At 65.8% G+C, this 57,671-nt stretch carries 44 protein-coding genes and 14 pseudogenes (1 of these 58 running past the window's edge); 21 read left to right on the top strand and 37 right to left on the bottom strand.

Annotated features, from left to right (window positions below):
- Positions 1-82: 82 nt before the first annotated feature.
- Positions 83-415, bottom strand: a pseudogene (locus EET10_RS11665) (hypothetical protein); the annotation flags it as partial.
- Entirely contained in the window at positions 412-1,752 is a 1,341-nt protein-coding gene (locus tag EET10_RS11660) for a replication-associated recombination protein A (RefSeq protein ID WP_036401243.1), read from the bottom strand. The pseudogene EET10_RS11665 and the gene EET10_RS11660, both read right to left, overlap by 4 nt.
- A 177-nt stretch (positions 1,753-1,929) precedes the next feature.
- On the opposite strand from EET10_RS11660, the gene EET10_RS11655 reads away from it, so the two are divergent.
- Positions 1,930-3,030 carry a hypothetical protein gene (locus EET10_RS11655; RefSeq protein WP_063468272.1) on the top strand — a complete coding sequence of 367 codons (1,101 nt, stop codon included), beginning with the start codon at positions 1,930-1,932 and terminating at the stop codon, positions 3,028-3,030.
- A 74-nt stretch (positions 3,031-3,104) separates the two neighbouring features.
- Positions 3,105-5,747 carry a circularly permuted type 2 ATP-grasp protein gene (locus EET10_RS11650; protein WP_036401247.1) on the top strand — a complete coding sequence of 881 codons (2,643 nt, stop codon included), beginning with the start codon at positions 3,105-3,107 and terminating at the stop codon, positions 5,745-5,747.
- 21 nt (positions 5,748-5,768) lie between these two features.
- On the opposite strand, the gene EET10_RS11645 is transcribed toward EET10_RS11650, so the two are convergent.
- The 4 genes from EET10_RS11645 to aspS form a co-directional block, all read right to left on the bottom strand.
- Positions 5,769-6,791, bottom strand: a complete 1,023-nt coding sequence (locus tag EET10_RS11645; protein WP_036401479.1) for a zinc-binding metallopeptidase family protein — start codon at positions 6,789-6,791, stop codon at positions 5,769-5,771.
- The gene (locus tag EET10_RS11640) at positions 6,784-7,743 is read right to left on the bottom strand and encodes a transglutaminase family protein (protein WP_167480258.1); all 960 of its coding nucleotides are present in this window, start codon (positions 7,741-7,743) and stop codon (positions 6,784-6,786) included. The genes EET10_RS11645 and EET10_RS11640 overlap by 8 nt, the downstream gene beginning before the upstream one ends.
- Before the next feature lie 119 nt (positions 7,744-7,862).
- Positions 7,863-8,918 (bottom strand): FUSC family protein, encoded by a 1,056-nt coding sequence (locus EET10_RS11635; protein ID WP_036401251.1) that lies wholly within the window; start codon positions 8,916-8,918, stop codon positions 7,863-7,865.
- A 55-nt stretch (positions 8,919-8,973) separates the two neighbouring features.
- Entirely contained in the window at positions 8,974-10,764 is a 1,791-nt protein-coding gene (gene aspS, locus EET10_RS11630; RefSeq protein WP_099188279.1) for an aspartate--tRNA ligase, read from the bottom strand.
- Positions 10,765-10,831: 67 nt separating this feature from the next.
- Here aspS and EET10_RS11625 point away from each other — a divergent pair, with 67 nt between their 5' ends.
- Positions 10,832-11,719 carry an oxidoreductase gene (locus EET10_RS11625; RefSeq protein WP_218028505.1) on the top strand — a complete coding sequence of 296 codons (888 nt, stop codon included), beginning with the start codon at positions 10,832-10,834 and terminating at the stop codon, positions 11,717-11,719.
- Between the two features lie 216 nt (positions 11,720-11,935).
- Positions 11,936-12,139, top strand: a complete 204-nt coding sequence (locus tag EET10_RS11620; RefSeq protein WP_036401253.1) for a hypothetical protein — start codon at positions 11,936-11,938, stop codon at positions 12,137-12,139.
- A 30-nt stretch (positions 12,140-12,169) separates the two neighbouring features.
- On the opposite strand, the pseudogene EET10_RS29600 reads toward EET10_RS11620, so the two are convergent.
- Positions 12,170-13,507: pseudogene (locus EET10_RS29600) on the bottom strand (PE family protein).
- 452 nt (positions 13,508-13,959) lie between these two features.
- On the opposite strand from EET10_RS29600, the gene EET10_RS11600 reads away from it, so the two are divergent.
- From EET10_RS11600 to EET10_RS32275, 4 genes and pseudogenes are all read left to right on the top strand, one after another.
- Complete coding sequence (locus EET10_RS11600; protein ID WP_036401257.1) at positions 13,960-14,475, top strand: SRPBCC family protein; 516 nt, start codon at positions 13,960-13,962, stop codon at positions 14,473-14,475.
- Positions 14,476-14,517: 42 nt separating this feature from the next.
- The gene (gene ypfJ, locus EET10_RS11595) at positions 14,518-15,402 is read left to right on the top strand and encodes a KPN_02809 family neutral zinc metallopeptidase (RefSeq protein WP_036401260.1); all 885 of its coding nucleotides are present in this window, start codon (positions 14,518-14,520) and stop codon (positions 15,400-15,402) included.
- 7 nt (positions 15,403-15,409) lie between these two features.
- Positions 15,410-16,615: a cytochrome P450 family protein gene (locus EET10_RS11590; protein ID WP_036401262.1), complete on the top strand. Its 1,206-nt coding sequence runs from the start codon at positions 15,410-15,412 to the stop codon at positions 16,613-16,615.
- Between the two features lie 339 nt (positions 16,616-16,954).
- Positions 16,955-17,308, top strand: a pseudogene (locus EET10_RS32275) (class I SAM-dependent methyltransferase); the annotation flags it as partial.
- 377 nt (positions 17,309-17,685) lie between these two features.
- On the opposite strand, the gene EET10_RS32270 reads toward EET10_RS32275, so the two are convergent.
- A complete protein-coding gene (locus tag EET10_RS32270) occupies positions 17,686-17,796 on the bottom strand; it encodes an integrase core domain-containing protein (protein WP_122447207.1) in 111 nt (36 codons plus the stop codon).
- Positions 17,797-17,820: 24 nt separating this feature from the next.
- The gene (locus tag EET10_RS11575) at positions 17,821-18,216 is read right to left on the bottom strand and encodes an integrase catalytic domain-containing protein (RefSeq protein WP_122502158.1); all 396 of its coding nucleotides are present in this window, start codon (positions 18,214-18,216) and stop codon (positions 17,821-17,823) included.
- Positions 18,217-18,717: 501 nt separating this feature from the next.
- Here EET10_RS11575 and EET10_RS11570 point away from each other — a divergent pair.
- Complete coding sequence (locus tag EET10_RS11570; RefSeq protein WP_063466529.1) at positions 18,718-19,170, top strand: YncE family protein; 453 nt, start codon at positions 18,718-18,720, stop codon at positions 19,168-19,170.
- A gap of 94 nt (positions 19,171-19,264) precedes the next feature.
- On the top strand, positions 19,265-19,471 hold the full coding sequence (locus EET10_RS11560) for a YncE family protein (RefSeq protein WP_063466530.1): 207 nt from the start codon (positions 19,265-19,267) through the stop codon (positions 19,469-19,471).
- Between the two features lie 178 nt (positions 19,472-19,649).
- Here the strand turns inward: EET10_RS11560 and EET10_RS30780 are convergent.
- The 4 genes and pseudogenes from EET10_RS30780 to EET10_RS11545 form a co-directional block, all read right to left on the bottom strand.
- Positions 19,650-19,748: pseudogene (locus tag EET10_RS30780) on the bottom strand (hypothetical protein); the annotation flags it as partial.
- A gap of 62 nt (positions 19,749-19,810) precedes the next feature.
- A pseudogene (locus EET10_RS32260) lies at positions 19,811-19,904 on the bottom strand (hypothetical protein); the annotation flags it as partial.
- Between the two features lie 225 nt (positions 19,905-20,129).
- On the bottom strand, positions 20,130-21,011 hold the full coding sequence (locus EET10_RS11550) for a dihydrodipicolinate synthase family protein (protein ID WP_122502157.1): 882 nt from the start codon (positions 21,009-21,011) through the stop codon (positions 20,130-20,132).
- Positions 21,012-21,062: 51 nt separating this feature from the next.
- Positions 21,063-21,644 (bottom strand): annotated as a pseudogene (locus EET10_RS11545) (aldolase); the annotation flags it as partial.
- Positions 21,645-21,662: 18 nt separating this feature from the next.
- On the opposite strand from EET10_RS11545, the pseudogene EET10_RS30185 reads away from it, so the two are divergent.
- Positions 21,663-22,025 (top strand): annotated as a pseudogene (locus EET10_RS30185) (cupin domain-containing protein); the annotation flags it as partial.
- Between the two features lie 169 nt (positions 22,026-22,194).
- Here the strand turns inward: EET10_RS30185 and EET10_RS11530 are convergent.
- The 4 genes and pseudogenes from EET10_RS11530 to EET10_RS11520 form a co-directional block, all read right to left on the bottom strand.
- Entirely contained in the window at positions 22,195-23,415 is a 1,221-nt protein-coding gene (locus EET10_RS11530; RefSeq protein WP_246013631.1) for a PPE family protein, read from the bottom strand.
- Positions 23,416-23,445: 30 nt separating this feature from the next.
- On the bottom strand, positions 23,446-23,862 hold the full coding sequence (locus tag EET10_RS30775; RefSeq protein ID WP_244601917.1) for a PPE family protein, SVP subgroup: 417 nt from the start codon (positions 23,860-23,862) through the stop codon (positions 23,446-23,448).
- A gap of 63 nt (positions 23,863-23,925) precedes the next feature.
- Positions 23,926-24,221 (bottom strand): annotated as a pseudogene (locus EET10_RS30770) (PE family protein); the annotation flags it as partial.
- 307 nt (positions 24,222-24,528) lie between these two features.
- Positions 24,529-24,969 carry a hypothetical protein gene (locus tag EET10_RS11520; RefSeq protein WP_036401271.1) on the bottom strand — a complete coding sequence of 147 codons (441 nt, stop codon included), beginning with the start codon at positions 24,967-24,969 and terminating at the stop codon, positions 24,529-24,531.
- A gap of 94 nt (positions 24,970-25,063) precedes the next feature.
- Here EET10_RS11520 and EET10_RS11515 point away from each other — a divergent pair, with 94 nt between their 5' ends.
- Positions 25,064-25,909, top strand: a complete 846-nt coding sequence (locus EET10_RS11515) for a patatin-like phospholipase family protein (RefSeq protein ID WP_036401274.1) — start codon at positions 25,064-25,066, stop codon at positions 25,907-25,909.
- A gap of 23 nt (positions 25,910-25,932) precedes the next feature.
- Here the strand turns inward: EET10_RS11515 and EET10_RS11510 are convergent.
- The 3 genes and pseudogenes from EET10_RS11510 to EET10_RS11500 all read right to left on the bottom strand — a co-directional run bounded on the left by EET10_RS11510 (position 25,933) and on the right by EET10_RS11500 (position 28,952).
- Positions 25,933-26,953 (bottom strand): annotated as a pseudogene (locus EET10_RS11510) (Rv2578c family radical SAM protein).
- A gap of 65 nt (positions 26,954-27,018) precedes the next feature.
- Positions 27,019-28,281, bottom strand: a complete 1,263-nt coding sequence (hisS, locus tag EET10_RS11505; RefSeq protein ID WP_036401278.1) for a histidine--tRNA ligase — start codon at positions 28,279-28,281, stop codon at positions 27,019-27,021.
- Positions 28,278-28,952, bottom strand: a complete 675-nt coding sequence (locus EET10_RS11500; RefSeq protein WP_036401280.1) for an MBL fold metallo-hydrolase — start codon at positions 28,950-28,952, stop codon at positions 28,278-28,280. The genes hisS and EET10_RS11500 overlap by 4 nt, the downstream gene beginning before the upstream one ends.
- A gap of 109 nt (positions 28,953-29,061) precedes the next feature.
- Here EET10_RS11500 and EET10_RS11495 point away from each other — a divergent pair, with 109 nt between their 5' ends.
- Positions 29,062-29,961 (top strand): peptidylprolyl isomerase, encoded by a 900-nt coding sequence (locus EET10_RS11495; protein WP_063466261.1) that lies wholly within the window; start codon positions 29,062-29,064, stop codon positions 29,959-29,961.
- A gap of 233 nt (positions 29,962-30,194) precedes the next feature.
- On the opposite strand, the gene EET10_RS11490 is transcribed toward EET10_RS11495, so the two are convergent.
- The 15 genes and pseudogenes from EET10_RS11490 to csoR all read right to left on the bottom strand — a co-directional run bounded on the left by EET10_RS11490 (position 30,195) and on the right by csoR (position 45,205).
- Entirely contained in the window at positions 30,195-32,558 is a 2,364-nt protein-coding gene (locus EET10_RS11490) for a RelA/SpoT family protein (RefSeq protein ID WP_036401283.1), read from the bottom strand.
- Positions 32,559-32,679: 121 nt separating this feature from the next.
- Positions 32,680-33,051 (bottom strand): integrase core domain-containing protein, encoded by a 372-nt coding sequence (locus tag EET10_RS32255; protein ID WP_338093082.1) that lies wholly within the window; start codon positions 33,049-33,051, stop codon positions 32,680-32,682.
- Between the two features lie 116 nt (positions 33,052-33,167).
- On the bottom strand, positions 33,168-33,314 hold the full coding sequence (locus EET10_RS32250) for a hypothetical protein (protein ID WP_167480164.1): 147 nt from the start codon (positions 33,312-33,314) through the stop codon (positions 33,168-33,170).
- 6 nt (positions 33,315-33,320) lie between these two features.
- Positions 33,321-33,434: pseudogene (locus EET10_RS32245) on the bottom strand (hypothetical protein); the annotation flags it as partial.
- Positions 33,397-34,086, bottom strand: a pseudogene (istB, locus tag EET10_RS11480) (IS21-like element helper ATPase IstB); the annotation flags it as partial. The pseudogenes istB and EET10_RS32245, both read right to left, overlap by 38 nt.
- Positions 34,083-35,562, bottom strand: a pseudogene (locus EET10_RS11475) (Mu transposase domain-containing protein). The pseudogenes EET10_RS11475 and istB, both read right to left, overlap by 4 nt.
- 193 nt (positions 35,563-35,755) lie before the next feature.
- Positions 35,756-36,007 (bottom strand): annotated as a pseudogene (locus EET10_RS11470) (transposase); the annotation flags it as partial.
- 244 nt (positions 36,008-36,251) lie between these two features.
- Positions 36,252-37,853, bottom strand: a complete 1,602-nt coding sequence (locus tag EET10_RS11465) for a PPE family protein (protein ID WP_122502154.1) — start codon at positions 37,851-37,853, stop codon at positions 36,252-36,254.
- A 495-nt stretch (positions 37,854-38,348) separates the two neighbouring features.
- Positions 38,349-39,452, bottom strand: a complete 1,104-nt coding sequence (locus EET10_RS11460; protein ID WP_211187929.1) for an ISL3 family transposase — start codon at positions 39,450-39,452, stop codon at positions 38,349-38,351.
- A 555-nt stretch (positions 39,453-40,007) separates the two neighbouring features.
- The gene (locus EET10_RS11455; protein ID WP_099188754.1) at positions 40,008-40,436 is read right to left on the bottom strand and encodes a DUF4189 domain-containing protein; all 429 of its coding nucleotides are present in this window, start codon (positions 40,434-40,436) and stop codon (positions 40,008-40,010) included.
- 131 nt (positions 40,437-40,567) lie between these two features.
- Positions 40,568-40,927 carry a hypothetical protein gene (locus EET10_RS11450; protein WP_036401294.1) on the bottom strand — a complete coding sequence of 120 codons (360 nt, stop codon included), beginning with the start codon at positions 40,925-40,927 and terminating at the stop codon, positions 40,568-40,570.
- A 537-nt stretch (positions 40,928-41,464) separates the two neighbouring features.
- Complete coding sequence (locus EET10_RS11445) at positions 41,465-42,070, bottom strand: DUF5134 domain-containing protein (protein WP_036401296.1); 606 nt, start codon at positions 42,068-42,070, stop codon at positions 41,465-41,467.
- Between the two features lie 71 nt (positions 42,071-42,141).
- The gene (locus EET10_RS11440; RefSeq protein ID WP_099188752.1) at positions 42,142-44,445 is read right to left on the bottom strand and encodes a copper-translocating P-type ATPase; all 2,304 of its coding nucleotides are present in this window, start codon (positions 44,443-44,445) and stop codon (positions 42,142-42,144) included.
- A gap of 55 nt (positions 44,446-44,500) precedes the next feature.
- A complete protein-coding gene (locus EET10_RS11435) occupies positions 44,501-44,794 on the bottom strand; it encodes a DUF1490 family protein (protein WP_063466266.1) in 294 nt (97 codons plus the stop codon).
- 51 nt (positions 44,795-44,845) lie between these two features.
- Positions 44,846-45,205 carry a copper-sensing transcriptional repressor CsoR gene (gene csoR / locus EET10_RS11430; protein WP_036401298.1) on the bottom strand — a complete coding sequence of 120 codons (360 nt, stop codon included), beginning with the start codon at positions 45,203-45,205 and terminating at the stop codon, positions 44,846-44,848.
- A 255-nt stretch (positions 45,206-45,460) separates the two neighbouring features.
- Here csoR and EET10_RS11425 point away from each other — a divergent pair, with 255 nt between their 5' ends.
- The 5 genes and pseudogenes from EET10_RS11425 to EET10_RS11405 form a co-directional block, all read left to right on the top strand.
- On the top strand, positions 45,461-47,146 hold the full coding sequence (locus tag EET10_RS11425; protein ID WP_122501864.1) for an IS1634 family transposase: 1,686 nt from the start codon (positions 45,461-45,463) through the stop codon (positions 47,144-47,146).
- Between the two features lie 399 nt (positions 47,147-47,545).
- On the top strand, positions 47,546-47,953 hold the full coding sequence (locus EET10_RS11420; protein WP_082273221.1) for a four-helix bundle copper-binding protein: 408 nt from the start codon (positions 47,546-47,548) through the stop codon (positions 47,951-47,953).
- A 285-nt stretch (positions 47,954-48,238) separates the two neighbouring features.
- Positions 48,239-48,886 carry a DUF305 domain-containing protein gene (locus EET10_RS11415; protein WP_036401300.1) on the top strand — a complete coding sequence of 216 codons (648 nt, stop codon included), beginning with the start codon at positions 48,239-48,241 and terminating at the stop codon, positions 48,884-48,886.
- A gap of 296 nt (positions 48,887-49,182) precedes the next feature.
- Positions 49,183-50,703, top strand: a complete 1,521-nt coding sequence (locus EET10_RS11410) for an IS1634 family transposase (RefSeq protein ID WP_425461688.1) — start codon at positions 49,183-49,185, stop codon at positions 50,701-50,703.
- A 578-nt stretch (positions 50,704-51,281) separates the two neighbouring features.
- Positions 51,282-51,664 (top strand): annotated as a pseudogene (locus EET10_RS11405) (transposase domain-containing protein); the annotation flags it as partial.
- Between the two features lie 48 nt (positions 51,665-51,712).
- On the opposite strand, the gene EET10_RS11400 reads toward EET10_RS11405, so the two are convergent.
- Both EET10_RS11400 and EET10_RS11395 read right to left on the bottom strand, forming a co-directional pair.
- Positions 51,713-53,962: a heavy metal translocating P-type ATPase gene (locus EET10_RS11400; protein ID WP_276862105.1), complete on the bottom strand. Its 2,250-nt coding sequence runs from the start codon at positions 53,960-53,962 to the stop codon at positions 51,713-51,715.
- A 133-nt stretch (positions 53,963-54,095) separates the two neighbouring features.
- The gene (locus tag EET10_RS11395) at positions 54,096-54,302 is read right to left on the bottom strand and encodes a heavy-metal-associated domain-containing protein (protein WP_036401301.1); all 207 of its coding nucleotides are present in this window, start codon (positions 54,300-54,302) and stop codon (positions 54,096-54,098) included.
- A gap of 336 nt (positions 54,303-54,638) precedes the next feature.
- Here EET10_RS11395 and EET10_RS11390 point away from each other — a divergent pair, with 336 nt between their 5' ends.
- From EET10_RS11390 to EET10_RS11380, 3 genes are all read left to right on the top strand, one after another.
- Complete coding sequence (locus tag EET10_RS11390; protein ID WP_036401495.1) at positions 54,639-55,370, top strand: LOG family protein; 732 nt, start codon at positions 54,639-54,641, stop codon at positions 55,368-55,370.
- Positions 55,371-56,389: 1,019 nt separating this feature from the next.
- Complete coding sequence (locus EET10_RS11385) at positions 56,390-56,674, top strand: YgaP family membrane protein (RefSeq protein WP_082273226.1); 285 nt, start codon at positions 56,390-56,392, stop codon at positions 56,672-56,674.
- Between the two features lie 467 nt (positions 56,675-57,141).
- Positions 57,142-57,671, top strand: the start of a protein-coding gene (locus EET10_RS11380) for an NAD(P)/FAD-dependent oxidoreductase (RefSeq protein WP_321191544.1). Its footprint extends 607 nt past the window's final position; only the first 530 of its 1,137 coding nucleotides appear in the window; it begins with the start codon at positions 57,142-57,144; its stop codon lies off the right edge, out of view.

Raw genomic sequence — 57,671 nt, 5'->3', positions numbered from 1 at the left:
GTAAACCGTGACGCCGGTAAACCGTTGGGTACGACCGCGACTGATCAGCACCGCGCTCGCGGAGGCCACAGCCGCGCCGACAGGGCAGGGCGTCGCCCGGAAACCCTCGGCAAGGGTGCACCTCGTAAGTGAACATTCCCGCGGCAACACCCGGGTCTTCATTCATGATCACCGTGGTGTCGTCAACCGTCGCCGCGAACACCCCGATGCCGCAGACGTCGGACCCGTCGGCGATCGGCAGGACCACCGCGAGCACGCCGTCGTCGCGCAGTCCGAAGTTGCGGCGCCCATGCTCCCAGACAATGGCCGGTGCGGCCTCGTCACCGAACTTCGGTCCCTGCTTGAGGATGACGACGCTGTAGGGCCTGGCGTTGGGCAGCAGCTCCCGCATCTCGTCGTCGGTGAAGGTTCTCACGCCCGTCCCCGCTTCTTGCGGATGATCGCCCGTAGCCGGTCCAGCCGGCCGGCCATGTCCCGTTCTCCGCCGCGACCGGTGGGCCGATAGTAGTTCACGCCCACCAGGTCGTCCGGCGGATACTGTTGAGCCACAACACCATCCGGGTCGTCGTGGGAGTACTTGTAACCCTGCGCGTTGCCCAGCGCGGCGGCACCGGAGTAGTGCCCGTCGCGCAGATGAGCCGGGACCAGGCCGGCTTTGCCCGCCTTGATGTCGGCCATCGCCGCGGCCAGGGCCGTGGTGACCGCGTTGGACTTCGGCGCAGTGGCCAGATGAATCGTGGCGTGGGCCAACGTCAGCTGGGCCTCCGGCATGCCGATCAGCGCCACGGTCTGGGCGGCGGCGACCGCGGTGTGCAGCGCGGTCGGGTCGGCCATGCCGATGTCCTCGCTGGCCAGAATCATCAGCCGCCGCGCGATGAACCGGGGGTCCTCACCGGCGACGAGCATGCGGGCCAGATAGTGCAGTGCGGCGTCGACGTCGGAGCCACGCACCGACTTGATGAAGGCACTGACGACGTCGTAGTGCTGGTCACCGTCGCGGTCGTAGCGGACCGCGGCCCGGTCCAAGGATTGCTCGATCGCCTCGACGGTGACCTGCTCGGCGACTTCAGCAGCCACCTCCAGCGCAGTCAGCGCCCGGCGGGCATCCCCGGCGGCCAATTGCACCAGCAGCTCGACGGCCTCGGGCGTCACCGCGACGCGCCCGCCGAACCCGCGCGGATCCTCGATCGCGCGCCGCACGACGATCCGAATGTCCTCGGGGGTCAGTGTCCTCAGCTGCAGGATCAACGACCGCGACAGCAGCGGGGCCACCACCGCGAAGGATGGATTCTCGGTAGTCGCGGCGACCAACAACACCACCCGGTTCTCGACCGCCGACAGCAGCGCGTCCTGCTGGGTCTTGGAAAACCGGTGCACCTCGTCGATGAACAGCACCGTCTGCTGGCCGGCAAGAAGCCCCCGCCGTGCCTCGTCGATGACGGCCCGGACGTCTTTGACACCGGCCGACAACGCCGACAGGGCTTCAAACCGGCGTCCGGTGGCCTGTGAGACCAGCGCTGCCAGCGTCGTCTTGCCGCTTCCGGGCGGACCGTAGAGGATCACCGACGCCGCGCCCGACCCCTCGACCAGCCGGCGCAGCGGCGACCCCACCGCCAGCAGGTGGTCCTGCCCGACCACTTCATCGAGCGACGCCGGGCGCATCCGCACCGCCAGCGGCGCTCCGGCTGACACGTCGAGGCCGGGACCGGGCGGCTTCGATGAGCCGGGCAGGTCGAACAGACCGTCGGACACGCTTCAGACATACCACGCGAGCCCTGAGGGGGCCGAGGCGTCGCACGCGCCGGGGTCGCCACCCGAAAAAGGAGCACCACCAATCCGCGCGCCTCCGGCCCACATTTGCTAAGTTCCGGTTTGCTAATTCCACGCGCATACCAGGCGAGAGCGAACGACCAGCCACTTAGGACAGCGATGAGCCAGCCGCCAGAACACCCAGGCACTCCGGCCGACCCCCAGGGCGCCGATCACAGCACCGCGGGCTACCCGCCGCCTCCCCCGCCGCCGGGTTACGGGACCACGCCTCCGCCGCCGGGTTACGGTGCGCCGCCGCCTCCCCCGCCCGGTTACGGCGCACCTCCACCCGGTTATGGCGCACCGCCTCCCCCGCCACCCGGTTACGGGCCGCCGCCGGGCGGCTACTCGGCTCCCGGCTACAGCGCCCCGCCCCCGCCTCCCGGCTATGGCCCGCCGGGAGCTCCTGCGCCGGGCTACCCGCCTCAGCCGGGTTTCGGCGGACAGCCGAAGTCGGGCTTCAACGTGGGCGAAGCGATCAGTTGGGCGTGGAACAAGTTCACCAAGAACGTCGCGGCGCTGGTCGTGCCGCTGGTCATCTACGGGCTGACGATGGCCGCGGTGATCGGTATCCCGCTGGCGATTGCTTTTGCGACGTCACAGACCACGACCACCACCGTCGTGGAGTACGACTACAGCTACCACACCACGTCCGCAGAATTTTCCGCGCTCGGCTGGATCGTGACGATCATCGGCTACATCGCCGTGTTCTTCGTGGTGGCCTACATGCATGCCGGCCTGCTCACCGGCTGCCTCGACATTGCCGACGGCAAGCCGGTCACTATCGGAACGTTCTTCAAGCCGCGCAATGTGGGCGCCGTCGTGCTCACCTCGCTGCTGCTGGTCATTGCGGCGATGGTGCTGTCGTGCACCATCATCGGGCCGCTGGTCTTGGGCTTCTTCGCCCAATTCGCAATTGCGTTCGTCGTCGACAGATCACTGTCGCCGATCGAGTCGATCAAGGCCAGCATCGCCACCGTTCGCGGCGAACTCGGCAACAGCGCGCTGTCGTGGCTGGTGCAGTACGCGGCCGTGCTGGTCGGTGAGCTCGCATGCTTCGTCGGCATGCTCGTCGGCGTTCCGGTCGCCGCGCTGGTCCAGGTCTACACCTACCGCAAGCTGACCGGTGGCCAGGTGGTCGCAATCGAACAGGCTGCGCCCCCCGGCGCTTTTCCGCCGGGACCGCCACCGGGACCGCCACCGGGGCAGCAGTACGCATAAGCCCAGCCGGAACCAGCGGGTTCGGCGCAGCGAACGCTGTGTAGGCGAGGGCAGTCCCTGATGTTGCGGCAGCAATGGCCTCCGCCGACGTGACGTGGGGAACGGGTCGAGCAGTGGCCGATGCCGACCACCTCCTGGACGGTTACCGCACCGCGCGAGCCCAGCAAGCTCTCTTCGACCTGCGTGACGGTCCGGGAACCGGTTACGACGAGTTCGTCGATGCCGACGGCAAGGTGCGACCGGCCTGGACGGAGCTGGCCGACGCCGTCGCCGAGCGCGGTAGAGCGGGACTCGACCGGCTGCGCGCGGTCGTGCACAGCCTGATCGACCACGACGGCATCAGCTACACCGGGACCGATTCCACGCGCGACGAGCACAGCGCCCACGGCCTGGAACCCGGACCCTGGCGACTGGACGCGCTGCCGCTGGTGGTGTCAGCCGAAGACTGGGCCGTCCTGGAGGCCGGCCTGGTGCAGCGGTCACGCCTGCTCGATGCCGTGCTGTCGGACCTTTACGGCGCCCGCAGCCTGCTCACCGAGGGGGTATTGCCCGCCGAGTTGGTATTCGCCCACCCCGGTTATGTGCGCCCGGCCAACGGGATCACGGTGCCGGGGCACCAACTTTTCCTGCACGCCTGCGACCTCAGCCGGATGCCTGACGGCAGCTATCAGGTCAACGCCGACTGGACGCAGGCGCCCTCGGGGGCAGGTTATGCGCTGGCCGATCGGCGGGTGATCGCCCATGCGATCCCGGACCTGTACGAAAGGATCGCGCCGCGACCCACCACACCGTTTGCCCAAGCGCTGCGGCTGGCGTTGATCGACGCGGCTCCCGACGTCGCCCAGGACCCGGTGGTGGTGGTGCTCAGCCCCGGCATCTATTCGGAGACGGCCTTCGATCAGGCGTATCTGGCGACGCTGCTGGGTTTCCCGCTGGTGGAAAGTGCGGACCTGGTGGTGCGCGACGGCAAACTGTGGATGCGCTCGCTGGGCACGCTCAAACGCGTCGACGTGGTGTTGCGCCGCGTCGACGCAGACTACGCCGACCCGCTGGATCTGCGCGCCGATTCCCGGCTCGGCGTGGTCGGTTTGGTGGAGGCCCAGCACCGCGGAACGGTGACCGTGGTCAACACACTGGGCAGCGGCATCCTGGAAAGCCCTGGGCTGCTGCGGTTTCTGCCCGAGCTGGCCCGGCGCCTACTGGGCGAAGAACCACTGCTGCCGACCGCTGCTGTCTACTGGGGCGGCATCGTCAGTGAACGCTCGCATCTGCTGGCCAATCTGTCGTCACTGCTAATCAGATCCACTATCGGCAGGAAAACTGTTGCGGGGCCGACACTTTCGTCTCGGCAGGTGTCGGATTTGGCGGCGCGGATCGAGGCGATGCCGTGGCAGTGGGTCGGCCAGGAGTTGCCGGCGTTCCCCTCGGCGCCCACCGACCACGCCGGGGTGTTGACCTCGGCCGGCGTCGGGATGCGGTTGTTCACGGTCGCCCAACGCGGCGGCTATGCGCCGATGATCGGCGGGCTGGGCTACGTTCTGGCGCCAGGCCCGGCCGCCTATATACTGAAATCCGTTGCGGCAAAGGATGTCTGGGTGCGCCCCACGGAGCGGGCGATTGCCGAGGCGGTGACGGTGACGACCTTGCCGCCGGCGCTCAAGACCGGTGCGGGCACCCGCGCGGTCAGTTCTCCGCGGGTGCTGTCGGACCTGTTCTGGATGGGACGCTACGGCGAACGCGCCGAGAACATGGCCCGGTTGCTGATCGTGGCCCGCGAGCGCTACCACGTCTTCCGTCACCAGCAGCACACCGAGGAAAGCGAATGCGTGCCGGTGCTGATGGCCGCACTCGGTAAGGTCACCGGAACCGACACCGGAGCCGCTCACGACCACGCCGAGATGATCGCCGTCGCCCCCTCGATGCTGTGGTCGATGACCGTGGACCTGGAGCGGTCCGGCTCCCTGGTCCAGTCGGTGGAAGGGCTGGCCCTGTGCGCCCGGGCGGTGCGCGACCAGCTGTCCAACGACACCTGGATGGTGCTGGCCGGCGTCGAGCGCGCCGTCGCGTTGCGGTCGGACCCGCCGCAGTCACTCGCCGAGGCCGACGCCCTGCTCGCCGAGGCTCAGGCGCATACCCTGGCCGGGATGTTGACGCTGGCCGGGGTGGCCGCCGAGTCGATGGTGCGCGACGCGGGCTGGACGATGATGGACATCGGCAAGCGGATCGAGCGTGGCCTGTGGCTGACCGCACTGTTGGCGGACACGCTGACCGCGGTTCGTGGTGTGGCCGCCGAACAAACCATCATCGAGTCGACGCTGGAGGCTTGTGAGTCCTCGGTCAGCTACCGGCGCCGTACCGTGGGCAAGGTCAGCGTCGCCGCGGTGACCGACCTGATGCTGTTCGACCCGCAGAACCCGCGCTCGCTGGTGTATCAGCTGGAGCGGCTGCGGGCCGACCTCAAGGACCTTCCCGGCTCGTCGGGGTCGTCGCGTCCCGAGCGGATGGTGGACGAGATCAACACTCGATTGCGCCGCTCGGATCCTGCCGAGCTGGAGGACGTCGTCGACGGACGCCGGATGGAGCTGGCCGACCTGCTGACCGCAATACATGCCGCGCTGCGCGACGTCGCCGACGTGATCACCGCGACACAGTTGACGCTGCCCGGGGGCATGCAGCCGCTGTGGGGGCCCGAGGAACGGCGCACGATGCCGGCCTAACCCGGCCCGGCCACGCAGATCTCAGGCCACCCGGTCGATGACCGTGTGGATGAACTGCATCTTCGCCAAAACCGCCGCCGGCAGCACAAAGGGGTACAGGTCGTCGCGGCCCATCGACCGGTTCACCATGTTCAGCGACCACGACAACGGCAGCCACATGTCGATGATCGCGGGAAAAGCGCTGGGCCCCAACGCCGGCCGGTCGAAGGTTGCCGACGCCGGCGCGAAACCACACCACGCCGCGGTGTCCAGGGTGTCGCGGATATGCAGGTAGTGTGCGAACGTCTCGGCCCAATCCTCGGCCGGATGCATGGTCGCATACGACGACACGTAGCTGTCCTGCCAACCCGGTGGCGCGCCGTCGCGGTAATGCCGGTCCAGCGCCTGCTGGTAGTCGGCATCCGGGTTGCCGAACAACTCGGTGAAGCGCGCCCGGTGGTCGCCGGAGTGGTCGATCAGCCGGTAGAAGTAGTAGTGCCCGATCTCGTGACGGAAGTGGCCGAGCAGGGTCCGGTACGGCTCATCCATCTCCACCCGCAGCTGTTCGCGGTGGACGTCGTCGCCCTCGGCGAGGTCCAGGGTGATGACGCCGTCGGCGTGCCCGGTGATCACCTGCTCGTGCGCACTGGACAACAGCCGGAATGCCAGCCCGTAGTCCGGATCCTCGTCGCGTCCGACGATCGGCAGTTTCAGCTCGTGCAGCTCGGCGATCAGTCGCCGTTTGGCCGCCTCGGCTCGGGCGAACCCGGCCAGACCCACGGTGTCGGCGTCGTTGGGGCGCTCCACCGTCAGCGCGCACGACGCGCACAGCCCATTGGGGTGGTTCACCGAAACCAGCCAATTGCACTGGGCCAGATGAAGATTGGCGCACAGTTGATATTCGTCGGCGGGCACCGCTCCGGCGTGCCCGGTTGCGCCGCGCTCGGCGATCACCAGCAGCGCCATCTGGTCGAGAGAAAAGCCCAGCGCGCTGCCGCAGGACAGGCATACCGAGTTCTCGAAGCTCAGGCGCTGGCCGCAGCTGGGACAGTGGAAGTCACGCATCGAACGCGTCACCGCCGAAGGGCACGACGTCCACCCCGACGTCGATCACGCTGTGCTCGGAGTTTGTGTAGATGATGCCGCGCAGCGGCGGGACGTCCGCGTAATCACGGCCACGGCCGACCACGATGTAACGCTCGTCGATGAGTTGGTCGTTGGTGGGATCCAGGCCCAGCCATTCGAACTGGCCGGGCGGTCGGGGGGTCCACACCGATGCCCAGGCGTGGGTGGCGTCGGTGCCGATCATCCGGTCCTTTCCCGGCGGCGGGTCGGTGGCCAGATACCCGGACACATAACAGGCCGCCAACCCGTTGGCTCGCAGACAGGCGATCGCCAGCCTGGCAAAGTCTTGGCATACCCCTTCCCGGGCGGCCAGCACCTCGTCGACCTTGGTGGATACGGTGGTCGACCCGGAGCGGTAGGTGAAGTCGGTATAGATCCGCGTCGTCAGGTCGCGCAGTACCTCGACCAACGGGCGGCCCGGCACGAAGCTGGTAGCCGCGTACTTTCGCACCTCGTCGGTGATCTCCGGCGGGTCCAAGTCCAGCGCGAAGTCGACTGCTAGCGCACCACGCGGCGCACCCGGCCGGGCGGCCTCCCACGGCTGCAGCGCCGGACCGCTGGTATAGAGCCCGGAAGCCGGCGGCGCCACGTCGACGATGGAATCGCCGGTGATCGTCAGGGTCCGGTGCGGTTTGGTGACATGGAAATAGGAGCTGATATTGCCGTAGGTGTCCCGGCTGGTGGAGCTGTCGGCGGGGGCGGGATCGATGGTCAGCCGGTGTGCGACACAGCGCTGGCGCGGCGAGCTGCGCGGGGTGAGAAATCCGCGGCCGTAGGAGCTGGTCACCACATCGGAGTAGCGGTATTCGGTGCGGTGCGTGACTCGATAACGCTTGACGGCCGGCGAGTCGAACCGCGCGTCAGAAGGCCCATCAAACGGCAGGGACAACAGCTCACTCCTGACTTCTCGACGCCCAACCCACGGCCGCCACCCCGGCCGCGGGACGAATCCCGCACCACGGGCACCCTATCGCCGAACACATCACGTCGTCCCGAAGGAGCTGGCAGACCTTACGTTCGCGGGCTGGGGAGGTCGATCAGCTCCTGTAAGTCGTCGGCGCAGGCGCAGACGATGTCGGCCAGCACCACCTGATTCTTGTCGCGGGCCCCCGCTTCCAGTTCCCATGCGCGGTCTCTGGCCGCGGTCGCGTGTGCGCTGGCCGCCGCGGGTTGGTCGTCGGCAACGGCCATGCCGGCGGCGAGCTCGGTCAGGGCGATGTGCAGTGGACGCGGGACGTGCCCCTGGTGAAGCCGGGTGACCGCACGAGATAGCTGCAGCACGCCGCTGACCAGCATCGCCAATCGCGCCGACTGTTGTTCGATGCCGAGCAAGGTGTTGCGCGCAGTCCAGCGGCGCGGAGCCCTGCTGGCCACGACCGCGGTGGTGCGAGCTTCGGCCAGCCTGCTGAGCTGGTCATGTAGCCGGTCGAAGGCTGACATCGGCCAGTCCGAAGCGGCCCTGGAAGGATCTTCCAGCACGTCGGCCACCTCGACCAGCGTCTCGCGCAATGCCGCCAACACATCGGCGCGGGCATCGCACAGGATCTGCACCGGTTCGGGCGGAAACAACAGCACGGCGAACACCAGTGCCAACCCGCCGCCGATGACGGCGTCGAACAGACGCTCGGCCACTACACCGGCGGTATCGGCGAATATCAGCACCAGCACCGACGACACCGCGGTCTGGTTGACGAACATCAGGCCCTGGGCAATGAAGCCGCGTCCGCTCAGCACCGCGACACAAAGCGCGACGAAGACCGCCACCGCCATGGTGGTCGGTCCGGTGCCCAGAAGCGCGTGTACCCCGGCTCCCAGCACGATCCCCAGAGCCACCCCGATGATCATCTGCGCAGCGCGTCGGGCCCGCAGAACGTTGGTCGCCGACATGCACACCACGGCCGAGATCGGTGCGAAGAACGGCTGCCGGTGGTGCAGCACGTCATGGGTCAGATACCAGGCCAGGCCGGCGGCCACCGAGGTCTGGGTGATCGGCCACACAACGGCACGCAGCCGCTGCACTGCCGCTGGGCCGCCGTCAGCCACCAGGGCAAGCCGCGAAGTCCTCATCAGGCTTACTTACCGCAGAACGGGATGCGCCGTGCACCCTCCCAGGGCGTGTCTCCTAGGCCCGGTCAACCGGTTTGGGCTTGGCGTCGATTCCGGACTCCTTGCGCTGCTGGGCGGTGATCGGCGCGGGCGCGTTGGTCAGCGGGTCGACGCCGCCGCCGGTCTTGGGGAACGCGATCACCTCACGGATCGAGTCCGCCCCGGCCAGCAGCGCCGTGATCCGGTCCCAGCCGAACGCGATCCCGCCGTGCGGCGGGGCGCCAAACATAAAGGCCTCCAACAGGAAACCGAACTTCTCTGCCGCCTCCGCCTTGTCCAGACCCATCACCGCGAACACTCGCTCCTGAATGTCGCGACGGTGGATACGGACCGAGCCGCCGCCGATCTCGTGGCCGTTGCAGACGATGTCGTAGGCGTCGGCCAGCACGCTTCCCGGATCGGATTCGATGCGGTCCTCGAACTCCGGCTTGGGCCCGGTGAACGCGTGGTGCACCGCCGTCCACGCCCCCGAGCCGACCGCGACGTCACCGGCGGCCGTGGCCTCGTCGGCGGGCTCGAACAGTGGCGGGTCGACCACCCAGACAAACGCCCAGGCATCGGGATCGATGAGGCCGAGGCGATGCGCGATCTCGCTGCGCGCCGCCCCCAGCAACGCCCGCGACGGCTTCGCCGGACCCGCCGAGAAGAAGATGCAGTCACCCGGTGCGGCCCCGACGTGTGCGGCCAGACCATCGCGTTCGGCATCGGTGAGGTTCTTGGCCACCGGACCGCCCAGGGCGCCGTCCTCGCCGACCAGGACGTAGGCCAGCCCGCGGTGTCCGCGCTGCTTGGCCCACTCCTGCCAGCCGTCCAGCGTGCGCCGTGGCTGCGTCGCTCCGCCGGGCATCACCACGGCGCCGACATAGGGCGCCTGGAAGACGCGAAATGTGGTGTCTGTGAAGAACTCCGTGCATTCGACGAGCTCGCAGCCGAACCGCATGTCGGGTTTGTCGGAGCCGAAGCGCCGCATGGCCTCGGCGTAGCCGATCCGCGGGATAGGCGTCGGAATCCGGTAGCCGATCAACTCCCACAGCGCGGTAAGGATCTCTTCGGAGATCGCGATGATGTCTTCGGCATCAACGAAACTCAGCTCCATGTCGAGCTGGGTGAATTCGGGCTGGCGGTCGGCGCGGAAGTCCTCGTCCCGGTAGCAGCGGGCGATCTGGTAGTAGCGCTCCATCCCGGCCACCATCAGCAACTGTTTGAACAGCTGCGGGCTCTGCGGCAATGCGTAGAACGAGCCGGGGTGCAACCGGGCCGGCACCAGGAAGTCGCGCGCCCCTTCCGGGGTGGAGCGGGTGATCGTCGGGGTCTCGATCTCGACGAAGTCATGGCGCGCCAGCACGTCACGGGCTGCGGCGTTGACCTTGGAGCGCAACCGGATTGCCGCTGCCGGGCCGTCGCGGCGCAGGTCGAGGTAGCGGTACTTCAACCGCAGCTCCTCCCCCGCGGGCTCGTCGAGCTGGAACGGCAGCGGCGCGCATTCGCCGAGTACCGTCAGGGCGGTGGCGTTGACCTCGACGTCGCCGGTGGCGATCTCGGGGTTGGCGTTGCCTTCCGGGCGGATCTCGACGACGCCGGAGACCGTCACGCAGAATTCCGCGCGCAGCCGGTGCGCCTGGGCCAGCACGTGGGGGTCGCGGAAGACGACCTGCGCCACGCCGGAGGCATCGCGCAGATCGATGAAGATGACACCGCCGTGGTCGCGGCGCCGAGCCACCCAGCCGGCCAACGTCACCCGCTGCCCGGCGTCGCGATCCCGTAGTGAACCAGCGCCGTGGCTGCGCAGCACAAGACTCCCTTTCATGCGGTCGGAATGACTGCCCAGTCTAAGGTCCGGCCCGCAGTCCCGATGAACCCGGTACTTTTGGCTCATCGCACCCAACATCGCTGTGATCGGCCCCGGCGCCGTCGGCACGACGGTGGCCGCGCTGCTGCACGCGGCCGGCCACCGGGTGCTGCTGTGCGGCCACACCCCCCGGGGAGGTATCGAACTGCGGCCCGACGGCGCGGACCCCATCGTGGTACCCGGTCCGGTCCACACCGACCCGGCCGAGATCGGCGGCCCGGTCGAGGTGGTGATCCTGACGGTCAAAGCCACGCAGAACTCCGACGCACGCGGCTGGCTGTCCCGGCTGTGCGACCAGCGCACCGTGGTGGCCGTCCTGCAGAACGGGGTGGAACAGGTCGAGCAGGTGCAGCCGCACTGCCCGTCGTCGACCGTCGTCGCGGGCAGCGTATGGTTTTCCGCCGAAACTCAGCCGGAGGGCTGGGTGCGGTTGCGCGGCGAGGCCGCACTGGTTCTGCCGACCGGGCCGGCGGCGGAAGCCTTGGCCGAGCTGCTGCGCGGCGCGGGCGCCCGGGTGGACTGCGATCCCGATTTCACCACCGTGCTGTGGCGCAAGCTGGTGCTCAACGCGCTGGCCGGATTGATGGCACTGTCGGGGCGACGGTCCGGAATGTTCCGCCGCGACGACGTCGCTGCGTTGTCGCGCCGCTACGTCGCCGAATGCCTGACGGTGGCGCGCGCCGAGGGTGCCCGGCTCGGCGAAGACGCAGTCGAGGAGATGGTGAATCTGTTCCGGTCGGCCCCCGAGGACATGGGCACCTCGATCCTTGCCGACCGGGAAGCTCGTCGGCGCCTGGAATGGGACCTGCGCAACGGCGTGATCGTCCGCAAGGCCCGCGCCCACGGCCTGGCGACCCCGATCAGCGACGTCGTGGTGCCGCTGTTGGCAGCGGCCAGCGACGGCCCGGGCTGACCGCTCGGCAGTGGGCCACCGTGAAGGCGCATCGCCGTAGCCTGACGACCTGGGGCAATAAGCTTCGTTTATCGTCCGAGTCAAACAAGCGATCGTCGCATCGCAGTGCACGCTGGTACAGACGGGTGGGTTTCGGGCACCATCGAAGCTCAATGACATCGTGCCGACGGTGGCGAAGGCAAGCACTGACATCAGCAACTCGAACAGGAGTTCCACATGACGGATCGCAAGATCGGACTCAAGCCGGTCGGCGCCGGGATCGCCATTGCCGCCATGGGCGTCGCGGCCGGTGCTGTCCTCGGGCACGACGAGGGCGGCCGCACACCCGCGATAACGCACGAGGTCTTGTTTCAAGAGACACACGCCTCGATCCACTCGGCGTGCTTCTTCGCGTTTGTCGCCGACAACATCCCCGACTAGGGCAGGTGGCAGTATTCGCCGCTAGGCAAGCTACGGCGATCCGTTCCGTCCCGGTGTGCCGAGCGAGCCGGCGCTGCCGCCTTTGCCGCCGCTTCCACCGTTGACGCCGTTGCCGCCGTTGCCGCCATTGCCGTAGACGGACGGGGCGAACATGCCGTTGGCCGCTATTCCGGCGTTGCCGCCGTTGCCGCCGTTAGCAGCACCGACGCCGCTACCCGCGTCACCGCCGTTGCCACCCGAGCCGATGATGCCGCCGCCGTCGGCACCGGCGCCGCCATCGCCGCCGGTACCGGTGGGAGCCGCGCCGCCATGTCCGCCGGCCCCGCCCCACCCGATCCCAGCCCCCGTCGCAAAGCCCCCGTTGCCGCCATTTCCGCCGGTGCCGCCGGTTCCGGTGGCGGCCCCACCATCCCCGCCGGCGCCGCCGCTGTACAAGCCCCAGAGCGCGGTGATGCTACTGCCATTGCCACCCGCCCCGCCGATGCCACCGGTCCCGGTGGCGATTCCACCATCCCCGCCGGCGCCACCGTGAAACAGGCCAAACCCAAGGAAGTCCGCGGCCAAGGTGAGACCGCCGCCACCGCCGGTTCCCGTGGTTGCGGCGCCGCCGGCGCCGCCGGCCCCGCCGATGGCGATGAGTGCACCGCCGCCGCCGGCCCCCCCGGCCCCGCCGTTACCGGATCCGCTCGCGACCCCGCCAGGGCCGCCGTTGCCACCAAAGCCTAAGAACAGCGCGTTACCACCTGAGCCACCGGCGCCGCCGCCGGTCCCGCCGGCCCCACCAGCACCGCCGTTACCCCACAGCCACCCTCCGGTACCGCCTCTGCCGCCCGACGCGCCGGTACCTCCGACGCCGCCAGCCCCGCCGTTGCCGAGCAATCCGGCGGCCCCGCCGGCACCCCCGGCCTGCCCGGGGGCACCGGAGCCGCCGTTGCCGCCGTTGCCCAACAGATAACCACCAGGCCCACCGGGTTCCCCTGTTCCCGGGGCCCCGTTGGTGCCATTACCGATCAAGGGGCGGCCCGCGATGGTAGGGCCATTGATCGCGCCAAGCAGGAATTACTCCAGGGTCTGCAACGGCGAAACATTTGCTGCCTCAGCGGCCGCGTACGCGTTCCCGGCATCTGTCAGCGCCCGCACGAACTAGCCCTGCACTGCGGCTACCTGAGCGCTCAGCGCCTGGTACTGCTGGGCGTAGCTGGAAAATACCGCCGCAATTGCCTGCGACACCTCGTCAGCAGCGGCGGCCACCAACCCGCTTGTCGGGACCGCGGCCGCGGCATTGGCCGCGGTCAGCCCCGAGCCGATATCCGCGAGGTCCGCTGCCGCCAGCGCTACCATGTCCGGCGTCGCAATGACAAACGACATCTGGCACCTTCGTCAATCCGCGTGATCTGACTGTCATCGGCATGCATAACCAGCCAGCAGAAGGTATGCTCCGGCGACGCTGTCTGGGGCCATCTCCCGGATATGCGCGGGATTGTTCTCAAAGCTGGTGCGGCCCGGGCCTTCGCAAGGCTGGGCGATTGCCGGCGTTACAGCCGCCGAAGGCGCCGAAATTTGGTCGTTGAACACAACCCCAGCCATCCGGCGCCGACGACGTGTCACAACGCGTTTCCACAATCTGAATGCGGGGAAGGCTCCGCAGATTTCGCAGATCTCATCGAGCTGGAGATGCGCTGGCGCTCCGACCCGGACGTCACGCCTTGTAAGAGTGTTCGCGGCCCGCCTGGTCGCCGGGTAGCGAAGTCCGCCACTTCACGGCACGCGAAGTCGGCGGGTTAACCGGACGGCTTTATGTCGGCTTAATGTCTGTAGTCATGTTTCCCTGCGAGCGTGTCGAGTTGACCTTTCTCGACCCGGATTCCGGTGAGGCGCCATACCTGTTCCGCAGCAGCGTCGACCTGGCCATCACCCCCGAGCAATTGTTCGAGGTGCTCGCCGACGCGGACGCCTGGCCGCGCTGGGCATCGGCGATCAAGAAGGTGACCTGGACCAGTCCGCAGCCCTATCACGTCGGCACCACCCGCACCGTCGACATGCACGGGGGCATGGAGGCCAATGAGGAATTTCTGGTCTGGGAACCGGTACACCGCATGGCATTTCGGTTCAATGAATGCTCGACCCAAGCGGTCGCCGCATTTGCCGAGGATTACCGGGTCGAGGTTATCCCCGATGGCTGCCGGCTCACCTGGACCATGGCGCAAAAGCCCGCCGGCCCGGCGGTCCTGGGCATGTTCGTGTTCCGGCCGCTGCTAAACCTGGCGCTGCGCCGGTTCCTGGCCAACCTGCGCAGATACACCGACGCGCGGTTCGCCACCGGGAACCAGGGTTAGGCTGGTTCGACCCGGTAGGCGGTCCGGATTGGGGAGCGCGCGATGACCTTCAACGAGGGTATGCAGATCGACACCAGCACCGCGTCGTCGTCGGGCGGTTTTCCCGGCGGGCGGATGGCCATCGGCGGCGGCATCGGCGGGCTGCTGATCGTGGTGGTCGCCCTGTTCCTTGGCGTCGACCCCGGCGGCATCATGAGCCAGCAGCCCGTTGACAATCGCGAGGCCGTGGCACCCGGCTTCGACCTGAGCCGGTGCAAGACCGGCGCCGACGCCAACAAGTACGTGCAGTGCCGGGTGGTGGCGACCGGCAACTCCCTGGACGCGGTATGGAAGCAGCTGATGCCCAACCGCTACACCCGCCCGCATCTGCGGCTGTTCAGCGGTCAGGTCAGCACCGGTTGCGGCCCGGCCAGCAGCGACGTCGGCCCGTTCTACTGCCCGGTGGACAAGACCGCGTACTTCGACACCGACTTCTTCCAGGTACTGGTCACCCAATTCGGTTCCAGCGGTGGGCCTTTCGCCGAAGAATATGTGGTGGCTCACGAATACGGCCATCACGTGCAAAACCTGCTGAGCGTGCTGGGCCGCGCCCAGCAAGGCGCGCAGGGCGCCGGCGGCAACGGGGTGCGCACCGAGTTGCAGGCCGACTGCTATGCCGGCGTCTGGGCGTACTACGCGTCGACCGTCAAACAGCAGAGCACCGGAGTTCCGTACCTGCAGCCGTTGAGCGACAAGGACATTCAAGACGCACTCTCGGCCGCGGCGTCGGTCGGCGATGACCGCATCCAGCAGCAGGTAAACGGACGCACCAACCCCGAGACATGGACACACGGCTCGTCGGCGCAGCGGCAGAAGTGGTTCACCATCGGCTATCAGACCGGCGACCCCAACAAGTGCGACACCTTCACCACCACCGACCTGGGATAGAGCCGGGTTGATCAGCCACCCCATCACGGTAGGCACGGCGGAGTTCAACGCCGACCAACACCGCTACTACGACTGGATGCGCCGCAATGCCCCGGTCTACCGGGGGCGGCTGGCCCTGCGGCCACCTGACCGGGACGTCTACTTCATCTCCCGTTACCAAGACTGCGTGGACGTGGTCACCGACCCGCGAATCCGGCGCGTCGTGGAGGGCGCCGAACACCTGCCGTTGCCCGAAGCCATCCGCATGCTCACCACCGGCACCATGGTGTATCAGGACGATCCCGCGCACCTGCGGCTGCGCAAACTGGTCAGCCGGCCGTTTACCCCACGCGCAATCGCACGCCTTGGCGATCGAGTACAGACCGTCACCCGTGTCGTGCTCGACGGGATTAAGGCAGGACAGCGGATCGACCTACAACGCGACTATGCGCTGCCGATCCCGACCACGGTGATCAGCGAGATGGTCGGCATACCCGCTCAGGATCGGTCCGCCTTCTACGATTACATCGACTCGCTGTTCGAGATGATGTTGGCCGGCGGCAGCGAAGGCGCAGCGCAGCGGATGGACGAGTTCGTCGACCATCTGCGGAATCTGGTCCAACAGCGCCGCGGCGACCCGGGGCAAGACATCATCACCGTGATGATTGAGGCCAGCGACAACGGCGACCGGCTATCGGACGACGAGATCATCGCGATGGCGTTCCTGCTCATCACCGGCGACTACCAAACCACCCCGAACGTGATCACCAACGGAATAGCCGCCCTGCTCACCCACCCCGAACAGCTAAGCCTGCTACAGCGACGACCCGATCTCATCGGCAGCGCCGTCGAAGAGGTCCTGCGTTATACCGGCACCGTGGGCAGCACCGAGGCGACCACGTTCGCCGCCGAGGACATCGTCGTGCACGGCGTCACCATTCCGCGCGGATCGATGGTGGTGCCGCTGCTGACGTCTGCCAACCGCGACCCCGCCGAGTTCGACGATCCCGACCGCTTCGATATCACCCGCAAGCCCAACAACCACCTGGCCTTCAGCCGAGGTAGTCACTTCTGTCTGGGCTCACATCTCGCGCGGATGGAGGCCCGCATCGCGATTGCCGGCTTGATCACCCGCTTCCCTGGTCTCACCCTGGCCGTCGCCCCGGAGGAGCTTCGTCTCGAACCGATCCCGCTGCTCAATCGATACGCCGAGCTACCCGTCATGCTGGGATAACACTCACCCGTCAGGCGACGCGCGCCGTGTCCCCCATCTGGGGGACACGTTTCTTACCCAGCGAGGGGATACACATTTGTCCAATATGTAACGAGAATCGGAGATGTTGATAGATACGAATCATTGATCAAGAAAGGAGATTGATCGTGTCCCACGAGCTCTTGTTCAATGCACACGAGACGCCCTACGCGTTGATCTCGTTCGTCGTCGACAACATCGTCGACTGACGGTGACCATCGGTTGGATCCACTAGCCGATAGGGCCAGCGGGAATTTGATCGGCAGGTCTGCATCATCCCCGCTGGCCCGGCGGCGCACGACAGGACAGCAGGTACATCGCATGCCCAGCAGCGGCGAACCGGGTTCCGGCGGCCCGATAACCTCCGACGGCAGCGTGGTCGAGATCTACCGCCGGGTGTCGGGGGACGCCGAGGTGCAGGTCATTGCCGCAATGCTCAACCCGGCAAGCTCGGTGTTGGACCTGGGATCCGGTGCCGGCCGAATCGCTAATCCGCTGTCCGAACTCGGCCATCAACTCACCGCGGTGGACGACTCCGCCGACATGCTTGCCCACGTCCGCCCCGGGCGAACGGTCCAAGCCCGCATCGAGCACCTGCGGCTTGCCGAGAAATTCGACGCCGTCCTGCTGGCCAGCAGCTTGATCAACTACCCGGGTCTCGAATTCCGCAGGCGCCTCCTGGCGACCATCGCCCACCACCTCAAGCCGGACGGCAAGGCCATCATCCAGTGGCGGCCATTGGAGTGGTTCGCACAGCGACCACCGGGCAGTTACCAGCGGTCCGATGGTCAGATGCTTCAGACGATGACGATCCTCGCCAACCACGACGGGACCGTCGTTGGCGAGTTCACCCTGGACTACGACGACAAAAGACTGACCCAATCGTTCGAAGCCCATCACGTGACAACCGACGAACTCAAAGCCTTGCTCAAAGAGGTGGGGATGGGACTAGACACCGCTGACCCGGACTCGTCGGAATGGCTGGTGGCGACACCACGAACGAAATAGTCCCCCATCGTCAGGGTCAGCGGTGCTCGATGCCAGCCGCTTGCTCACCCAGGGTGGCTGGCACAATGCGGCCGATTGCGGTCGAGACACGCCCGTCGTAGCCGATTGTTGAACGAATGGATATGACCGTTGTTCCACGGCGTCCCCGGCGGGATACAGCAGAGCCATCGTTGCGCAACTCAAGACTCTTGCAGCGCTTGACAAACCAACTCTGGTCCGTTGTCCATGCGCAGCAGCGGCGGAAGCCCGCCGGCCGCGGCGAACGCCTGCGCACTTCCCTCGATCAGGCGCTCCGCGGTGATCGAGCGCTGCAGCGCTTCGCCGGTATGCTGATCGAGCAACGACGCGATCTTGACGGACTTACCTTCGATGGTGGTGTCGAACTGGAAATCCATGGCCCACAACACCTTCGGAGCATTGGCAACCATTTCCGGCGCCGACGACACGCCAGCCCACTCGCGATGGCTGTGCACGCGCCGCCGCAGGCCCTCTTTCTGCCAGAGGCGGAGGTGTCGCACATGGTTGCGGCGGCGGAGGGCAAGCGCGAGCGTCGGGTCGCGACCGCCGGTCAGCATGCCGTTCGCGCGATTACCCCGCCGCGGTAGGGGCGGCCAGTCGCGGCAGCGGAAGCCGCTGGATCGATTCGGCGGCGTGGGCCCTAAACTGCTGATTCCGATGGCTTCGGGTTGACTCTCGTGCGCGGGCGGAATCTGATGACATCGATGACGGCGGAAACCTTTACCCGGCCGCAGGCCGCAGAAGAAGGGACGCTAGCTCATGGTGACGTGCGAGAACGGTCACCAAAACCCCGACGACTGCCGTTTCTGCGGTGAGTGCGGAGCCCCGATCGTGCCCGCTGTGGTTCTCTGCCCAGCGGGCCACTGACATCGGTGAACCAGCCTTTCTGTGAAGAGTGCGGTGCCCCGATCATCGGTGCGGCACCATCGGTCGCGGCCGGCATCATTTATGCGAACCTCCCTGAGTCCGGCATCGGGTCGTGGGCTCGGAAGGTGTGGGGGTCTTGGAAGAACGCCAAGGTCAGGCGCGTAGCCATCATTGCCGGGAGTCTCCTTGTTGTGGGCGCGCTTGCGGTGCTTGGGTTTTCGGTGATCAACTCCGGCCACGAGCGCGCCGGCACCACGACTACCGGACCGTCGAAGCCTGGGGCAGGACCGGGATCGACCGCGCCTGTCACGCACATGGTCACCGCAACCGTGGCCGTCGGATCTCTCCTCAACGGAGTAGCGGTCGATTCCGGTGCCCGCACCGTCTACGCCGTCACCCACACGGTCAGCGGCAGGGTGTCGGTGGTCGACGGAAAGACACACAAGGTCACGGCCACCGTGCCCGTCGGCGGCACTCCGGTCGGGGCAGCGGTGGATCCAGGCACCCACACCGTCTACGTCACCAACAACGATGACGACACGGTGTCGGTGATCGACGGGAATACGCACACCGTCACCGCCACCGTGCGCGTCGGCAGCGGCCCGTCCGGGGTGGCGGTGGATCCGGAAACCCACACCGTCTAGGTCACCAACAGCGGCGACGACACGGTGTCGGTAATCGGCGGGTCCACACACACTGTCATCGCCACCGTGTCCGTCGGAACGAAGCCGTGGGAGATTGCGGTGGATCCGGACCCACAGCGTCTATGTCACGAACTACGACAAGGACGCCACACTATGGGTAATCGACGGAAAGGCGCACACGGTCACGGCCACTGTGGCCGTCGGCACGTACCCGTGGGGGGTCGCCGTGGACCCAGACATCCACACCGTGTACGTCATGAGCTACCTCGACGGCACGATGTCGGTGATTGAGTCCAGATAGCCCGACGCCCCGACCTTGAACGGCGGCCCGCTGGCGGGGGCTTGCACGCACGCCGCTGCACGCCCTCGGATGGTTTGGCCGTGGGGGTCGGCTTGTTCGTCGATCATCTGGAAAGTTGCGGCCCAGCTGATGAACTCCTGGCAGGTCACCGAGCCGGCATGCCTCGGAAGTCGCGGCCCTACCCGATCCCGGTGCGCGCGATCACACTCGGGCGCGCCTGCACCACATGCGGATTAGCACCCCCGCGGCCCATCATCTCGCCTGGCATCCCCTTGGGCATCGACCCGCACCCGGCTACGCCGGCGACACCGCCGTAGCCGTCGTCGCCAACTCCGCCGCCTGCCCACCCAGCTGCGAGGCCAACCCCGCCAGCACCAGCAAAAATCCGCGCCGAATTGACCTCCGGTGGCAACCACGCAAACTCAGGAACCATTTCGACCTCGTCTCGGCGCGACATCTGCTGCCATCGTGCACCCGAACTGCCTAGCAACCGGCTGACCTCACCGTCGCCGCTAGCTCTAAATACCAACTGCGCCAACATGTTTGACATCACCAGCGGCGATCAGGTCAACAATGACTTCTGATAGTCCGCTGCGCACCGACCACCGGCGTAGAGTCGAAAGTCACCTCAGCTCAGGCGCCAAAGTCCTGACAAGCGTTACCCCCCGGCCAGCAAGTCCTGCAACTCGGCACGGCCCCGCTCGTCAAGCGGCAGCAACGCCGCTCGCGGATCGCCGACCGGGAAACCCATCAACTCCAGACCGGCCTTCACCGTGGTCGGCAGGCCGCCGGCGACGATGAACTGCAGCAGCGGCTTCAGGTCGTCGTAGAGCAGCTGGGCCTTCTCTAGGTCCTCGCGCCGCGCCGCATCGTAGAGGTCGATACAGGGCTGCGGCCGCAGGTTGGGGGCGGCCGTACACCATCCGGCCGCACCGGCCCGCAACGCGTCCAGCACCAGCGGGTTGCTGCCGTTGTAGAAAGGCAGCTGGCCGTCGCTGAGTTGGGCGATGCGGTGCATCCGGGACAGATCGCCGGTGGATTCCTTGACCATAGTGAGGTTTTCGATGTTGTCGAACATGGTGACCAGCAGCTCGGGGCTCATGTCGACGCCGCTGGTGGCCGGATTGTTGTAGGCCATGATCGGGATTCCGATCGCGTCGCCGATACTGCGGTAGTGCTGGGCGATCTCGCGTTCGGTGAGCTTCCAGTAGGACACCGGCAGGATCATCACCGCGTCGGCGCCGGCCCGCTCGGCGTACCGGGCACGCCGAATGGTCTTGGCAGTGGTCACATCCGAGATGCCGACAATCACCGGCAGCCGCCGATCGACGGCCGCAATGGTGGTGTCGACCACGGTGTCGAACTCCGACTCGTCAAGGTAGGCCAGCTCCCCGGTGCTACCCAGCGGGGCGATGGCGTGCACGCCGGAGCTGACCAGGCGGTCGACCAGAGCCGCGAGTCGGGTGGTGTCGATACCGCCGGTTGCGTCGGGCGCGAATGGCGTCACCGGGTAGGCGATGATCCCGTGGATCTTGGGCACGGCTGGTTGGGCCGCAGCGGGGCTCCTCCGATTCTGTTGGCGGATAACGAGTTAGCTACTCAGTGCATCCGGATGGCGCGCCAGGGCGCGGCGGGCATAGTAGCCGAAGTTGGCCCGGCTGCGCGCCGGTGTCAGCGTCCAGTCGTGCGCCTCTCGGGCCAGCTGCTCGGGCAGCTCGGCGATGGTTCCGGCGGCCATGGCGGCCAGCTGCAATTTGGCGGCACGCTCGATCAGCACCGCCAGCGAGCACGCCTCTTCGATGCTGGCCCCGGCCACCACCTGTCCGTGATGAGCCAGCAGCACGGCCTTCTTGGAACCCATTGCGGCGGTGATGATTTCGCCCTCCTCGTTGCCGACGGGAACGCCCGGCCAGTCGGCGAGAAATGCACAGTCGTCGTAGAGCGGCGTGGTGTCCATGTGCGACACGATCAGCGGAACCTTCAGCATCGACAACGCCGCCACGTGGAAGGCGTGGGTGTGCACGATGCAGTGCACGTCGGAACGCGCCCGATAGATCCAGCTGTGAAAACGGTTGGCGGGGTTGGCCATACCGCCTCCGTGCAGGACGTTGAGGTCCTCGTCGACGAGCAGCAGGTTGTCTTCGGTGATCTCGTCGAACCCCAGGCCCAGCCGCAGATCACCGCCCGCGCCGATGTCGGGCGGCTGTTCTCCGACGAGACGGCCCAAGAGAAGATCACCGTCGACCGGGCAAGCGACCGCGCCGGCCCGGTAGGGGGACGCTATCGGGCGCTGGCGTCGACGTTGCTGGGAAAGTCCATGTCGCCGTTCCTGGTTCGCCCTATCGGCGATGCCGCTGACGATCCCCATCCCGAGCACGCCGGCCAGGAGTTCGTGTTCGTACACACCGGCAGTGTCGAACTCGACTACGGCGACCAGACCATCACACTCGACACCGGCGACAGCGCCTACTTCGACGCGTCGGTCGGCCACACCTTGCGGGCGGTCGGCGACGAGCGCGCGGAGGTCGTCGTCGTCGCCCATTCCGGTCGCTGAAACCAGCTGCGCATTGCGGTTCGGCGATGCGGACGGGAGCCGCCGACACAGTGATTACGCTGCGGCGATCGACGCGGCGCTGTTAGCCTCGTCATATCCAGGAGTCGCAGCGAACGGAGGCGATATGTCCTACGAAAGCCTGTTCCACGAGGAAGAAGACCCGCGTTCGTCACGTTGGTTCACCGTCGACGAAATCTCGGACTGACAGCGGGTGTCGCAGCCCTTGGCGGGGGCGCACAACTCGCTTTACCCCAGCACCTGCGGGGGGATCACCTTGGGTTGGACTCGGTATCGCGGTCCCGTGCCATAGCCTCCCCGTCCGGCCCAGGCAACCGCAGGCATACCGGCGGGCAACGTTGTCACCCGCGTGCCCTCTCCCGCAAGAGATGGCCCAGCCCGAGCCGGTCAGCGTCGCGGCGGCATCGTCAGCCGGGACCGCGGCGGACCATCCGGCAGGCACCGACAACTTGCCGACCGAGGACGCCGAAGCCATACCCGCCAGCACCGGTCTTCCACCCGAACCCGCGGGGCTGGCCGTCGCCGCGACGACACCGGCGCCCATTCCCGCGGCGGAAGCCGCAGCGCCTGACGCCGGAACGGTGTTTCCGTTGAGGATCGAGGATGCGATGACGGCGAACATGTTCCACGCCACGGTGTCGAAGACCGCTTGCCCGATATTGATCACCAGATTGTTGTTGAAGAAATCGTCTAACGGGCTGGTCACCGACGAGACGGCCAGCGGCGCGGCAAGTGATTGCACCGCGCCGGGCAGGCTGGACACCAGCCCGCCAAACCCCGGCTGCGCGCTGCTTGCGGCGGCTTGAGACACCGCGGCGGCTTGAGCGCCCAGTCCGCCGGGATTGGTGGCCGGCGGTGGGGACGTCAACGGAGTCAGCACCCCGGCGCTCGCCGACGAACCGGCGTAGCCGTACATGGCGGCGGCGTCCTGGGCCCACATTTCGGCGTACTGCGCCTCGGTGGCCGCGATCGCCGGCGTGTTCTGTCCGAGAATGTTGGTGGCCACGAGAGCCGCCAGCCGCACCCGGTTGGCCGCAACGACCGGCGGCGGCACCGTCATCGCGAAGGCAGTTTCATATGCGGCCGCCGAGGCCATGGCGTGGGTAGCCGCATGCTGAAGTTGCCCGGCGGTGGCCTGCATCCACGCCACATAGGCCTCGGCCCCGGTGGCCATGGCCGCCGAAGACGGTCCGACCCACTGGTCGCCGGTCAGCTGGGAAATCACCGACTGGCAGATGCGGGCCGTGGTACCCAACTCTTCGGCCAGGTCGTTCCACGCCGCCGCGGCCCCCATCAGCGGTCCCGACCCGGCGCAGGTGTACATGCGGGTTGAGTTGATCTCCGGCGGCAATGCTGCGAAACCGAAAACCATTTGTGCGCTCCTGTCTGTGGGCCGGGTGTGCTAGGTGACTGTCGGCTTGGGAATCACCGTGGGCTTGGTGCCGTAGCGCGGCGTACCGAACCCGAGGCCCGCGCGCCCTGCCGTGCCGGCCGGCATGCCGGCGGTTACCGCCGCGTCGTGAGCAGCAGCGCTGGTCCAGCCGACGCCTGGGCCGGGGGCCGAACTCGCGGCCCGGCCGCCGGCGGTGGCCCAACTCGCGCCTGACCCGAACCGGCCAGCACCGGCGTCGCCGCGGTAGCCCGCGAGTCGGAAGCGGCGACAGTACCGGCGCCAGTCGAATGCTGGCCCGGCTCCACCTGGACCGAGGTCCGACGCGGCGGCGCTGAAGTTCTGCGCCCATCCGATAGGGGTTCCGATGGTGGCGCCCGACGACGACGACAAGCCGGAGCCACCGGTCAGCGCACTGAAAATGCCCAATGGCCCCGATGGGGACGATCCCGCCCCAGCCAGCCCGCCGAGGAGTCCCGGCAACGTTGTCGCACCGGCCGCGGTGCGGTTCGCGGCCTCGGTCTCCGCATACGACCGGCGCTGCTGCCCAGCGTGTTCACCAGCATCTGGTGAATCGCGGCGGCTTGTGCGCTGACCTGCTGGTACCAGGTGCCGTACGCGGCGAACTGTGCGGCCTGCAGGGCTGAGACCTCGTCCGCGGCCGCCGGTACAACACCCGTGGTGGGTGCCGCCGCCGCGGCATTCTGGGCGGCCATCGAGGAGCCGGCGATTTGTAGTGCGCCCGCGGCGGCCGTCAGCGCCGCGGGCCGGGTGGTCACGAAGGACATGTGCTACTCCGTGGAAAGCGAGCCGGCCCACCAGCCGGCGACGTGGTTGTGCCCTGGCTAAGCGCTAAGTACCCGCGCGGGTCGGCTTGACGCGCACACAGACCGTGGGAAGCGACAGGAGAAGGCGCCTACCCGGCATGCGACGTCTTGAGCGACAACACAAGTCGGCTGCTATGACGGGCAGCTGTGGGGCGGATTCGGCCGTCGGTGCGGCGGCCGCGGGATCAGGCCGCGTGCACCGGTTGCCGGTCCCATTCCAGTGGTTGGATCCATGCGGATCGGCGCGGCAGCGGCGCGCGCCAGCCGGTTACCAGGGTCGCGTCGAGCAGGTGACCCCGGTGGTCGCGTTCTGCGTCACCACCACCTGGCCGTCCACGGCGATCTCGCAGTGCAGCTGAGGAAGGCTCCCCGAGCCGCAGTCCGGCCAGTGACACCCGCCGCTGGCGCTGACGAACGCCCACTGGTTCGGGTTTGCCAATGTGGTGGTGTACACCAGTGGCTGGTCAGCGGTGAAGGTGGCCGGCACGGTGGTCAGGTACTGCGAGGAGTTTGCGTCGAAGGCGGACTGGCTGGGCGGGTCGCCGTTGATGTAGCGGACATTGCCGGTCAGATTGCCGGTGGCGGTCACCGTGTAGGTCACCTGATGGCCGGCTGGATCGGCGGCTGAGGCCGCGGCTGTGCTGATCGCCAACGCTCCGGCAACCACTACCGTCGCGACAGCGCTCGCCACCTTCCGCACGTTCGTCATGTCGAAAACGCTACCGGATTCGTTACCACGGTTGGGATTTGCGGTCTCAGCCGAAGGCTGAGCCGCGGCGGCACGAAGTCCTTAGTATCTATCTGTGACCACAGCGTTCGTGTTCTCCGGGGGCGCGAGCCTCGGCGCGATCCAGGTCGGGATGCTGCAGGCCTTGGCCGATGACGGCATCCGGCCGGACCTGATCATCGGCACCTCCGTCGGTGCGCTCAATGGCGCGTGGATCGCCGCCCGACCCGACGCCGCCGGTGTTCGCGCGCTGGCGGACGTGTGGCTGTCGCTGACCCGCAAGGCGGTATTCCCCACCCACCCGGTCGCCGGGCTGCTGGGCTTCCTCGGCCGCCGCCAGCACCTAGTCCCCAGCGCGGGGCTGCGGCGGATTCTGACCAGGGAACTCGGTTTCGCCAGGCTCGAGGATGCGCCGATTCCGTTCCACGTCGTGGCCACCGACGTGATCTCCGGCATCGACGTGCTGCTGTCATCCGGAGACGCCATCGACGCGATCGCCGCCAGTGCCGCCATCCCGGGCATCTTCCCGCCGGTCAACATCAACGGCCGCGACCTCATGGACGGCGGCGTGGTCAACAACACCCCGGTTTCGCACGCGATCACCCTGGGCGCCGACCAGGTCTGGGTGTTGCCTACCGGCTACTCGTGCGCCTTGCCCGCTGCACCGCCCTCGGCGATGACGATGGTCCTGCACGCAGTATCGCTTGCGGTCAACCATCGCCTCGCCCTCGACGTCGAGCGCTTCGAGCAGACCGCCGACCTGCGTGTCATCCGACCGCTGTGTCCGGTCTCCATTTCCGGAGCCGATTTCTCACAAGCGGCAACGCTCATCGAGCGGTCCCACGCCGCTACCCGCCAGTGGTTGGCGCAGCGACCCATTTCCACCGGCCAGGCCGCATTGCTGCAGCCGCACGTGCACTGACACCCCGGGCGTCGGGGCACCGGTCAGAACAGCGTCGGCTGAACGAGTTCGGGCAGCACCGCCGCTTCGGCCGCGGGCGACGACGGGCGGTGGTCACCGCCGAGCCGGTGCTTCGTTATCAGCGGTGCGGCCCGTTTTCGCAGCATCTCGCGGTAGCTCGGCGGCAGATAGGCGCCCCGGCGGTACAGCTCGCGGTACCTGCCGACCAACTCGGGATGTGCTTGGCCCAGCCACGACAGGAACCAACCGCGGGTCGAGCCGCGCAGGTGCAGCCCGAAAACCGTCACACCCGTGGCCCCCGCGGCCGCGATCTGGCCGAGCAGCCCGTCGAGGTGCTCGACGGAGTCGGTCAGCTGCGGCAACACCGGTGCGATCATCACATGGCAGCCCAGCCCCGCTTCGCGGATTGCGGTGATCAGCCCCAGCCGCGCCTGAGGTGTCGGGGTGCCGGGCTCGACGTCGCGGTGCAGCTGCGGGTCGGCGACCGCCAGCGACACCGCCACCGACACCGGGACCCGTCGGGCCGCCTCGGCCAGCTGCGGAAGGTCCCGTCGTAGCAATGTTCCCTTGGTCAGGATCGACAGCGGGGTGCCGGATTCGACAAGCGCCGCGACGATCCCGGGCATCAGCGCGTAACGGCCCTCGGCGCGCTGATACGGGTCGGTGTTGGTGCCCAGCGCAACGGTCTCGCGCTGCCATGACGGCCGGCGCAGTTCGCGGCGCAGAACCTCGACGACGTTCGTCTTGACCACCACCTGGGTGTCGAAGTCGGCACCGGGGTCGAAGTCGAGGTACTCGTGGGTGGGACGGGCGAAACAGTAGCGGCAGGCGTGCGAGCAGCCGCGGTAGCCGTTGACGGAACGGCAGCGCGGCCGCATTGGGCACGCGGTTCAGCGCGGACTTGCACAGCACCTCATGAAACGTCATGCCCTCGAATTGCGGCGAGCGAACGCTGCGGACGAAGCCGATGCGCTGCAGCCCCGGTAGCGCCCCGTCGTCGACCGACGCCCCATTGACCGCCACGCTCTGGCCCGCCCAGCGCATGACTCTATTCGAACAATAGTTCGACGTGAAGTCAAGCCGGAAGACGGCTGACGTCCGCCCAGAACCTACCGGCCCAACCGCGAAACGACCTCGGCCACGACCGAATCCGTCGGCACGGACAGCTGCTCTCCCGTCGCAAGGTCCTTCACCCCGATCGAGCCGGCCGCGACGTCACGGTCCCCGGCAACCAGCGCAAGACGGGCACCGGAACGATCGGCCGCGCGCATCGCACCCTTGAGCCCGCGGTCACCGTAGGCCAGGTCGGTCCGCACCCCGGCGGCCCGCAGCTGCGCGGCCAGCACTGCCAGTCGCAGCTTGGCCGGCTCGCTGAGCGGCACGCCGAAGACGTCGCAGCGGGTGGTCTCCCCCACGCTCCTGCCCTCGGCGCGTAGCGCCAGCACCGTCCGGTCCACGCCGAGCCCGAACCCGATACCCGAGAGGTCCTGCCCGCCTAGCTCGTGCATCAGCCCGTCGTAGCGGCCGCCGCCGCCGATGCCGGACTGCGCGCCCAATCCGTCGTGGACGAACTCGAACGTCGTCTTGGTGTAGTAATCCAGCCCGCGCACCATGCGCGGATTGATCACATAGGGCACCCCGAGCGCGTCCAGGTGCGACAGCACGGTGTCGAAGTGCTGCTTGGCAACGTCGGAGAGATGGTCGAGCAGCACCGGCGCGTCGGCGGTCATGGCGCGCACCGCCGGGCGTTTGTCGTCGAGCACCCGTAACGGGTTCAGCTGCGCGCGCCGCCGGGTCTCCTCGTCCAGGTCGAGCCCGAACAGGAACTCCTGCAATAGTTCTCGGTACTGTGGCCGGCAGGTCTCGTCGCCCAGCGAGGTGATTTCCAGGCGGAACTCCTGCAGACCCAGCTCGCGGAAGCCGGCGTCGGCCACGGCGATCACCTCGGCGTCCAGCGCCGGGTCGTCAACGCCGATCGCCTCGACACCGACCTGCTGCAGCTGGCGATACCGGCCGGCCTGCGGACGCTCGTAGCGGAAAAACGGCCCCGCGTAACACAGCTTCACCGGCAGCGCGCCGCGGTCCAGGCCGTGTTCGATCACGGCGCGCACCACCCCGGCGGTGCCCTCGGGCCGCAAGGTCACCGAGCGGTCGCCCCGGTCGGCGAAGGTGTACATCTCCTTGGACACCACGTCGGTGGACTCGCCCACACCGCGGGCGAACAGCGCGGTGTCCTCGAAGATCGGCAGTTCGATATGCCCGTAACCGGCCCGGCGGGCGGCGCTGAGCAGGCCGTCACGCACCGCGACGAACTGCGCCGAGTCCGGCGGAACGTAATCCGGTACCCCTTTGGGGGCCGAGAATTCGCTCACCGGCCCAGGCCTTCGAGGAACGGGTTGAAGCGCCGCTCAGCGCCGATGGTGGTGGAGTTGCCGTGGCCGGGCAGCACCACGGTCTTGTCGTCGAGCACCAGCAGCTTGTTGACGATGGAGCGCAGCAGGTCTCGGCCGCTGCCGCCGAATAGGTCCGAGCGGCCGATCGAGCGCTCGAACAGCGTGTCCCCGGTGAATACGACGTCGCGGTCGTCCTTGCTGGCCTGCAGCACCCGGAAGCACACCGATCCGCGGGTGTGCCCGGGCGTGTGGTCGACGTTGACCGAGACATTGCCCAGGTCGATCTTGTCGCCGTCGCGGTCCAGTTCGACGACCTGTTTGGGCTCCCGGAAAAACGCCCCGGCCACCAGCTGCGCCACCCGCGGCCCCAGCCCGTAGATCGGGTCGGTCAGCATGAACCGGTCCTCGGGGTGGATATAGGTGGGACAGCCGAAGGTGTCGGAGACCTTCTGGGCGGACCACATGTGGTCGATGTGGCCGTGGGTGATCAGCACCGCGGCGGGGGTCAGCCGGTTCTTGTCCAGGATGCGGCGCAGCGTGCCCAAGGCGCGCTGGCCCGGGTCCACGATGATCGCGTCAGTTCCGGGCCGCTCGGCCAGCACATAACAGTTGCACGCCAGCACCCCGGCCGGGAATCCGGTGATCAACACGGTTACCAGTTTCCCATCCCAGGCCGTAGGCACCGATGCGGGCCGCACGATGGCCCATGCAGCGCCCACCCGAGCCCGGTCATCAGGCCAGCATGGAAAGATATCGGCCGTGCCGACCAATCAGCAGCGACGTGCCACCGCCAAGCGCAAACTCGAGCGGCAGCTGGAGCGCCGCGCCAAGCAGGCCAAAAGGCGCCGCATCGCGACAATCGCCGGGGCTTCCGTTGTCGCGGTAGCCGTGGTGGCCGCGGTGGTGTACGTCGTCTTCGTCAACAAGGACGACCACAAGGGGACCACGTCGGCCAGCCCCAGCAGCTCCGCGCCCAACTCTCCCTCGGCGACCGGTCTGCCGCCGGTGCAGCTTGGCAACGCCCTGCCGATGCCGGCGTTCAAGCCCCCGGCCAACCTGGGCGCCAACTGCCAATACCCGCCCTCGCCCGACAAGGCCGCCAAAGAGGCCAAGCCGCCGCGCACCGGCAAAGTGCCCACCGAGCCGGCTCAGATCAGCGCGAGCATGGTGACCAGCCAGGGCAAGGTCGGCCTGATGCTGGCCAACAATGAGTCACCGTGCACGGTCAACAGCTTTGCCAGCCTGGCCCAGCAGGGCTTCTTCAAAGACACCAAATGCCATCGGCTGACCACGTCGCCGTCGCTGTCGGTGCTGCAGTGTGGTGATCCCAAGGGTGACGGCACCGGCGGGCCGGGCTATCAGTTCGCCAACGAGTATCCGACCAACCAGTACCCGCCGAACGACCCCAAACTCAAGGAGCCGGTGATCTATCCGCGGGGCACCCTGGCCATGGCCAACGCGGGACCCGACACCAACAGCAGCCAATTCTTCATGGTCTATCGCGACTCGGCGCTGCCCCCCGAGTACACGGTTTTCGGCACCATCCAGGCCGACGGACTGGCCACGCTGGACAAGATCGCCGAGGCAGGCGTCGCGGGCGGCGGCGAGGACGGCCCGCCCGCCGTCGACGTCGTCATCAAGTCGTTGCTGCTCGACTAGTTGCCGAGCAGACGCAAAGGCCCCCATTTCGCGGGCGAAATGGGGGCCTTTGCGTCTGCTCGCCAGGCCAGCCCCCACCCTGGCACATCTGCGACCCGCGGCTTGCCGAGACTGCGCTGATCGCTTGATCTTTGCACGATGTAGCACTCTGGACGCAGGTTCGGCGCCGCGAGCGCAGAATCGGCACTCGAATTGCGTTGCCGGTGCACGCTTCTGGCCTGGTCTGGCCTGGTCTAAGCCGCGGACGTCACGCGATAAACGTCGTAGACGCCTTCGACATTGCGCACGACGTTGAGCAGATGGCCGAGGTGCTTGGGATCGCCCATCTCGAAGGTGAACCGGCTGATGGCCACCCGGTCGCCGGAGGTCGTCACCGACGCGGACAGGATGTTCACCTTCTCGTCGGCGAGTACCCGGGTGATGTCCGACAGCAGCCGATGCCGGTCGAGTGCCTCGACCTGGATGGCGACCAGGAACACCGACGTCGGCGACGGCGCCCAGAGCACTTCGATGATGCGCTCGGCCTGCTGCTGCAACGACGTGGCATTGGTGCAGTCGGTGCGGTGCACGCTGACGCCGCCGCCGCGGGTGACGAACCCCATGATCTGGTCGCCCGGCACCGGCGTGCAGCACTTGGCCAGCTTGGTCAGCACACCCGGGGCGCCGGGCACCGACACCCCGACGTCGTCGCTGCTGCGCTGGCGGCGCGGCATCGTGGTGGGCGTGGACCGTTCGGCAAGCTCCTCCTCGGCCTGGTCGATACCGCCCAGCTCGGCCAGCAGCCGCTGCATGACATGCCGGGCCGACACATGGCCCTCACCGATCGCCGTGTAGAGCGCGGACACGTCCGCGTAGTGCAATTCGCGGGCAACGGCAGCCATAGATTCGCCATTGACCAAGCGCTGCAACGGAAGTCCGCCGCGACGCACCTCACGCGCCATCGCCTCTTTGCCGGTCTCCAGCGCCTCCTCACGCCGCTCTTTGGCGAACCACTGCCGGATCTTCGTCTTGGCGCGCGGCGACACCACGAACTGCTGCCAGTCCCGCGACGGCCCGGCATTGGGCGCCTTGGACGTGAAAACCTCGACCACTTCGCCGTTTTCCAGCTTGCGTTCCAGCGCCACCAGCCGGCCGTTGACCCGGGCGCCGATGCAACGGTGACCGACTTCGGTGTGCACCGCGTAGGCGAAGTCCACCGGTGTCGACCCGGTGGGCAAGGTGATCACATCTCCCTTCGGGGTGAACACGAAGATCTCTTGTACCGCAAGGTCGTAACGCAACGACTCCAGGAATTCGCCGGGGTCCGCGGCTTCCCGTTGCCAGTCGAGCAGTTGGCGCATCCAGGCCATGTCGTCGATCTCGGCGGCGGCATGCGGATGCGGAACACCGTTGCGGCCCTTGGCCTCCTTGTACCGCCAGTGTGCGGCAATACCGTATTCGGCGGTGCGGTGCATGTCGCGGGTGCGGATCTGCACCTCCAGCGGCTTACCCTCGGGCCCGACGACGGTGGTGTGCAACGACTGGTACACGCCGTAGCGCGGCTGGGCGATGTAGTCCTTGAACCGTCCCGCCATCGGCTGCCACAACGAATGCACCACGCCCACAGCGGCATAGCAGTCGCGGATCTCGTCGCACAGGATGCGGATGCCGACCAGATCGTGGATGTCGTCGAAGTCGCGGCCCTTGACGATCATCTTCTGATAGATCGACCAGTAGTGCTTGGGTCGGCCCTCCACCGTCGCCTTGATCTTCGACGCGCCCAGAGTATTGATGATCTCGGTGCGGACCTTGGCCAGGTAGGTGTCCCGCGAGGGTGCGCGGCCGGCGACCAATCGCACGATCTCCTCGTACTTCTTGGGGTGCAGGATCGCGAACGACAGGTCTTCCAGCTCCCACTTGACGCTGGCCATGCCCAGCCGATGCGCCAGGGGCGCAATGACTTCCAACGTTTCGCGGGCCTTGCGGGCCTGCTTCTCCGGCGGCAGGAAGCGCATCGTGCGCATGTTGTGCAGCCGGTCGGCCACCTTGATCACCAGCACCCGCGGATCGCGAGCCATCGCGATGATCATCTTGCGGATCGTTTCGCCTTCGGCGGCGCTGCCGAGTACCACGCGGTCCAGCTTGGTCACCCCGTCGACGAGATGACCCACCTCTTCGCCGAAATCCTCGCTCAAAGCCTCGAGTGTGTAACCGGTGTCCTCGACGGTGTCATGCAGCAGTGCGGCCACCAGGGTGGTGGTGTCCATGCCCAGCTCGGCGAGAATGTTGGCGACGGCCAGCGGGTGGGTGATGTAGGGATCTCCGGAGTGCCGGAACTGGCCGGCGTGCCGTTGATCGGCGACCTCGTAGGCTCGCTGCAATATCGACAGGTCGGCCTTGGGGTAGATCTCCCGGTGCACCGCCACCAGCGGCTCGAGCACCGGGTTGATGGCGCCGCTGCGAGCGGTCATCCGGCGCGCCAGCCGGGCGCGGACCCGGCGAGACGCGCTGCTGCTGGACTTGAGAGTCTCGACGGGCGACGGCTCGGGCGTTTCGACGACCGGCGGCGCTTCGATCGGCGACGCAAGAGCTTGCGTTGTGGTTGGGTCATCCGTCACAGTCGTCACCTCCGACCTTGAGGATATCTCCTGAATCGTGGTATTCGGCCTGGCCTCGGGCGGCGAAGGCGCCGACCGGCGTAACGGGGCCTGGGCTTGACCCCGTTTGGTGGACACGGGGTCAGGCGGCTTGTGCCGTCTGAGTGAGTCGGTCTTCGGACTCGACCGGCCTCATCATAGCGAGGGACGAGTGGCGTCGGCGTCGGTGATAGACCCGCTCGATCCAATCGGTCACGGCGGTCTTGGCGGCTGATTTGGTCGGCCACTGGTATCGGTCGTAGAACTCGACTTTCAGTGTGGCCCAAAACGATTCCTGCTGGGCATTGTCCCAACATACCGCGGTGCGGCCAACCGAACGGGCCAGATTGTGCTCTTGGGCGAACCGGGCGAGCTGCGCGGAGGTGTATTGCCAGCCGCGATCGGCGTGCAAGACCACCTGCTCGGCCAGTTCGCCACGCATTGCCACGGCCATCTCAACGGCGGCCTGGACCAGATCGGTGTGCAGTTAGTCGTCGATGGCCCAGCCGATCACTCGGCGGCTGGGCCATCACGCACCGCGCACAGATACAACCAGCCCTCACCGGTGCCCAGATAGGTGATGTCGCTGGTTTACACGCGATTCAGCTGGCCGGTGTCAAAACGACGGCCTACCAGGTCTTTGGGTACCGCGGCATCCAGGTCGACGACCGTGGTGGCCGGCGCGAATCGGCGGGGACTGATCCCGGCCAGGCTCTGGCGGCGCAGCGATGCCGCCACCGTTTTGCGTGAAACCGGCTCACCGTAATCGCGCAGGTCGGCCAGGATGCGCGGGGCCTCATAGACACCGTCGGAGTCCGCGTGTGGTGTGTTCGGGCAGGAACCGTCCCCATTGCTCAAAGGGCCAGTGAGAGCCAACCGCCAGTGAGCGGCGTTCGTAGGCGGCGGACACGAGCCGGAACAGCAGTTGGGTGCCGGTGTCATCGAGCGGGGCGAACCCAATCTCGTCGATGATCAGCAGGTCGGCGCGGAGCAGGGTATCGATGATCTTGCCGACGGTGTTGTCGGCCAGGCCGCGGTAGAGGGTGTCGACGAGGTCGGCGGCGGTGAGGTAACGCACTTTGTGACCGGCATGCACCGCGGCGTGACCTAGGCTGATCAGGACGTGGCTCTTGCCAGTACCCGGCGAACCGATAATGGTCAGATTATGTTGTGCCCTAATCCATTCCAGGATAGCCAGGTAGTCAATTGTTGCTTGGGGGATGGACGAGGCCGACACGTCGAAGCCTTCGATCGTTTTGATGACGGGGAACGCGGCGGCTTTGAGCCGGTTGGCGGTGTTGGAGGCATCGCGGGCGGCGATCTCGGCCTCGACGAGGGTGCGCAGCACCTCTTCCGGGGTCCAGCGCTGCGTCTTGGCGGTCAACAGCACTTCGGGCGCGGTGCGGCGCACCGTCGCGAGCTTGAGCCGCCGCAACCCCGCATCCAGATCCGCAGCTAAAGGCGAGACCGTCTTGGGGGCAACGGTTTTCGTTCCGGTTGTGGTTGTCACGATGCGCTCCCGTCATCAGTGGCCGCGATTTTGTAGGCGTCCAGGGATCGGGTCGGTGCGGTGGGCAGGTCTAGCACCAGCGCATCCCCGGCCGGGCAGGGCTGCGGCGCGGCGGTGCCGGCAGCCAGGATGGAACGCACATCGGCCGCACGGAACCGCCCGAAGGCCACCGCCCGCCGCAACGCCGCCACCAACTTGTCTTGGCCGTGGGCGGCACCGAGTCCGAGCAGGATCCCCAACTCCGCACCCAGGCGGGTGTTGCCGATCGCGGCGGCCCCGACCAGAAACGCTTCGGCATCTTCACCTAAAGCGCAGAACTGTTGCTCCACTGTGGTTTTCGGGCGCGGACCATGAGTGGGCATGGGCCTGGGGCCTTCGTAGTGCTCGTCGAGGATCGATGTCTCCCCAGGAGCGATTAGCTCATGCTCGGCCACGATCGCCCCGGTGCCCGGCTCCACTACGACTAGCGCCCCGTGGTCGATCACGATGGCAACGGTGGCCCCGATCAGCCGGGTGGGCACCGAGCACCGGGCCGAGCCGTAGCGGACACACGAGAGCCGGTCCACCTTGCGGGTCACCGACACCGCGCCGATCTCGAGGCGCAAGGACGGCAGCGGCGCCAACAGCTTCCGCTCGACCGCCAGGCGCGCATCGGGCACCGCGGCGATCTCCGAGTGCACCGCGGCGTTGACCTCCACACACCACGTGACCGCGGCCGCGTTGGCCGCCGCGATGCTCACCGACACACCCGACACCGCCGCCTCGGTGAGCAGCGGCACCACCAGGTCGGACTGGGCGTAGCCGCACAGGTGCTCCACAATGCCCTTCGACTGCGGATCAGCCGCCTCACACCAATCCGGGTAATGCGTTGCGAACCGGACATACTGGGCGGTGGGCACCACCACGTTGGCGACCACCCCACCCTTCAAACAGCCCATCCGATCGGCTAACGGCGCCCCACCGATCACGGCCAGCCCCTCAGCGATCATCGCCAGCGTCGTCGACGCTTTCTGATCGGTGGCGAACCGCACAAACCGCCACCGCGAGAACGCCAGCACCGCGGAGAACACGAACAACCCCGGCGCGGCCTCGGCCCAATCGATCACCAGATACTCACCCGGCGACCACACCCCGGACGACGACCACGGTTATCGTTGCGCCACAACGCTTTCTCCGCAGCAACCAACCGGCGGAAGTTGCGCGGTGATCCCGCATAGCCGGCCGCTCGCGCGATCGGCAACAACCGCTTGGCCGAGATCCGGCCCCGCGATTTAGCCACCCGCTCGGCGACCACGTCGCGCACCGCATCGAAATTGTGCGGCCGCGGCTCGCGCTGCGGCGGCCCACCGGCCTCAGCGCGCTCGACCGCGCGCTTGAGCGTCTGATGGTGGTGCCGCACAAGTCGGCGGCCCCGCGATAGGTTCCCAGCTCCCGATAGCTCGAGATGATGTTCATTTGCTCCCTCGCAGACTTCAATTGGAACTCCCTGGGTGGTGCAGGTGACTGTTGGCGCAATCACCGTCACCGCCCAGGCCACGAGCTCCCCGGACCGACACGAACACGCAAGGAAGTGGGGACTTCTACCTGGCCACCAATGGGGACATCCATCTGGCCATCAGTGGGGACCTACAGCTGGCCACCAATGGGGACTTTCACTTGGCCACGGACACTCGAGTTGCTTGATCCGGGCCGACTCCGCAGTGGACACCCCGGGCGCGTACCCATCATCGATGTCGGCCTGGCGCACCCAGGACCGCACCGACTCGACCCTGTAACCGAGCTGACGGGCTACCCGCGACACCGTTCCCTGCTCGGTACCCAACTCCGCCCGCAGGGTCCGCACCATCCGCACCGCGGCGGCCTTCTCCTCCGGGCTGTATCGACGCGCCGTGGGCTTCCCAGACGACTGTTGCTTCGGCATCCCTGCATCCTCGTTTCCAAGGTCAGGAGCCTCCGGGATTTCCAGGGCGATTCAACCTGCGCGGCCCCGGCTCACGTGCTCAGGGAATCGCCACGGCTGCAGTACTAGAAGCTGATCGAGACCCGGCGATCGCGCTGGTACGCGATGATCGCTCCGCATATCGTCGCTCTCGTCCGCTCCCGGCGCGAAGTTCGAGAACGGCAACGTCGTCGAACGCCCAGACGAACTGGTGCGTCGTTGGCTGTCATGGCTTTTCTTCACGTGCCGCGCCGGCCCCGTCCGCGTTCCAGGTGCCCGGGACCATCGGAATGGTCGCCCCCTGGCCGAAGTCATCGCCAGCCATCGTAGTCAGTCCTGCCGCCTTAGCAACGGTCTCCTTGCGTACGGTGCCAGCGAACCCAAAATTATTGGCGCCCTGATCCGAGGCCATCGGTGACGCGGGTGGCTCCTCGTGAGGCGACGCGGCCCACTCCGGGTCCACCTCGAAATCCATATCCATAAATTCGTCGCTGTAGCCGCGCAGCGTCGCGCGCCGACGCCGCCGCGCCCGCGCCTCCTCCCGCGCGGCCGCTGCCGCCGCCGCGGCGGTTTCGGGTTCCGGCGCCTTCCTTTGAGCGCTGGCACTGGCGCTGCTACTCATCCCCGAGTCGAACCCCATGCCGGGACCACCACCGATTAGGTAGGGGTAGCTCAAACCCGTGGCGGCGGTCGTCGGGGGGGTCGGTGCCGGACCCGCAGTGGCAGAGACGACAGAAGGTGCGGGCGCCGTTGGTGGCGCAGGGGCTGAGCCCGGCGCGGCGGCAGTGGGGGTTATCGCAGTAACCGGCAACATCTGCGGTGCGGCCGCGGAGGGTGGTAACGCTGGCGCTACGGCGGGCACGACAGGCTGAGCGCCAAGTTCAGCCAGGGCGGCCAAGCCCGTTACGGCTCCAATCCCGGATATTGCTTGGCCGAGTGGACCCGCCAGCAGCAGCGGGTTCTGGCTCAGCGCGGTAGCCAGCTGCGGTATGTGGACTGGATAGTCGAACAGCAATAGTTCAGCATAATACTGCAAAGCCGCTTGCGGGTTTACCACTAGAAGCCTTGCAAACGAAAGAAAGTCTTGACTGAATTCCAGTGCCCGAACAACCCACCAGATAGGTTGGCTTGCGTCGGTATATGCCTCGTAGGGCAGCCCGTTGACGGTGCGGCCGAGAGGGTCCCAATTCACGCGGCCGGCAGTGATCGTGCGCAGGGTATCGGCAACGAAGTTATCCGTCGGCTCGGTGCCCTCGAAGGGCACATCGGACTCTTCGGCTGCTGCGTTGGTCTTCACGATCGTCGGCGCTGGTGCGGTCTGCGGTGTGGACGCCAGCGCTGTGGTGGACACTGCTTGATAGGCCGCCATCGTGGTGGCGGCCTGAATCCACATCCGGGCATAGTCGGCCTCATTGAGGGCGATCGGTATCGTATTGATCCCAAAGAAGTTTGTCGCCACCAACAGCGTGTGCACGGCGTGGTTAGCGGACAGCTCGGCTACCGTCGGCATGGCCGCCAACGCGGTGGTGTAGGCGGCGGCCGCAACCTCGTGCTGGGTGGCCGCCGCGGCGCTGTCAGCGCTGATCCGTAGCAGCCATGCCAGATACGGCAAATGCGCGGCAACGTATTGGTCTGCGCTAGCGCCGTGCCATGACCCGGCATGTACCGCCCCCAGCAAGGTAGTGAGTTCGTCAGCCGCCCAGGCATATTCGGCGCTCAGCGACGACCAAGCCCCGGCCGCCGAAAGCAAGGTGCCGGCTCCCGGGCCGCTGCTGAGCATGGCCGAATGCACCTCCGGCGGCCAGGCCATCCACACTGGCTCGGTCATCGACCGATTCGACCGCGATCGCTCATCCTGCCGATGCTCACCCTGTCCAGCGGCATTGGCGGCGGATCTTCACCCATGAGGCGCCTTGTCACTCGAGTCACTCCATCTGTTGCGCCAGCCCTAGTCGCACAAGGACTTGGGTTAATGAATATGATTATCATTATCAAGCGTCCAGAAGCAAAAGCTTGAAAAGTCGCCCAAATCTTCAGCTCGGCCGTGCGGCTGGTTTTGCTGCAGATTAACGAGCACCGTAGTGATTCAGCACATTTGGCGGTCGTGGCCAGCGAACCGGCGGAGGAGGAGGAACCCATCGGCCACCGCGGCCGCTGTTGACAGCGGGACGTCGCTTCAATTTTGGCGGTGCAATTTCCGCAACCAGTGAATCACCTTGTGTCACAGGAAAATTATCCAGGCTGCTACTTAGGGCGCCCCCGGAGGCAACGAAGTGGGCCAGGGCAGAAGTAAGGATCTACTGACGTTTCCGTGGGTCCGGTTTCATGCGGCGCTGCCGGGTAGTGGTGGGCAAAGGCCGCCGCGGGTCAGCAGCGCCATGGCGATGAGCGCGTCCGGGCTGTGAAATCCATAGGCACGCTTGGTCAGTGCCCGCAGGTGAGTGTTCGTGGCCTCCGACCGGGCATTCGACAGCCCGTGGTCAAGGGTATTCCAGATCAGGTCACGGTAGCGGCGGACGCTGCGGGCCAGCGCGAAGAACTCAGGGATGCGCGAGTGCGACGCCCACGACAACCACCCGGCCAGCAGTTGCCGGCCAGTGGCGCCTTTGACCCGAAAGACCTCGCGCAGTTGCTCTTTGAGCAGATACGCCCGGTAGAGGGCGCTGTTGGTGGCCGCGATCTCGGCCAGACTGCTGCGCTGCTCGCCGGTCAGCTGCGGCGGGTTCTTGCGGGTCGCCCACATCGCGTGCCGATCGCGGATCCCGGCTGTGACCATGGTGCGTACCCGCACCTTGTCCAGTGCCTTGAGCGCCCACGCCACCACATGAAACGGATCCAGGCAGATGATCGCGGCAGGCGCGCGTTGTCGCACCAGGGCGTGGATCCACTCCGCGCCGTCGCAGCGGACATGGGTGAGCAGCTTGGCCCGCTCGGCGCCCAGCTGGTCGAAGAACTTCCCCAGCGTTTCGCTGTTGCGGCCCTCGGCGGCCCACACCAACCGGCCGCTCGTGTGGTCCACCACGCACGTCAAATAGCGGTGCCCCTTGCGGTAGGCGATCTCGTCGATACCGATCCTGACCAGCCCGGACAGCAGGTCGTTGGTATCGCGGCCGTCAGCGACCACCCGCGCGACGATCGTGGCCACGGTGCGCCAGGCGACGCGCAGCAGCACCGTGGCCACGCTGAGCGCGCTATGGGCGGCCAGCCACGCGCAGGTGTCCTCGAATGCCCAGGTGTGGCGAGCACCCGGCCGCGCCCACGGCACATGCGCCACCACCACCCCATCTTCGGGGCATTGCACCCGTGGCACCGCGGCCAGCAGAGTCGTCGGGGTATTCCCGCGCGTGGTCTCGGTCTCGATCGCCACGTCCTCGATCACCATGTTCTGGTCACCCAGACCGCCAGCCAATACTCTAGATATGCGCAACGCCGTACCTCCTTGCTCGTCTTGAACCCGAAAACAGTCCAAAACGTAAGCAGGACACGGCGTTGCGCCCAAAACCTCAGGTCAGCGAACCCACGGAAACGTCAGTAGATCCAGAAGTAACCAGCTCGCAGAACGCGTCGGCACGCGAACATCCGCCATGCCGCCGGGAGGACCGGACGCGACATGAGCCCTATGTCGGGTGCCTCAATGGCCGGTAGGGCAATCCGTGACTGCGTGGCAGTTTGCGATGACCGGGTCATCGCCGCCGGCTGCGTGGTGTCAGCGACGGCAAACTCCCAACCAGCGCCACAGACATCGATGTTGCCCTTAAGCTTGGATCCTCGTCGGCGGTGGTTAGTGATCTGCTCACCAACCAGCAATGCCTTTCTGCCCTAACCTCGATCTGGCACGGCATATGCCAGCCTGTGCAACTAGCCGCCCACCCCCTGCCCCCCTGCGTAGCTCTTCAGAAAGCAGAGCCTCCATCGAAACCATGACATGCACCAGTGTCTCTGTGGCCACACCACTCTGGCCGGAAGGGAAGAGCACCGGGGCTTAGTTGCACGCCCAGTTGACGATCCGCCCATCGCCGAGTTTGTCGATGGCGTCCTGCATTGCCTCGCTGAGCGTGATGCCGCCTCCGCCTTGGTAAGTCGCACCGTTATAGGCGACCGCACCGCATCGTTTGAAGCTGATCAGCACTTTGCAGGTATCGACGCCGCACTGATCCAATGCGACTTCATCGGCTCGTGCCCTGGTTAGGTAACGCCGCGCTTTGCCCCACTCGCCGGTGGGAGCATAGGCGATCGCACCATAGTGGATCCTCGGCGGGATAGGCAATTCGGGCACCATACCCATTTCGGCCATTACAGCGCTATCGATATGGGCGTCTACCGCAGGAATCAGCGGGAGCGCCAGGAGCATCAGCCCGGTCGTAGCCGCCACGGTGGCGGCTGCGAGCGCGAGCCGGTGTCGTGTTGTCATCATTGTCCTGATCCCTTTCTGCGGGCTCCACGCCAACTGGTGCCTATCGATGGAGATGACGTACGAAAGTGACTGCGTCGAAGGCTAAATGGACTGGGCGGTACTGGTATTGGCTAGGCCTACGGTTGCAGCTACGGGTGCGGCGCGGGCGGTGTTGTCGTGCTGGCCGTTGGCTGGGGACCCATCGACCCTCCCGGACCCATTCCGCCGGGTCCCATCATTCCGCCGGGTCCCATCATCCCGCCGGGTCCCATCTTTCCGCCGGAGTCCATCATCGAGCAGCCACCGTCACGCCCGCCGTAGGGGCCGTGTGTGGCCCGGCCCAAGAAGAATCCGGAGAAAAAGATCAGGGCAACGATGAACACGATACCGCTGATGATGCCCACCCAGGTCAACACTTGATCCAGCCGCCTCGGTCGATCCGATCGATCGTCGTTCCGGGGCTGTTGCGTCGCGGTGGTCGGTTCGCCAGATTCTGGTGTTTGCGTCATGTGTTGAATGATGCCACATCATACCCCAGAGGGGTAGGGACTTAGGGCCCAAAGTACATAGCTGCTCACCAACATTGGAACTTGAGGGCGCTTCCCAATCGAGGGTAGACGCTGCCCCCTCTAGGGTATTGGCACAAAGCTGTGTTGGTTGGCGGGTGCGCCGATCGCGGCGAGGACCTGCCGCGGGCACAGTCGAAGCTGCTGACAGCACGACCGGGGACTAGGAGAGCAAGCCGCGGCTGTAGCCAAGGGAACACGCGAGGTTTGCGTATTCCCCCAACATCAAATAGGGAGGTGTATCACGCCGCAGTAGAGCGGATTTAGACCGTTCTTGCCAATTGCTGTCACGTGGTTCGTCGGTGTTCACATTTGGGACGTAGAGGGCGCGAACATCATTAGCCTCTCTGGGCTAAGCTCTGGCTGTCCCGTCCGTCCCAGGCTTACAGCGAATCATCGTGCTCTTGCTGGTTTTTGCAGCTCGCGACGCTCAGCACGTCGTCTGCCGCACCGTGCATCTTCTATGCCGCGGTACTTTGTTCAGATCCGAAAGACCATGGCGAGAAACAAGATAGCCATACCGGAAGCCATCATCGCTTGACCCAGGGAACCGAGCGTCCTCAAGCGGGCTGCGCCGTGCTGGCGTTCTACGACGTACCTGCTGGTCCAGAAAGCCGCTGCGACCGCAAAAACGACGGTACCGCACCAGTTCACTGCGCCCACCCATAGCGGCGACGCGCTGCTTGCCGGCATATCCATTCCCGGCATCGCGATATCGTGCTGAGCGCTCGATCGGACAGTGAGCAGATGACCATTCATGGTGACATACATCCAGGCCGTCGCCAGCATCATCAGGCCGTGATATCCGTACAGCACTCGCGGGGCGGTCTGTCGGGGTGCCACGACGGCCGTTGTCACGAACCACACGCAAGCCAACAGGAAAAACACCGCAGGTCCCGTCGACGGCAGTCGTGCGCTCCAGGGCCAGGCCATCACCGCCATCGCAACCGCCATGAGGAGATGCAACCCGTGTCCGACCACCGACCTCCACGGTCGGCCTTTGGTGACGATCGCGAGACCACATTCGGCAGCCGGTAGCGCGAACAGCCCAGTGACCACCCAGCGAAGAATCAGTTGATGGATCATGCCGGCCCGTCGGACTCAGGCCCCGGAGACGGAGTCATGCAGTTGCGAATCGCTAGCGATGAGAGCCCCCGTCATGTGTCCCGCCCAAAACGACGTAGCCGTAGCGAGTTGGTCACCACGCTGACCGAGGAGAATCCCATCGCTGCGCCGGCCACGACCGGGTTGAGCGAGCCCAGCGCAGCCAGTGGGATGGCGGCGGTGTTGTAGCCGAAGGCCCAGCCGAGATTCTGGTAGATCGTGCGTAGAGTCTGCCGGGAGAGCTCGATCGACTGCACGACGCCGTCGAGGCGGCCCGACATCAGCGTGATGTCGGAGGCCTCGATAGCGACGTCGGTACCGGTGCCGATCGCGATGCCCAGGTCGGCCTGCACTAGAGCGGGTGCGTCGTTGACGCCGTCACCGACCATCGCGACCACCCGGCCCTCGTCCTGCAGCCGCCGAACTTCGGTGACCTTGTCCTGGGGCAACACCTCGGCCAGCACTCGGTCGATGCCGACCTGCTTGGCAATGGCGTTAGCTGTGCGGGCGTTGTCGCCGGTGATCATGGCGACTTGCAACCCCATGGCGTGCAGCCGATCAACCACCTCGACGGCATCGTCCTTGATGGTGTCAGCTACCGCGAGCACACCCACAACCTGGCTGTCGCGGCCGACGAATACCGCGGTACGGCCGTGCTCTTCGAGTTCGATGGCCGCCACCGCCAGATGATCGGGCAGAAGCAAATCGTATTCATCGACGAGCTTGCGCCGCCCGACCATCACTGGCTTGCCGTCGACCTCCGCGCGGACCCCGTACCCGGCAACGCTGGCGAACCCCTTAGCGGTCGGAATCTCCAACCCGCACTCCCGCGCCGCGGCCACGATCGCCGCACCGATCGGGTGCTCGGATCCCGATTCGACCGCGGCGGCCAGCCGCAGCACCAGATTCGGCTGGCGCCGCTTGCCGACAATCACATCGGTGAGCTGCATACGGCCGCGCGTGAGGGTGCCGGTCTTGTCAAACACCACCGTGTCGATCTTCTTGGAAGCCTCCAGCACCTCCCCGCCCTTGACCAGAATCCCCATCTCCGCCCCCCGGCCGGTGCCCACCATGATCGCGGTCGGCGTGGCCAGACCCAGCGCACACGGGCACGCAATGATCAGCACCGCGACCGCCGCTGTCATGCCACCTACCGGATTGCCCGCGATCAGCGTCCACCCCGCAAACGTCACGATGGCCACACCAATCACGGCCGGGACGAACACCGACGAAACCCGGTCTGCCAACCGCTGCACCGGAGCCTTACCGCCCTGAGCCTGCTCGACCAGACGCACAATCTGGGCCAGCGCGGTATCGGCCCCTACGGCGATGGCGCGCACGGTCAGCAGCCCATCGGTGTTGACCGTTGCCCCGGCCACACGATCACCGACCGTCTTCTCGACCGGCACAGATTCACCGGTGAGCATCGACTCATCAACGGCAGCGCGCCCCTCGACGATCACACCGTCGACCGGGATCTTCTCCCCTGGCCGCACCCGCACCAGGTCGCCGAGCCGCACCTGATCCACCGGCACACGGTGCTCCTGGCCGTCCACCAGCAGAGTGGCTTCCTTGGCACCCATCTCCAGCAGCTTGCTGATCGCCTCGCGCGCCTTGCCCTGGGCTCTGGCCTCGAAATAGCGGCCCAGCACCACGAACGCGATGATCAGCGCCGAGGTGTCGAAGAACAGCGGCCCTCCGGCGAACAACTGATAGGTGGAGTAGACGAACGCGGTCAAGGTGCCCAGCGCGATTAGCGTATCCATGTTCGCGGTCAACGCCCGCGTCTGCCGCGCTGCCTCCTTCAGAATTGGCCACCCGGCCACGAATTGCACCGGCACCGTCGCGGCGAAGGCCAACCATCCCGCCCACGGATAGGCGCCGAAAAACATTGTCGACGCCAACGCCGCCAGCCCTAGGGGAAAGGCCAACCACACCCGCCGCAACCACCCCCGCCGCTCGCGACCACTGTCCTGACCCGGCGACCCATGGCAAGAAGCAACCGACCCTTCGTGACAGCTGCTGCCACCGACCGTCGTGCCCAGCGTGTTGGCATCCGACGAGCGGCCTAGTACGCGACGAATTCCACCGAGAATCTTGCGCACCACACCGGTGTTGGCGACATCAGCCGAATGCGGGGAACGCGCGGGCACCAATTCTGGTGGGATGTGCTCTGCTTTGCCGATCGCCGACAACACAGCAGCGATGTCGCATTGCTCGGGCGAATACCGGACCACCACCGATGCCGTTCGCGGATAGGCTTGCACCGCCTGCACCCCGGCCACCTCGGCGACCGTCTCCTCGATCGCGACCGCACGAACCGTATCGACACGAAACCCGTTGACGTGCACCCGCATCCGACCCGCCGCGTCGGATACAACTCTCAGCGCGACGTCGGCAGCATCCAGGACATCAGTGGTCATGGTGCTCGCCCGAGTCCACCACCGTCAGCGGTGCAACGTCCTCCCCGGCACGCTCCCGCGCCTCGGCCATCACGTCGGCCACCGTCAGCCGGGCCAGCTCAGCGCTTTGGCCGGCCTTACGCTCGGCCTCGCGGGCGACACGCATGCCCCAGGCGGTAGCGACGACGGCCCCCTTCCGCAGGGGAGCCTTCACCGCCTTGCGTAGCGCCTCATACGCCACGGCCCCTACCAGGCCAGTCACCACCGTGGGTACCGCCCTCACCAAAAGCCCATGCCCAATCATGCGAATTTGCTCCCTTCATATCGTTGCCCCGTCACAAGAAGCTGGTGTTCGTCAGACCGTGCTTGGATCCGTCAGCGACTCGGCCGCTTTTGGCTCGCCGACTGCGGCACCGTTCAGCTGCGAGTGCGGGCCGGTCAACGTCGGCGTGAACTTGAGCGCATCGATCAGCTCGTCAATGGCCGTCTGTCCGCGGCCATTCAGCACCGCCGCGGAAAAGCACGTCTCCAAGTGGTTGTGCAACATGACCCGGTTTGCCCGCTCCAGCGAAGACTGAACTGCTGAGATCTGCTTCATGACGTCGACGCAGTACGCGTCGGACTCCAGCATTCGAATGATTCCGTCAAGGTGGCCCCTAACCGTCTTCAACCGGTTCAGTGCCGCGTCTTTCTTGGCTGTCAATTCGTTGCTCATAACTCCCACCAACACTGCACCCGTCCACGATACCCCACCCCACCCGGGGTGGGCTATCGACAGTTCGACATCGACCGGTGGCGATTTCGAGCTCGGGGTCAACGCCAGCGGTTACGCCCTGGATGGGTCGCAGTTGCTGAAGCCGACCTACATACTTTTGGGAACCCTAGCGGGAGTTTCCGGCCTTTTTAGTTGATCGGCGTGTCTTTCGTTGTGGTGCTTGAGGTTTGTGTGACGAGAGAGTATTACCCATATATGGCGTCGATCGTGGGGAAGCGCCGCGGCAAGCAGACCTACTACTACCTGGTGGAATCGGCGCGGGTGGGCGGCAAGCCGCGCATCGTGTCCCAGCAGTATCTGGGCAGCGCCGATGAGGTGCTGGCCAAGCTGTCGGCGACGCCGAGCGGGCAGCCGATCCGCAGCCAGCACAAGCAGTTCGGGGATCTGGCGGCGGTGTGGTCGACGCTGAGGCGGCTGGACGTGGCCGGGATCGTCGACGAGGTGGCGCCGCGTCGCGCGGACGCGGCCGCGTCGGTGGGCACCTACATCGCGCTGGCATGCGCGAACCGAATCGTCGACCCGTGCTCCAAACGCGAATTCGCCGACTGGTGGGCCAGCACGGCCGGGCCGCGATGGGTGAAGCTGGGCCGCGCCGCGCTGGATCACCGCCGGTTCTGGGACGCGATGGACCGCCTCGGCGAGAGCGAGCTGCGCGAGATCGAGACCCGGCTCGGGCGGGCGATGGTCGGCGAGTTCGGGCTGGATTTGACCGGGCTGGCGCTGGACATGACCAACTTCGCCACCTTCATCGACACCGGCAACGCGAAGGCGTCGATCGCGCAGCGCGGCAAGGCCAAACAGAAACGCACCGATCTGCGGCTGGTCGGGTTGGCGCTGGTCATCACCCGCGACGGCGGGGTGCCGGTGATCAGCCACGCCTATCCCGGTGATCGGCCTGATGTCACCCAGTTCCCCACGGTCATCGACGAGCTGGTGGCCCGCTACCGCGACCTGGTGTCCTCGGTCGAGTCGCTGACCGTGGTCTATGACGCCGGGCAAAACAGCGGCGACAACCACACGGTCGTCGAAGAGCACGGGATCGGGTTCGTCGGGTCGCTGCCGCCCAGCGATCACCCCGACCTGCTGGGCATCCCGGCGCGCGACTACCGTGTCGTCGACGAAGACCGCTATCCCGGGCTGACTTTCGTCGACACCACCGTCACCGCGCTCGGGGTGACCCGCCGCGCGGTGCTGACCCACTCGGCGAACCTGGCGGCCAAGCAGGCCCGCGGCCTGGACCAGACCCTGGCCAAGGCGCGGCGTCGGCTGGCCGAGCTGGCCGCCCGCCTGGCCCGCGGCCACACCCGCCGCGACCGCGACAAGGTGCAGGCCCAGATCGCTGCGATCTGCAAACCCCGCTGGGTGGCCGATATCATCACCGTCACCCTCACCGGCGAGCAGCCCGCCGAGTTGCGGCTGGCCTGGCACACCGACAGCAAAGCCCGAAAACGCTTGGAACAACGAATCTTCGGCAAACGGATCCTGTTCACCAACCGCGACTGGCCGGTGCCCGACATCGTGGCCGCCTACCGCTCCCAATCCGACGCCGAATTCGGCTTCCGCCAGCTCAAGGACCCGCACGTGGTCTCGTTCAGCCCAATGCACCACTGGACCGACTCCAAGATCCGCGTACACGTGTCCTACTGCGTGCTCGCCTTGGCCGTCGCCCACCTGATGCGCCGCCACGCCGACCAGGCTGGGCTGCACCTGTCCGTGCGCGAGTTACTCGACCAGCTCGCCGGCATCGAAGAAACCGTGCTGCTCTACCACGACGGCGGCAAGGGACGCCCCCGCGTGCAACGCATGCTCACCGACACCACCCCCACCCAACAGAAACTGGCCGACCTGTTCGACATCCACCAATACGCACCCACCCGCTGACCCCGCCGGGCCCCTCACAGCGAGTTGGGTAATACACCAGCGCTGCCCGAAAAAGCCATCCCACCAGGCGAAACCAGACCCACAATCAAGAAAGGCCGGAAACTCCCGCTAGGTCCACGGCCGGAGAATACAATAGGGGTGTACCGTATCCGAGAAGGTTCGACCGGGCCCGGACAATGGTAGCGCCATGAGTAACCATCACCGGGCTGGCTGGCGCACTGCGCAGTCGGTAACTGCCTGCGGCTTGCGACGATTGAAATCGGGATGCCCGATAGCTGGAACGCCACCTGGCAGCAGCCAACTCAGGCGCGAGATGAACACATGCCATCAGGGTTAGGCGATACCGGGCTCGGGTACCGTTTCCAGGGAAACATCCACCACCGACCTAGAGGAGGGTGCATGAGTACCAGCGGGAACATGCTAAAGACCTACCCACAAGATCTCGGCCGAATCGATGAAGCCAAGCTGACCGCCTGTATTGACGCCTGTGTCGAATGCGGACAAGCCTGCACGGCGTGTGCAGATGCTTGCCTGAGCGAAGATTCGGTCGCGCATTTGACAAAATGCATCCGCACCGACCTCGACTGTGCGGACATCTGCGAGCTAACGGGCCGCGTCTTGTCCCGCCACACCGGCTACGATGCCAACCTCACCAGGACGGTACTCGAAACATGCGCAACTGCTTGCAAGTCATGCGCAGGCGAGTGCGAAAGGCATGCAACCGACCACGAGCACTGCCGCATCTGCGCTGAGGTGTGCAGTCGATGCGAACAGGCATGCCGCGAACTCTTGGCGTCACTGGGCTAAAGAAGACCCACCACCCAGGCGGCATACCACCCGTGGTATGCCGCCAATGCGCTGAACGCCGATGCCGGGTCCACATTGCCCTGCCCAACACAACTGTTCCACCCATGACCGCCCACGGGAAACCATCCCATAACAGCACAGACATTTAGCCCCTAACGCGGCTAAATGCGGTGAGGGGTGCGGGATTGAACCGCGCCGCCGGCGGGAACACCGAAGTGCGGCCGTGATGTCATCCAGCGGCCAGGGTCGCAACCAAGCCGCCGGGAACCCAGGAAAGGGCCCCTAATGAGAATAAGAAGTTTCGCCTTCGCTGTCATCACGCTGGCGGCGCTGCTCGTCGGTGCGTGTACTGATTCCCGCAACGACCAGGCCGGCCGCACGACGTCGGCTCCCTCGACTCCGCCCTCAAGCGCTGACGCCCACAACCCAGCAGATATGGGGTTCGCGCAGAACATGATTCAGCATCACCAGCAAGCAATCGAGATGAGCGACATCTTGTTGAGCAAGCAACGGGTTGATCCGCGTGTCGTGGATCTGGCCAACCAGATCAAGGCAGCGCAAAGCCCCGAGGTTCAGCAGATGCAAACCTGGTTGAACCAGTGGGGAATGTCGACCATGCCGAGCATGCCCGGGATGACCCCAGACCACGGTGGGATGCCTGGCCACACCACTATGCCGGGCCACAGCGGAGTGCCAGCAATGGGTGGGATGATGTCCGAAGAGGACATGGCCGCACTCAGAAACGCACAAGGCGTGGAAGCCAGCAAGCTGTTTTTGACACAGATGATCCAACATCACCGCGGCGCCATCACCATGGCGCAGAACGAGATCGAATCCGGTCAGTATCCCGCGGCGATCTCAGTGGCCCGTTCCATCGTCTCCAGCCAGCAGCAGGAAATTGACACCATGCAGACAATACTGGCTTCGCTGTAACGGTTGAGGTCGCTGTGCGATGGCTACTCAATCGTGAGGCCAATAACCTTTCAACCCAACGCCGCTAGCCCAATAGGCTTCGAGGCCGGCACTGCTGGACTTGCGGGTACTCAGACGCACACTGTTGTGAATGACCACGAAATTTCGGTGGCGAAGTCGTGAACCATCCCGGGTTTTGTTTATCCTGACTTCGGTCACTTTTCCGGTTTGGGGTTGGCGCGACGCTTGGACCTGCTGTTTTGTGGTCGTTGGGGCCGGAATGTGTGCACTAACGGATGGGTTCGTAGGGTGCCGGAGTGGCCTATATGCGGACGGTGAGGACCAAGTCGGGGGCGACAGCGGTGCAGATTGTGTGGTCGTCGCGGCGCGGTGCACGCTCGATCGAGCATGTGGGTTCGGCTCATGACGCGGTGGAATTGCAAGCACTCAAGACGGCGGCCGTACGGCGGCTTACTGGAGGTCAGCAGACCCTCGACCTTGATGTCGGTGACACCGAAATATCCGGTGCCTCTTTGGAAATCGTCTCTTCGCGGATGGCGTTTTTGTGGGACAGCTTGTGCGCTGCGTATGTCCGGCTTGGCTTCGATCGGGCCGCTGGAGCCGATGAGGTGTTCCGGGATCTGGTGCTGGCCCGGATCATCGAGCCGACCAGTAAGGCCGACTCGCTGCGGGTACTGGCCGAGACCGGTATCGCCACGGTGTCCTACCGCACCCTGACCCGGCACCTGCCGCGGTTCGCCACAGCGGCTTTCGGCCGGGCGTTGTCCAAGGCGTGCGCGGTTCAGGCGGCGTTGGGGCCGGCGTCGTTGGTGCTCTACGACGTCTCGACGCTGTACTTCGAGACCGATAAGGCCGACGGATTCCGCGAGCCCGGATTCTCCAAAGAACGTCGGCTCGAACCGCAGATCACCATCGGCCTGCTCACCGATGCGACTGGATTTCCATTGGCAGTACACGCATTTGAAGGCGACAAGGGTGAAACCAAGACGATGCTGCCCGTCATCAACGCCTTCAAGAAGGCCCACCAACTCACCGATGTCACAGTGGTCGCTGATGCCGGCATGATCTCCGAGGACAACCAGAAAGCGATCTACGCCGCCGGGCTGACCTTCATCCTCGGCTCCAGGATCCCGTTCCTGCCCGGCGTCATACGCGAATGGCGCGACAAGCATCCCGGCGAGGACATCCCTGACGGGCACATCTTCACCCAGGCCTGGCTGGCCAGCAGCAAGGAGAAGGCCCGCGGGATCCCCGACCGGGTCATCTTCTACCAGTACCGTGCTGACCGGGCCCGGCGCACCCTGCGTGGTATCGATGAGCAGGTAGCCAAAGCCCAGGCCGCCGTCGACGGGAAGGCCCCCCTCAAACGCAACCGGTTCATCACCGTGACCGGCGAGAACCGGTCGGTGAACCGGGAGTTAGAAGCCAAAGCCCGCGAGTTGGCCGGGATCAAGGGCTACACCACCAACCTGACCGGCCAGACCGCAGACTTCGTCATCGATGCGTATCACCAGTTGTGGCGGATCGAGAAGGCGTTCCGGATGTCCAAGCACGACCTGGCCGCCCGCCCGATCTACCACCACAAACGCGAGTCCATCGAGGCCCACCTAAACATCGTGTTCGCCGCGCTCGCAGTCAGCCACTGGATCGAACACCAAACCGGTTGGAGTATCCGGCAATTCGTGCGCACCACACGCCGATACCGCACCGTGGACATCCGAGCCGGCCAACACACCCTCACCGCCGCCGATCCACTGCCCGCCGACCTACGCGACGCCCTCGCCCAAATCAGCGGAGCCGACCTACGCACTAAATGACCGAAGTCAGGTCGTGAACCATCCCGGGTTTTGTTTATGCACACCTTCCTTTGAGGGAAGGGTTGGCGCGATGGCGATCAGGTACGAACGGGAACACCAAGACTAGAGCGGTGCGGTTGGTCTTTCGAGCACGTCGGCGACTACGAGACCCAGTGGGCGGCAATCAAGGCGATCGCGGGCAGGTTGGGTATGAGCCCGGAGACGTTGCACCGGTGGGTGTGTGGGCTTCCCCCGAAAAAGTGGACACGGTTAACTTGCTTCCGTGGCGGCCTTCAGCGTCCGCTCGTAGTCGATAGGTGAACGCGTCCCGATTGCTGAATGCCTGCGTTGATTGTTGTATAAGTACATCTAATTGTCAACTGCTGCAATTATTTCTGCTTTTATCGCGTAGGTGTGCCGGTAGTAGCATTCGTGTTTGAACGTCAACCACAGCGACTCGGCGCCGGCGTTGTCCCAGCTTTAACAGGCAGATTCCCGGTCGCGCCCATGGAGCGACAAAGCCCGTGTGCGGCGCAGGCCGCCGCCATGTAGTGGGCGGGGTACTGGCTGCCGCGATCCGAATCGAGCCGGATCCGGCTCATTCGGACGCCGGAAGTCAATACACTGCAATACATTTCGGCGAGACACTGATGCTCACCGGACTGCGGCCGTCGATAGGAAGCATTGGCGATGCGCTCGATAGGGCCTTATGTGAAACCACGATAGGGCTCTACACGACCGTATGCATCCGCAATTGCAGCCCATTTCGTCGCGGGCCGATCCGCACCCTGGCTGACCTGGAAGACGTCGCCTCGGCATGGGTGGGCCGATACAACGCCTCCCGGCTTATGCACCGCCTTGGCCGCATCCCACTCATGGAAGCCGAAGCCAAGTACTACGCTCGACGCAATCCGGGCAGCACACCGGTACACCACGGTGTGCAAGAAACCGGGACGGTTCAGTCCGCCAGGATGGGCGTTGAGGCATGTTGCTCTGGAAGCCGGTTGCGCAGGCTGCAAAGGTTCACTGACTATCCGGCTCGGAACTTGCGGAGTCGCAGGCTATTGGTAACGACAAACACCGACGAGAATGCCATCGCGGCGCCGGCCAGCATCGGATTGAGTAGCCCGGCCGCAGCAAGTGGCAACGCGGCAATGTTGTAGGCGAAGGCCCAAAACAGATTTCCTTTTATAGTGGACAACGTTTTACGGGAAAGCCGGATCGCATCGGGAACCGCGAGCAAGTCATCGCGGACCAGGGTCAGGTCGCTAGCCGCGATGGCGACATCGGTGCCGGTGCCCATCGCGAGTCCAAGATCGGCCTGGGCCAGCGCGGCCGCATCGTTGACACCGTCGCCGACCATAGCCACGACCTTGCCATCTGCCTGCAGCCGCTGCACAGTGTCCACTTTGTCGCGTGGCAGGACTTCGGCGATGACACGGTCGATGCCGACCTGACGGCTAATCGTACGTGCCGCGGCCTTGTTGTCACCGGTGAGCAAGATCGGCGTCAGACCGAGTGCGCGCAGCTGGCGTATGGCGTCGGCAGAGGTTGGCCTGACTGCGTCCGCGACCACTACCACCCCGCGTGCCTTGCCGTTCCAGCCGATCGCGACAGCAGTCTTACCGTCTGACTCGGCCTGGCGTATGGATTCGGCGAGTCGGTCCGGTAAGTGCTGGGCCCGTTCAGCCAGCAGACGTTCGCGGCCCACCACCACCTCGTGTCCCTCGACCACGCCTTGGACACCCAGTCCCTCGAAGTTGATGAAATCCTCGACGGCAGGAAGTTCACCGACCCTCTTACGAGCGGCCTTGACGATCGCCATGGCGACGGGGTGCTCGGACGCGGCCTCCAATGCACCCGCCAGCCGGAGCAACTGATCGGGCCGTTCGCCGGCAGCGGTTACCACATCGAGCAGGGTCATCTCGCCGGTCGTCACCGTGCCGGTCTTGTCGAACACGATGGTGTCGGCCCGTCGGGTCGATTCCAGCACCTCGGGACCCTTAATGAGGATGCCGAGCTGTGCGCCGCGGCCGGTGCCGACCATCAGCGCGGTCGGCGTGGCCAGGCCCAGGGCGCAAGGGCAGGCGATAATCAGCACCGCCACGGCGGCCGTGAACGCCGTCGCAGCCGATCCGTCGGCAGCTAGCCAAAATCCCAGTGACGCCAACGACAAAGCGATGACGATAGGCACGAAGATGGCCGAGATCCTGTCGGCCAGTCGTTGCGCCTTGGTCTTTCCGGCTTGGGCCTCCTCCACTAGCTTGGCCATCTGCGCCAGTTCAGTGTCGGTTCCAATCCGCTTTGCTCGCACCACTATTCGGCCGCCGACGTTTACGGTAGCGCCGATCACGTGGTCGTCAGGCCGGATCTCGACAGGAACCGATTCGCCGGTCAGCATCGACGCATCCACCGCCGAGGCGCCCTCGATGACCACGCCGTCGGTAGCGATTTTCTCCCCCGGCCGGACGACGAACTCGTCACCGACCGCGAGTTGTTCAACCGGAATACGTTGCTCCACACCGTTTCTGCGTACGGCGACATCCTTGGCGCCTAGTTCCAGCAGGGCGCGCAGCGCGACACCGGCCCGGCGTTTGGCGCGCGCCTCGAAGAATCGGCCAGCCAGGATGAACGTCGTAACACCGCTCGCGGCCTCCAGATAGATGTTGTTGGTGCCGTCGCTGCGGGTAATCGTGAACTCAAACGCATGCCTCATGCCGGGCATCCCCGCAGTGCCCCAGAACAGCGCGTAGAATGACCAGCCGAAAGCGGCGATCGTCCCCATGGATATGAGCGTGTCCATGGTGGCGGTGCCGTGCCGCAGGTTGGCCCACGCGGCTCGATGGAACGGCCAACCGCCCCACACCACCACCGGGGCGGTCAGTGTCAGTGACAACCATTGCCAGTTGGCGAACTGAAATGCCGGGATCATGGCCATCGCGATCACCGGCAGGGTCAGTACCAGAGAAACAAAGAACCGTTGACGCAGCGATGCGGTGGGGTCGTCCTCGTCCGGCGTATTCAGGCCGCCTTCGGGGGCATTGGCCTTGCGCTGCAACAGTTGCGCCGTATAGCCGGCCTCTTCGACCGCCACGACAAGCTGATCCGGCGTGACCCCCCCGACGTAGTCCACGTTGGCCTTTTCCGTTGCGTAGTTGACCGTCGCAGTGACGCCGTCGAGCTTGTTGAGCTTCCTCTCAATTCGGGCCGCGCACGACGCGCACGTCATACCGTCGATCGACAGCTCGACATGGCCGCTCGGCGCGGCAACGGGATACACGATGTCTCCTCTCGATACCTAACGGGCGCATAGAGCATCGCGATGCGCCAGAGTAGAAGGGATGCGGCCTAACCAAAGGCGCCCACGAAACGTGCTGCGGAACTGGCCTGCGCGCCTGTTGAAGGATTCCCAGTCAGCCTGCGAGCTCATAGCCGGCCACTGCGACGGCGTTCTTGATCGCGTCGTTGTCGACGGGACAGTCGCTTTCGACGGTGACAGCGCCGCTGGGCAGGTCTACATCGACCGCGGTGACACCAGGGATGCTGCCGAGCTCATCGCGCACCGAGGACGCGCAGTGCGCGCAGCTCATGCCGGTGACTGTGACAGTGACGGTGTTCACGTCGCTTCCCCCTCTCGAGTTTGGCAATACTTTCTACCTAGTTGGTTGATAGCATACCCCTGTAGGGTATGGTCCACAAGTATGGCTTCGCTCCTCTCACTTAATGCCCCCGGCGAGCTACGGTACAAAGAGGAATGAGTATGGCCGGGACAGCTGGTACTCAATCGAAGGTGACATGCGCACTACGGATGGCACGCCTGCGACGCGTGCGATTGTGCGAGGTACCGTGTGCTCTGCCCCCGCGGTTCGCGCGCAACAAGCTGAATTCGGGTCTTCAGGACCGCCGTCGGGGCGCTGCAATCACATGCACGTGATCGCAGTGGGATGATTGCGCAGATGCCCGAGTCGACAGCACACACCCCATCGACCTGTGATGAGGAGCTGCTGTGCTGTCTGGGGCCGGGCTTCCCGCCGCTAGCCGGCACGGATCCCGATCGTGTGGCCAGGATCCGCGATGAGGTGGCGGCCGCCTTTGCGAGACTCACAACGGTAACGCAGGCCGTGTCGATCTTCGGCTCCGCGCGCACACCGCCGGATCATCCGCACTACAGACTTGCGCGCACACTGGCTACCCGACTTGGCGAACGGGGATTCGACATCATCACCGGCGGCGGCCCCGGAATCATGGAGGCCGCTAACCAGGGGGCCCGCGAGGCAGGAGTGCGCTCGATCGGCTTGGCCATCGAGCTGCCGTACGAGCAGGCCACCAACCCCTTCGTCGATCTATCGCTTCGGTTCCGGTACTTTTTCGTCCGCAAGGTGATGTTCATCCGCTACGCGCAGGCGTTTGTGGTGTTTCCGGGAGGATTCGGAACGCTTGACGAGCTCTTCGAGGCGCTGACGCTCATACAGACCGAGAAGATCCGCCGCTTCCCGGTCGTGCTTGCCGGGTCGCAGCACTGGAGCGGATTGGAACGGTGGATCAGCGAGCAGTTGCTCGAGCCCGAAATGGTTTCGAACGACGACGTCCAATTGCTTAGACTCGCTGATGATCCCGACGAGATTGCCGAGTTCATCGCACGCTGGCGTCGGCGCCAGTTGGAGATCTACCGCCCAGCCCGACCGTGACCAGCGTAGGTCATATTGAGATCGGCGCCGAGACGCAAAGCTTTGTTGTTCCATGACGCGCCGGGCGGGATATAGGACAGTCCGACTTTTCCAGCGTATAACTTGTTGTGGCGCTTGGGAAATCAGCTCCAGCCCATTGTACGTCTCCACCACTTTGGGCGGCCCGCCGGCAGCGGCGAACACTCAGTGATCAGCCGCTCGGCAATGATGGAGCGTTGGGCGATGTTCAGCAGCGACTCGTGGGTGTCTCCACCATCGACGCGATCTTGGTCGCCTTGCCGTCGATGGTGGAGTCGAACTGGAAATCCAAGGCCTACACTACGTTCGACGCATCGGCGCACCCCTGGGCGGGCACGACGACTGGCCGCTGCGTATACGCGGGCTGTGCACGCGCGCCGCTGCAGGCGCTCGTCGGCCCACAACCGGTGCACCCGGATGTTGTTCACACTTCGGTGCCCGCCGTGGCGCAGCGCGGCCGACCACGCCGAGACCCATGCCATGGATAATTCACCGCATAGTTGAGCAGCCAGACCCCGAGAACGGCATCGGTGCGACGCGCGCGCTAACTCACAACGCTGCTAGCATACCCCTGGAGGTATTGGATAGTGTTGAGGTCATGAAACGAGACACCCATCACCGGGCCGTCCCCCATGCCCTCAACAGGACGTCGCCACAAACCCAACATCGCGCTACGACAGATGATTTCGCCGCTGCCGTGGCTTCGCCGCGCCGAGTAGCGCGGCGTGGAGACCCAAGGCTCCTCTCACGGCTGCAGTACTAGGGAATTCATCATGATGGCCGTCGGTGTCATAGGCGATTGCGAAGGTTGCATCGGGCATCGCGTTACTCCCAATAATGCTGGCGCGCCGGAGCATGCCTGGAAAAGCGCACGGGAGCCATCGGCGTCAAGGTTTCTCATGGATGGCGCCCGGGCGCCGGTTACGGTGGTCGCGCGCACTATGCCGACACCTGACCTCGCCGCGCTATAGCGCCAAGCGTTACAGATTGGTGTGAATTTGATGACGAATAACCAAGGTTCGGCGCCGATCGAGCGCGGAACTTTTCAGGTACCGCGGCCACGAAGGTGGACCCTCGAACGGACCCTGCACCTCATGGCCGGTTCCGTGGTGTTGGTGACACTAACCCTTGGCCGCATGCATTCCAAGCGATGGAGAGTCCTAACCGGTTTCGTGGGAGCCAACCTGCTATTCGACGCGGCCGTGGGCTGGTGCCCGACGAGCGTTCTACTGCATCGACTCGGCGTCCCGACTGCGGCCGAGTGCACGGTGCGCCCGACGGCGTAGGGCAGCTCGAGCGAGCGCAGCCATTGTCGACATGGTGCGGCGGCGCATTCTGACATTCGGCAATGACGGTGCGCCACCAGCGTCGTCGCCCTGGGCACCCATCAGGTTCTTCTGATCGGATCCTGGCCTTGGGGCCCCCAGGGATCGCGGCTCAATGCTTGTACCGCCGCTACCTGGCAGACAGCGTCGGCGACGCGGGTCGTTTCGTCGAGTTCGTCGCCGCCCGTACGAACAGCCGCGCGCTGGCTCTACATCATGGGGCTTGCTCGCGAGCGAGGTGATGCGCAAAGTGCGTATCAATTCTGCCACTCAGAGGTGCACGAGAGATTCCACGGCCTGCCGGACCCGATGGTCGACCGTCAACGAGTGATTGATGGTGGCGCAATCGCTAACCAAATCAATCGGTTTGCGTGGCGTTTTGGTGGCAATACTGAACAACAGGGTCCGCGGACGTGGACCCGGAAAGGATGTTGATGACACCGCACGTACTGATACTGGGGGCAGGTTTCGGCGGTCTTGAGCTTGCCACCCGGCTATCGGAGTCACTCCCCAATCGGCTGCGGGTGACGCTGATCGATCGCAACGATTCCTTCTTTTTCGGCTTCTCTAAACTCGATGTGCTGTTTGGTGAACGCACACCCGACGACGTGCGGGTGCCGTACGCGGCGCTGACAACGCCGGGCGTAGATTTTCGCCAGGAGGAAATCACCGCGATCGACCCAGAAAACCGCCGGGTGCGTACCCAAGACGGTTCCTATCAAGCCGACGTTCTGGTCGTGGCGCTTGGCGCCGAGTACGACTCGGAGGCTACCCCTGGTTTCACCGAGGACGGCTATGAGTACTACACGCTGGCCGGGGCAGAACGTCTACGCGATGCGCTGCAGGCATTCCAGGGTGGCAAAATTGTCATCAGCGTGCTCGGGGAGCCGTACAAGTGCCCGCCGGCACCGTTCGAGGCGGCGTTCCTGCTTGAGGACTACTTCACCGGCAAAGGATT

Origin of the sequence: Mycobacterium pseudokansasii (assembly GCF_900566075.1) — a bacterium.
Classification (GTDB): Bacteria; Actinomycetota; Actinomycetes; order Mycobacteriales; family Mycobacteriaceae; genus Mycobacterium; species Mycobacterium pseudokansasii.
This window is presented reverse-complemented; position numbering and strand designations above follow the sequence as displayed.

What these genes read in the sequence shown, in the direction of transcription:
- EET10_RS11655 (WP_063468272.1), top strand. Translation starts at nt 1,930, where the DNA reads ATGAGCCAGCCGCCAGAACACCCAGGCACTCCGGCCGACCCCCAGGGC.
- EET10_RS11650 (WP_036401247.1), top strand. Translation starts at nt 3,105, where the DNA reads ATGGCCTCCGCCGACGTGACGTGGGGAACGGGTCGAGCAGTGGCCGAT.
- EET10_RS11645 (WP_036401479.1), bottom strand. Translation starts at nt 6,791, where the DNA reads ATGCGTGACTTCCACTGTCCCAGCTGCGGCCAGCGCCTGAGCTTCGAG.
- EET10_RS11635 (WP_036401251.1), bottom strand. Translation starts at nt 8,918, where the DNA reads ATGAGGACTTCGCGGCTTGCCCTGGTGGCTGACGGCGGCCCAGCGGCA.
- aspS (WP_099188279.1), bottom strand. Translation starts at nt 10,764, where the DNA reads ATGAAAGGGAGTCTTGTGCTGCGCAGCCACGGCGCTGGTTCACTACGG.
- EET10_RS11620 (WP_036401253.1), top strand. Translation starts at nt 11,936, where the DNA reads ATGACGGATCGCAAGATCGGACTCAAGCCGGTCGGCGCCGGGATCGCC.
- EET10_RS11600 (WP_036401257.1), top strand. Translation starts at nt 13,960, where the DNA reads ATGTTTCCCTGCGAGCGTGTCGAGTTGACCTTTCTCGACCCGGATTCC.
- ypfJ (WP_036401260.1), top strand. Translation starts at nt 14,518, where the DNA reads ATGACCTTCAACGAGGGTATGCAGATCGACACCAGCACCGCGTCGTCG.
- EET10_RS11575 (WP_122502158.1), bottom strand. Translation starts at nt 18,216, where the DNA reads ATGCTGACCGGCGGTCGCGACCCGACGCTCGCGCTTGCCCTCCGCCGC.
- EET10_RS11530 (WP_246013631.1), bottom strand. Translation starts at nt 23,415, where the DNA reads ATGGTTTTCGGTTTCGCAGCATTGCCGCCGGAGATCAACTCAACCCGC.
- EET10_RS11520 (WP_036401271.1), bottom strand. Translation starts at nt 24,969, where the DNA reads ATGACGAACGTGCGGAAGGTGGCGAGCGCTGTCGCGACGGTAGTGGTT.
- EET10_RS11465 (WP_122502154.1), bottom strand. Translation starts at nt 37,853, where the DNA reads ATGACCGAGCCAGTGTGGATGGCCTGGCCGCCGGAGGTGCATTCGGCC.
- EET10_RS11455 (WP_099188754.1), bottom strand. Translation starts at nt 40,436, where the DNA reads ATGACAACACGACACCGGCTCGCGCTCGCAGCCGCCACCGTGGCGGCT.
- EET10_RS11450 (WP_036401294.1), bottom strand. Translation starts at nt 40,927, where the DNA reads ATGACGCAAACACCAGAATCTGGCGAACCGACCACCGCGACGCAACAG.
- EET10_RS11445 (WP_036401296.1), bottom strand. Translation starts at nt 42,070, where the DNA reads ATGATCCATCAACTGATTCTTCGCTGGGTGGTCACTGGGCTGTTCGCG.
- EET10_RS11440 (WP_099188752.1), bottom strand. Translation starts at nt 44,445, where the DNA reads ATGCGGGTGCACGTCAACGGGTTTCGTGTCGATACGGTTCGTGCGGTC.
- EET10_RS11435 (WP_063466266.1), bottom strand. Translation starts at nt 44,794, where the DNA reads ATGATTGGGCATGGGCTTTTGGTGAGGGCGGTACCCACGGTGGTGACT.
- csoR (WP_036401298.1), bottom strand. Translation starts at nt 45,205, where the DNA reads ATGAGCAACGAATTGACAGCCAAGAAAGACGCGGCACTGAACCGGTTG.
- EET10_RS11425 (WP_122501864.1), top strand. Translation starts at nt 45,461, where the DNA reads ATGGCGTCGATCGTGGGGAAGCGCCGCGGCAAGCAGACCTACTACTAC.
- EET10_RS11420 (WP_082273221.1), top strand. Translation starts at nt 47,546, where the DNA reads ATGAGTACCAGCGGGAACATGCTAAAGACCTACCCACAAGATCTCGGC.
- EET10_RS11415 (WP_036401300.1), top strand. Translation starts at nt 48,239, where the DNA reads ATGAGAATAAGAAGTTTCGCCTTCGCTGTCATCACGCTGGCGGCGCTG.
- EET10_RS11390 (WP_036401495.1), top strand. Translation starts at nt 54,639, where the DNA reads ATGCCCGAGTCGACAGCACACACCCCATCGACCTGTGATGAGGAGCTG.
- EET10_RS11385 (WP_082273226.1), top strand. Translation starts at nt 56,390, where the DNA reads ATGACGAATAACCAAGGTTCGGCGCCGATCGAGCGCGGAACTTTTCAG.